Source organism: Shinella yambaruensis (assembly GCF_022899355.1).
GTDB lineage: Bacteria > Pseudomonadota > Alphaproteobacteria > Rhizobiales > Rhizobiaceae > Shinella > Shinella yambaruensis.
The window spans coordinates 53,777-110,468 of sequence record NZ_JALJCK010000012.1; the positions used below are offsets into that span (position 1 = coordinate 53,777).

Here is a 56,692-nt window from a genome sequence, read left to right on the forward strand (position 1 = left end):
CAAGGTGACCGGCACCGTGGCGGGCGGCAAGGGGAACGATACCTATATCGTCGGCGATGCCCGCCTGAAGCTTGTCGAGAAGGCGGGCGGCGGCACCGACACGGTGCAGTCCACGGTCAGCTATACGCTCGGTGCGAATCTCGAAAAGCTGGTCCTGCTCGGCAAGGCCGGCATGAGCGGCACGGGCAACGAGCTCGCCAACGTGCTCATCGGCAACAGCGGCGGCAACACGCTCTCGGGCGGCGGCGGCAACGACATTCTCGACGGCGGCAAGGGCAATGACAGGCTGATCGGCGGCAGCGGGGCGGATGTCTTCCTGTTCGCCAAGGGCTCCGGGCGCGACACGGTGGCGGATTTCACGCCGGGCACGGACCGGGTCGACCTTTCCGGCCATGCCGACATTACCGGCTTTGCCGACCTCATGGCGAACCATGCCGTTCAACGCGGCGACGACGTGGTGATCCGCGCCGGCAACGACATGCTGACGCTGGAGCATGTCACGCTCCGCGCGCTCGACAAGGGCGATTTCCTCTTCTGAGACCCTGTTCCCGCGGGAACATCACGGCGGCGTCCGGCATGGCAAAAGGGAGGCACGCAGGCATCGGCCTGCGTCGAACCCTCGGAGAAACGCCATGTTCATCGTGCTGCCCGCTCTTGCACTGCTGATTTCGGGAATGTTCGTCGTGACCACGCTCGCCGCGCTCTCGGCCGAGCGCACCGAAGGCGCGACGATTCGCGTACCGGCCAGGCGCCGGATTTTCTAATAGAAACGATCAGCCGGCGGCGCGGTGCCGTGCGGCTTCGGAGGACCTGTCGTGGTTATCCTGCCCATTCGACTTCGCGTCGTCGCCGTTGGCCGCCTTCGGCAGGCCATTGCCATTCGTGTAGCTGTCCGCCCGCTGCCAGCTTTCGACACGGTCGATCGCCTCGGCCGGGTCTAGCGCCGAAATCAGCGCCGCAGCGCCCCCTTCGGCCAGATGGGGATAGATCTTCGTCAGCACGAACAGGCTGTCCGTATCCGGCACGTCGAGCGCCAGCAGCGTCTCGGCGAGCTGCCGCCCGGACACATCGAGAAGGATGCGCTCGGACAGCCACTGGCTGGAACTGAGCGCGTCGGCGAGCGTGACGGCCAGCATGCCGGCCTCGCCCGCGCGGGCAAACCGCACGAACAGCGCCTGGTGGGCCTCCGTTGCCGGTTCGAGCCCGGGGGGCGCTTCGACGGCGGGCGTTGCGGCGCGCACCAGGGCGCGCAACTCCTCGCGGATCTGTTCTTCCCGCTCCAGCCTTGCCGCTTCCTTCAGCGACGCCTCGCGATCCTCGCCGGCCCTGCGGCTGGCATGGTCCTGATGGCTTGCGACCAGCGCCTCGACCATGGCGGGCGAGAGGTCGTCCCGCCGGCCGATGGCGCGGGCATGCTCCGGGCCGGCGGCGCGCAGCACATGCATCAGCGTATGCTCGGCAATGGCCTTCGAGCCCATGAGAAAGATGGCGGCGATGCCGATCGGCTGGGTGGCGATGAAGAGGGCGGTTTCGTCCGGCACCTGCGGGCAGCGCGAGAGCGCGGCGACGGCCTGCCGGCGGGCTTCCTCGGTGGAGGCGTTGTAGAGCGGCTCGAAGAGCTCACCGAACTGGTGCAGGTCCGAGCGCGAGGGAAAACGCAGGCTCTCGAAGCTGGAGACCGTGGCCATCAGCACGATGTCCTTCGGCCGCCCTGCCTGCGGTCTCTCCAGTTCGCGAAACCTGTCCGCCACAAAACACCTGCTCAGTCCCCGGAACGGCAGCCCCCCGCCGCTTCCCAATCGTTCACGAAAAGTAGAGGAAAAGCGTTAGCAAGGCGTTAACCCTGCTCGCGCGGAAACCGCAATGTTTACAAGGCGGTGCCGCAAGGGTTGCGGCGGCAGGGCCGGCGGATGCGGACCGTATCGGCACAGGCCCCGCCCGCCCGGCGGGCGCTCCCCCCCTGTACCGCAGGGAACAGCGAACACGCGCACTTCACGCTAGTGTTAACAGCATGTTAACCCGATAGTCGCTAGTTTTAGGGGCAAGGATCGGCTCGTCTATTGCGATGGACGTGTTATGATTCGATCATGTGAGCGGTGGATCTGCCGAAAGGCACCCGCCGTTCCGCGAGGGAAAGGTGCGATGTTCCGGATGCCGGACGGTCGCCAGACACATTCCCGTGAAGGGGAAACTTCTGGTCCCGTATCGCCGTTTTCCACCCGTATGCGACTGGGGAGGCATCGATCTCATGTCGCGTCCGGGGGTGACGGAACCGGATGCACCGGCCCGTGGAAACGGGCAGGGTGAGATTTGTAGGAGTGCTTCATCCGTCTCGATTCTTCTTTTGGAGGCGAGAATGGCAGACGTGGTACGATTGAAGGAATGGCTCGCGCGGACGCCGCGACGCGACACCATTCGCCGTGAGGCTCCGGCCCAGGTTCTTCTTTTCACCGGCGTGCGATACGAACGCCTGACGCCCGCCATGCTGGCGGCGCGCGGCAAGGCGGCAAAGCAGGGCGCGCAGGACACCGCCCGCCGGCCCTGATCCTCTTCCGGTCGCTGCCCGGTGCAGCGCTCGAAGCATGCGCGTGCGGCCGCCGCGCATGGCCTGAACGGCCTTTGCGGGGTAGGTCCCGCGTCACATGCTCCTTTCGGAGCGATCCTTCCTATTGTTCCGCCGTGAAGGGCTCGCAGCCCGCATCCGCCAGGAAGGTGGTCGCCGCTTCCTCGCGGCTCTGCGTCGGCACGAAGGTGCGCAGCACGGCATAGCCTTCCTCGCCGCGCATCTCCACCAGGATCGACTGTTCCAGCTCCGCCGGTACGGCCTTGCGGATGGCGATGAGCTGGATGGGCGTTGCAATCAGCGTGTCGAGCGCGCCGTTGACCGAGGTGCGGTCGTTCATGCTGAACACCTCGTTGGAGGCGCTGTCATAGACGGCGAGCGACCAGAAGGGCACCTCGCCCTCGGCAAACAGCCGGATGGGTCCGGTTTCCACCGAAAAGGCGCAGACCGCCGTCTTCATCGCCGGATCGTCGTTGATCGGGGCGAGCGCTTCGCCGCCGGCGGCGAGCGGGAAGAAGCGGTTCGTCTCGCCGAAGGCCTGCACGCGCGTATAGGCGTCGCGGCCGGTGAAGCTCGGCAGCGAGAGGATGATGACGATGTGCAGCAGCGCCGCCCCGACGAGGCCGACGGCGATGGCATAGAGGAGGCTACGCATCGGCACAATCCAGCCGCGTGATGCCGGGCATGGAAAGGTCGATGACGCCGGAACTGCCGGCCGTCGGCGTGTCGAGCAGCGTCATGACGAGAAGGAACGGCGCCTTGCCCTCGGGCACGGCCAGCCAGTTGCCCGGCGTCGCCGCCGAGGCGATGCGGATGGAGAAGGTGCTGTCGGCGCCGCGCAGCACCGACCAGGCGTTGAGGCCGGTGGGCAGGTCGGGGCGGGCGCCTTCCAGCGGATTGCCGTTGCGGTCGGCCGCATGCAGCGTCCAGAGCCGCGCCGGTGGGGTGATGCCGCGGATCTCGTAGCGGCAGTTCTCCACCAGCGTGCGGTTCTCGCTGTCGGTGGCGGCGGTGAAGGTCAGGCCCTCGGCGCCGCCGAGCAGCAGCTTGCCGTCGCGCGCCCGGTGCGCCTTCGCATAGGGATCGGCGTCGATCGTCTGGGCGGCGGGGAAGGCGGCCCAGGGGCCGAGCGCGATGGCGCCGAAGCCGACCGTCGCGCGCAGCGCGTAGATCGAACTGACGATGCCGAGGCCGAAGGCGACGGCGAGCGCTGTGGCGATGACGAGGGGCGTGCGGAACAAGGCGATCGACCGTTGGAATCAGGTTGCCGTCACTCTGTCCGGTTCGCCGGAGCAAGGTCAAGCGCTCCGTCGAGCGCGGCGACCCGTCCGTCGGCCTTCAGCGCCTTCGCCGCGCCGAGGTCGCGGGCGACATCCTTCAGGAGCTTGGTCACGTCGGCCGACAGCGAGCGCGGGCGCACGAGCGCGGGCAGGGCGTTCTCGTCGCTCGTGCCGGCGGTCACCTCCTTCGCCTTCTTGCCGTCCGGCAGCGGGTTCTCGATGCCGGGGATGGGGCGCAGCTCGATGCCCTGGTGGGCATAGTCCATCAGCCGCTTGAAGGTCATGGCGGGCAGCGAGCCGCCGGTCATGTTGTTCGTCGAGGTATAGTCGTCGTTGCCGAACCAGACAGCGGCCGTGTAGTTGCCGGTGAAGCCGACATACCAGGCATCGCGATAGGCCTGGGTGGTGCCCGTCTTGCCGCCCGAGACGATGCCGCGGTCGAGCGCGCCGCGCCGTGCCGTGCCGCTCACGGGAATGGTGACGAGGATGCGGTTCATCGAGGACATGGCCGCTTCCGACAGCACTTCTCTTGCCGGCGGCGCGTCGCGGCCGAAATCGTAGAGGATGTCGCCGTCGTAGTTGAGGATCTGGCTGATGCCGTGGCGGCGCGCCTGGAGCCCGCCGGCGGGGAAGACGGCATAGCCCGTCGCCTGGTCGAGCACGGTGACCTCGGAGGTGCCGAGCGGCATGGTCTTGTCGGTGCGGATCGGCGTCTCGACGCCCATCGCCTTCGCCAGTTCCGCGATGCGCTTCGTGCCGAGCTTCTCCTTGGCGAGGCGCACGGGCACGGTGTTGATCGACTTGGCCATCGCCGTCATCAGCGTCATGCGGCCGGCATAGCTGCGGCCGTAGTTCTGCGGCGACCAGCCGCCCCAGCTGATCGGCGCGTCGACGATGGTCGTCTCCGGCGTCATGCCCGATTCCATCGCGGCCGAATAGGTATAGACCTTGAAAGAGGAGCCCGGCTGGCGCAGCGCGCGCGTGGCGCGGTTGAACTGGCTTTCGCCATAGTCGCGCCCGCCGACCATGGCGCGCACGGCGCCGCCGTTCTCCACCATGACCAGCGCGCCCTGCCGGACGCGATAGCTCTCGCCATACTGGCGAAGGCTGCTTTCCACCGCCTCCTCGGCGGCGGCCTGCAGGCCCATGTCGATGGTCGTGCGCACGACGAGGGAATGCTGGGCGAAGGGCCTGGCGATGCGCTGCACCTCCTCGAAGGCCCAGTCGAGGAAGAAGTCGGGCGCCGCCTTCTCGTTGCGGTCGATGACGGTGGCGGGGTTGCGCCGCGCGGCGATCACCTGGCCCTCGGTCATCAGCCCGCCCTGCACGAGGTTGGTCAGCACCTCGTTGGCGCGGGCGCGGGCGGCGGGCAGGTTGACGTGCGGGGCGTAGCGGGCGGGAGCCTTGAAGAGGCCGGCGAGCATGGCGGATTCGGCAAGGTTCACGTCGGTGACGTTCTTGCCGAAATAGAACTGCGCCGCCGCGGCCGCGCCAAACGTGCCGCCGCCCATATAGGCGCGGTCGAGATAGAGGCGCAGGATCTCCTTCTTGGAGAGGTTGGCTTCCAGCCAGAGGGCGAGGAAGGCCTCCTTGATCTTGCGCTCGATGGTACGCTCGTTGGACAGGAACAGGTTCTTGGCGAGCTGCTGGGTGAGCGTCGAGCCGCCCTGCACGACGCCGCCGGCCCGGGCGTTCTCGTTCATGGCGCGGGCAAGGCCGAGGAAATCGATGCCGAAATGGCTGAAGAAACGGCGATCCTCCGTCGCCAGCACCGCCTTGATCAGGTGGTCGGGCAGTTCGTCGATCGGCGCGGAGTCCTCGTGGATGATGCCGCGATGGCCGATCTCGTTGCCGTAGCGATCGAGGAAGGTGACGGCGAAATCGCTCTGGGCGCGCCAGTTGCCCTTGGTCTCCTCGAAGGCGGGGAGCGCGAGGGCGAGCAACAGCACGAAGCCGGCAGTGCCGAGGTTCATGCCCTCGCCGGCGACCTCGAAGACCGCCTTCTTCCAGCCTTTGACGTGGAAGCGGCGGGAGAAGATGGTGATCTCCTCCCAGATCTCGGCCGCGCGAAAACCGGCGTTCCAGACCGTGGAATCGATCCAGGAATCGATGCGCAGGAGGATGTGCCGCTTGCGGCGGCGGGGTTTTGTCGGCGTCTGGCTGTCGTCTTCCACGTTCGCATACCTTTGGCGGGGGCGGGTCGCAGCCTGCCTGCGTTGGGTTAACGTCCTCTCACCACCGGTTTATTCAGTGAGGATATCAGTCTTTTGAAGGCAACAGAACGGATTTTGCCGATTGGTCCTGGCAGCCGGCCCCTTGACCTTTGCGCCCAAGGGGTTCAGGGGTCGGAGATGACGATCAACAGTGCCGAAAAGCCGGACGACCTGCCGTTCTGGAAGACCAAGACCCTCGCCGAGATGACCGACCCGGAATGGGAGAGCCTGTGCGACGGCTGCGGGCTCTGTTGCCTCAACAAGCTGGAGGACTGGGACACGGGCGAGATCGCCTGGACCTCGATCCGCTGCGTGCTGCTCGATGGGGAAAGCTGTCGGTGCTCCGACTACGAGAACCGGCAGGCGACCGTGCCGGACTGCATCCGCCTGACGGTGGAGAGCGTGGAGAAGATCTCCTGGCTGCCGCCGACCTGCGGCTATCGCCTCATCCGCGACGGCGAGGACCTCTACTGGTGGCATCCGCTGGTGTCCGGCGATCCCGACACCGTGCACCAGGCCGGCATTTCCGCGCGCGGCCGCACGGTGAGCGAGGAGGGCCTCGATGTCGACGACTACGAGGACTATCTCGTGACCTGGCCGATGGAAGTGGGAAAGGGCAAGTAGCGGCGTTTCAGGGGAGGCTTGCCGCGACGAGCTTCTTCGGCGCCACGTTGCGCCAGGCGGTATCGATGAGTTCGCGCACCCGCGCGGCGTCCGCGCCGTCGAAATAAAGCGACGTCCAGCCCTTCGACCCCCAGCCGCCCGGTACCGGCGCGCACAGGCCCGGATCGGTCTCCAGGACCAGCGCCTGCTGATCCGGCGTGAACTTCAGGACGGCCCGGCCGGCCTCCGGCAGGGTCATGAAGACCTTCTCGCCCACCCGGAAGTCGCGCTTGCCGAAATGAGCACTTTCCCGCGCCCCCGGCATGCCGAGCGCAATGGTCACGAGATCGTCGGATATCATGGGCGGAAAGGTAGCACCCTTTCCTCCGGCCGAAAAGTTTTTGCAGAAAATAGGAAAATAGTCCTTGACGGCGTCACGGTCGTCTGGTAGGGTCATGGCATAGTCGGAAAGGTGCGGGCGGAGGGAGCCAACCCGGTTTTCCCGGAGGCCGGGACAGGGGCGGCCTTCGCCCGCGACCGGCTTTCCGCATCTGGACGCAGGAATTTATTGACAGGCGCTCGTTCCCTTCGGACCGGGCGCCTTTTCATTTGGAGGACCGAGAATGGATGCGATCGATCTCGATCTTTTCGGCGTCTCGCCGGCGCCGGCGGTCTATGACGGGCTGGCGGGGCGGCCGGCGCTCTTCGAGGGCGGCGCGGCGCCGCTGCTCGACATCAAGGCGCAGGCGCCGCTCGATCCGTTTCTCGACATGCAGGCGATGCTTCTGGAGATGACCAAGGAACTGCGCGAGCGCTTCCAGCGCTTCCAGAGCCAGAAGGCGCTGGCCGAGGAGGATGCGGATGGCGCACAGGACGAGGTTTTCCGCAAGCAGGCGCAGGCGGACGCCAAGGCGGCCATCGAGGCCGTCTCGCTGATCGTGCGCACGCTGGAGAAGATCGACAGCCTGCAGCGCACGCTTCTCAATGCACGGGCCGAGGCGGACGCGGCCGCCGACGGCGCCGAGGACGAGGCGGCGCTGGCGGCGGAGTTCGACCGGCTTGTCGAGGACCGCGTGAAGGAACGGCTGAATGCGGCGAAGGAAGACTGGATGCGCGGGCTCGGGCCTGGCGGCGATGCTGCCGCGCGCGCGGAAAGCGGGCCGTAGAGAGCGGCGCGCCTGCCGGGCGATCGGGAAGACAATCGATGCGGACATGCGGACGGCGGCTGCGGGCTTGAGGATGATCGAGGAAGAACGGGGGCGGACGGCGTTTAGCGTTGAAGCGGATGCGCTGGAGGCGAGGATTTTGGGGCGGAGGAGCGGTGAAGCTTGCCTCTCGTCTGAGGCTTGCCCCTCATCCCCCTGCCGGGACCTTCTCCCCGCAGGCGGGGAGAAGGGGATGAGGGGCCAGGCCGAAGGAATCGAGCCTGCCTGCGGGACACCGATAACGCCGACCAGCTGGCGCCAGATGCGCGGCTGGCACTTCCACCACCGCCTTGCCCAGATGCCGCCCGCCGGCGACTGGCGGGTGTGGCTGCTGATGGGCGGACGCGGCTCGGGCAAGACGCGGGCGGGCGCCGAATGGGTGCATGCGATCGCCAGCCTGAAGGCGGACCTGCGCATCGCACTGGTGGCCGAGACGCTGGGCGATGCGCGCGAGGTGATGATCGACGGCGTGTCGGGTATCTGCCGGATCGCCGGGCGGGCGCGACCGGACTTCGAGGCCTCGCGCCGCCGGCTCGTCTGGCCGAACGGCTCGATCGCGCAGATCTTCTCCTCCGAGGACCCGGAGAGCCTGCGCGGGCCGCAGTTCCACCTCGCCTGGTGCGACGAGCTCGGCAAGTGGAAACATGCGCAGGAGACCTGGGACATGCTGCAATTCGGCCTGCGCCTCGGGGACGATCCACGCGTGCTGGTGACGACGACGCCCCGGCCGGTGCCGCTCTTGCGGGCGCTGGCGGGCGATCCGAAGACCGCGGTGCGGCGCATCCGCACCGACGACAATGCCGGCAACCTGGCGCCGGGCTTCCTTGCGGCGATGGCCGAGCGCTATGGCGGCACGCGGCTGGGGCGGCAGGAGCTGGACGGCGAGCTGATCGCCGACCGCGAGGACGCGCTGTGGAACCGGGCGCGGCTGGAGGGTCTCCGCCAGCGCAATCCCGGGCCGCTCTCGCGCATCGTCGTGGCGGTCGATCCGCCGGCGACGGCCTCGGCGGCCTCCGTCTGCGGCATCGTCGTGGCGGGGCTGGACGGAGCGGGGCGGGCGGTGGTGCTCGCCGACTGCTCGGTGACGGGCGCAAGCCCGGCGGGCTGGGCGGGCGCCGTGGTGCGCGCCTTCCGGCGCTTCGACGCGGACCGGGTGGTCGCCGAGGTGAACCAGGGCGGCGACATGGTGACGGCGATGCTGAAAAGCGTCGACGCGAACCTGCCGGTCGCGACCGTGCGGGCGACGCGCGGCAAGTTCCTGCGCGCCGAGCCGGTGGCGGCGCTCTACGAGCAGGGGCGGGTGGTCCATGCGGCCGCCTTTGCCGAGCTGGAGGACCAGATGTGCGATTTCGGGCCGGACGGGCTCTCCTCCGGCCGCTCGCCGGACCGGCTCGATGCGCTGGTCTGGGCGCTGACGGCGCTGGTGCTGGAGCGGGCCGGCGAACCGCGGGTTAGGGGGATTTGAGATGGCGATCGATCGCAAGGCGTTTTTCGATGCGGTGCGCCGCGCGCTGTATGGCGGCCGGCTGGCGGGAACGCAGGTCGCGGGGCTGGCGGCGCTGCTCGACCGCTTCGAGCGCGGCGAGGTCGAGGACCGGCGTTTCCTCGCCTACATGCTGGCGACGGCCCATCACGAGACGGGCGGGCGCCTGCAGCCGGTGCGCGAGACCTTCGCGGCGACGGATGCGGCGGCGATCGCCCGGCTCGACCGGGCCTTCGCGGCCGGCCGGCTGCCGCAGGTTTCCGCGCCCTACTGGCGGCGCGATGCGGCGGGGAAGAGCTGGCTCGGGCGCGGGCTCGTGCAGATCACCCACCGGCGCAACTATGCGCGGCTGGCCGGGCTGACGGGCATCGATCTCGTCGGCCGGCCGGAGCTTGCGATGGAGCTGGCGGTGTCGGTCGAGATCCTCTTCACCGGCATGCTGCGCGGCGCCTTCACCGGGCGGCGGCTGGCCGACCATTTCTCCGGCACGCGGGCCGACTGGGCCGGCGCGCGGCGGATCATCAACGGGCTCGACCGGGCGGAAAAGGTGGCGGGCTACGGGCGGGCGTTTTTCGCCGCGCTGGGCGGGTAGCGGGCGGCGTGCCGTGCGGGTGGATCCTCGGGTCGAGCCCGAGGATGACGGAGGGGAGGATCGGGTTTCCATCCCATGGAACGATGCGGCATGCGGATCCGGTTCGGTGGCCCTTCATGCTTTTCTTCTGTCGTCATCCTCGGGCTCGACCCGAGGATCCACCCGCACGGCACACCGCCCGGACCATCGGCGAATCGACACAATCGGAGGGCACCATGAAATTACCATCCTTCCTCTCCCGGCAGCGCCGGGCGGCCGAGACCAAGGCGTCGGGCTTCTTCGCGCTGACGGCCGAGGGGCGGGCGCACTGGTCGTCCCGCTCCTATGCCTCGCTGTCGCGCGAGGGGTTCATGAAGAACCCGGTGGCGCACCGGGCGGTGCGCATGATCGCGGAAGCGGCGGCCTCCGTGCCCTGGCTTGCCTATCAGGGCGAGGCGGAGCGGCCGGACGACCCCTTGCTTTCGCTCTTGTCGCGGCCGAACGCGCGCCAGGCGGGCGCGGATTTCTTCGAGACGCTCTACGGGCATCTCCTGCTCTCCGGCAATGCCTTCGTGGAGGGGGTGCGGGTGGGCGACGACCTGCGCGAACTCCATCTGCTGAGGCCCGACCGGGTGCGCATCGTCGAGGGGCGGGACGGCTGGGCGGAGGCCTATGAATATCGCGTCGGCGGCCATGTGCGCCGGCACCCTGCGGACGAGGGGCAGGCGATCCTGCATCTGCGCCTCTTCCATCCGCTCGACGACCAGCTCGGTTTCGCGCCGCTGGAGGCGGCGTCCATGGCGCTCGACCTCTCCAATGCGGCCGCCATCTGGAACAAGGCGCTGCTCGACAATTCGGCGCGGCCCTCCGGCGCGCTGGTCTACCAGCCGAAGGAGGGCGGCAACCTGACGCCCGACCAGTACGGCCGGCTGAAATCGGAGCTGGAGGAGGGCTATTCCGGACCGGCGCGGGCCGGGCGGCCAATGCTGCTGGAAGGCGGGCTCGACTGGAAGGCAATGGGGCTTTCCCCGCGCGAGATGGATTTCGTCGAGGCGAAGAACGGCGCGGCGCGCGACATCGCGCTCGCCTTCGGCGTGCCGCCGATGCTGATCGGCATTCCGGGCGATGCGACCTATGCCAATTACCAGGAGGCCAACCGGGCCTTCTGGCGGCTCACCGTGCTGCCGCTGGTGCAGCGCACGGCGGCGGCCTTCGCGGGGTGGTTTTCCGAAGGGACGGATGACGGGTTGCGGCTGGTGCCGGATCTCGACCAGGTGAGCGGGCTGGCGGACGAGCGCTCGGAACTCTGGGCCCGGGTGGGCGCGGCGGGGTTCTTGACGGACGAGGAGAAGCGGCGGGCGGTGGGGTATTGAGGGGGAGCGGGGATGCTTGCCCCTCATCCGGCCTGCCGGCCACCTTCTCCCCCCAAGCGGGGCGAAGGGGATATGCCGCGCCGGTTTCCCCGGCCAATGACCGTTCGTGAGGCAAGTCCCCTCTCCCCGCTTGCGGGGAGAGGGCTAGGGGCCAGGATTGCTGCTTTCTCCAGGAAAATTAACTGGTTGCGCTGCACATGTGAATCACTTTGCAGAGTACCGCACCCGACTTGTGAAAACCTTGAATCGGTTTTCCAGCAAAGCGCCGCAAGGGATTCAAAAGACTCGCTGATCGGCCCGGCTTCCTTGGCGGAAAGCCGGCGCTTTCGGCCGCGTGCGGCCCTATATCTCGGATTTCCATAATAATCTGAAAGGCTTAACAATGGCTGACTTCGGAAACGACAGCGGGCTTTGGACGGCCCGGCTGATCGGCGCGTCGGCGGGCGCGGCCGTCTCGCTCATCTATCTCCTGCCGAGGAGCCGCCGCGAGGCGGCGTGCCGGTTCCTCACGGGGCTTGCCTGCGGCCTCGTCTTCGGCGGGCCGGCGGGGCTGTGGATCGCGGTGCGGCTCGGCATTGCCGGCTATCTCGGGCCGGCGGAGATGCTCCTGACCGGCTCGGCGGCGGCCAGCCTTTCGGCCTGGTGGGGGCTGGGTGTGCTGGCGCGGCTGGCGGAGCGGATGAGGGAATAGGCGGTAGGCAATAGCCAATAGGCAGTAGGGAATAGCCAATAGGCAGTAGGGAATAGGGAATTGGTGGTTGGGGCTGCGCTGCGCCGATCCCTACTGCCTACTGCCTATTGGCTACCGCCTATTCCCCTTCACATCATCGGAGAAGACCATGATCACCGACGACCTGCCGGTCTGGCGGACGAAGAAATATGCCGATCTGACGCTTTCGGGCGTTTCCGGCGACGGGCTGTTTTCCGGCTATGCGAGCCTCTTCGGCGAGGTGGACCTTGGCAAGGACACGATCGCGCCGGGCGCCTTTTCCCGCTCGCTGGAAAAGCGCGGGGCCTCCGGCGTGCGCATGCTGTTCCAGCACGATCCGGCCGAGCCGCTCGGGCGCTGGCGGACGATCCGCGAGGACGGGCGCGGGCTCTATGTCGAGGGCGTGCTTTCGCCCGGCGTTGCGCGGGCCCGCGAGGTGCTGAACCTCATGAAGTCGGGCGCGCTCGACGGGCTTTCCATCGGCTTCCAGACCGTGCGCTCGAAGACCGACCGGACGAGCGGCGTGCGCCGCATCCTGGAGGCCGACCTCTGGGAGATCTCGATCGTCACCTTTCCCATGCTGCCCTCGGCGCGGGTGTCGAACGTGAAGAATGCGCGGTGGTTCCGCGACAGGGAGACCGAGCTCGTGCGCCTCATGCGCCGGGCGGCCCGGATGATGAAACGCTAGGCTTTTGTTTTACCCGACGCCGAAGCGGTTTCGCTTCGGCTGGAAATGCCAACCGAAGAAGAGGAAGACAGTATGGAGAGCCACAAGACCGCGCCGGAAATCAAGGCCGTGCCGGAAACGATGACCGCCGCCTTCGACGATTTCATGGAGGCCTTCGAGGCCTTCAAGGAGACGAACGACCGAAGGCTCGGCGAGATCGAGCAGAAGCTGACCGCCGACGTGGTGACGCGCGACAAGGTGGAACGCATCAACCGCGCGATGGACGAGCACAAGCGCGTCATCGACCAGCTGGCGCTGAAGAAGGCGCGTCCGGCGCTCGGCGGCGGCGAGGGCGGCTTCGAGGCGGCCGAGCACAAGGCGGCCTTCTCCGCCTATATGCGCCGCGGCGACGAGAGCGCCCTGCGGGCGCTGGAGGGCAAGGCCATGTCGGTCGGCTCGGCGGCGGATGGCGGCTATCTCGTGCCGCCGGAGACCGACACGGAGATCGGCCGCCGGCTTTCCGCCGTCTCGCCGATCCGGGCGCTGGCGACCGTGCGCCAGGTCTCCGGCACGGTGCTGAAGAAGCCGTTCGCGACGGGCGGCATGGCGGCGGGCTGGGTGGCGGAAACCGCCGCGCGGCCGCAGACGGGCAATGCGCAGCTCGCCGAACTCTCCTTCCCGACCATGGAGCTCTACGCCATGCCGGCGGCGACGGCCGCGCTGCTCGACGACGCGGCGGTGGACGTGGAGGGCTGGATCGCCTCCGAGATCGACATGGTCTTCGCCGAGCAGGAGGGCACCGCCTTCGTCTCCGGCGACGGCACCAACAAGCCGAAGGGTTTCCTCGGCTACACGGCCGTCGCCGACGCGAGCTGGAGCTGGGGCAATATCGGCTATATCGCGACGGGCGCGGCCGGGGCCTTCAAGGCCGCAAGCCCTTCCGACACGCTGTTCGACACGGTCTATTCGCTGAAGGCGGGGCACCGGCAGAACGGCACCTTCGTGATGAACCGCAAGACGCAGGGGCAGATTCGCAAGTTCAAGGATGCGGACGGCAACTATCTCTGGCGCCCGCCGGCCTCGGCGGGGCAGGCGGCCTCGCTGCTCGGCTTCGCCATCGTGGAGGCCGAGGACATGCCGGACGTGGCGGCCGACAGCTTCTCCATCGCCTTCGGCGACTTCCGCTCCGGCTACCTCGTCGTCGACCGCACGGGCGTGCGCGTGCTGCGCGATCCCTATTCGGCCAAGCCCTATGTGCTGTTCTACACGACCAAGCGCGTCGGCGGCGGGGTGCAGAATTTCGAGGCGATCAAGCTGGTGAAGTTCGCGGCGAGCTGAGCGACCCCGTCCAACAGCGCCGTCATGGTCGGGCTTGACCCGACCATCCACCCGCCGTCGCGCGGCTGTGGATCCTCGGGTCAAGCCCGAGGATGACGCAAAGTGTGCACCGGCGGCGTTCCCTGGCGCCGGTGCCGGCGGGCGCGGTTTCCTCCCGGCCGCGCCCGCATTCCTTTCTCCATCGCGAAGGACGATCATGACCATTGCCGAACTGTTGCCGCCGGCCGTGGAGCCGGTGACGCTTGCCGAGGCGAAGGCGCATCTGCGCCTCGATGCGGCCGACGAGGATGCGCTGCTGTCCGCGCTGGTCCGCGTGGCGCGCGAACATCTGGAGGCCGCGACGGGGCTTTGCCTGATCACGCGCCCCTTGCGCCTTTATCTCGACGACTGGCCCGAAACGCGGGTGATTCAGATTGCCAGGGGGCCGGTGCAAACCATTGAGATGGTGACGGTTTATGACGCCGCCGGACTGCCGGTCGCGGTCGATGCGAGTGGCTATCTGCTCGACGGCACGGCGCGGCCGGCCCGGCTGCTGCTTCCGGCGCGCCCGGCGAGCGGGCGGGCGCTCAACGGCATCGAGATCGATTTCACCGCCGGCTTCGGCGAGAGCGGCGCGGATGTGCCGGACGGGCTGAAGCGGGCGCTGCTCCTGCATGTGGCGGCCATGTTCGAGCTGCGCGGGGTGCTTTCGCCTCAGGACCAGCCGGGCACGGTGCCGACGGGCTACGACCGGCTGGTGGCGCCCTACCGGCTACGGAGGCTGTGATGGCGAAGGCGAGGATCATCGATCCCGGCGCGTTCTCCGCGCGGCTGATGCTGGAAGGGCCGGTCGAGACGCCGGACGGGCAGGGCGGCGTGGAGCGCGGCTTCGCGGCGCTGGCAACGCTCTGGGCGGCGATCGAGCCGGTGGCGGCGCGGGCGGACGAGGCGGCGGGCACGCTGCCGGTGACGGTGACGCACCGCCTCTGGCTGCGGCGGCGGGGCGACCTTGCCGGCGGCATGCGGCTGCGCAAGGGTGCGCGGATCTTCGCCATCCGCGCCTTTCGCGATCCGGACGAGACGGGGCGCTACACGCTCTGCGACTGCGAGGAGATCCAGCCATGAGCGCGGCATCGGCCCTGCAGAAGGCGATCTTCGCCAGGCTTTCGGGCGATGCGGCGCTGGCGGCGCTGGTCGGCGCGAACGGCATCACCGACCGGAGGCCCGACGGGCCGGCGGCGCCGCTGCTCGTGATCGCGGGCATCGACAGTATCGACCATTCGACGGCGAGCGAGACGGGCGAGGAACATGTGGTGACGCTGGAGGCCTGGTCCGAGGCGGCGGGGCACCGGCAGGTGCAGGCGATGACCGCCGCCGTGCGCGCGGCGCTCGACGACGCGGCGCTGGTGCTGGCCGGGCACCATCTCGTCCTGCTCTTCCACCGCGACACGCGGCTTCGCCGCGACGGCAAGTCCCGCTTCCACCGCGCGGAAATGCGCTTCCGGGCGGTGACGGAGCCGCATGCCTGACACCCTCTTTCGGAAAGGACCTTGCCATGGTGGCACAGAAGGGGCGCGAGCTCCTCATCAAGATCGACAACGGGGCGGGTTTCGTCACCGTTGCGGGGCTGCGCTCGAAGCGGCTGTCGTTCAATGCGCAGCTCGTCGACGTGACGGATGCGGAATCGGCGGGGCGCTGGCGCGAACTCCTCGGCGGGGCGGGCGTGCAGCGCGCGGCGGTGTCCGGCGCCGGCATCTTCAAGGACCAGGCGTCGGACGCGCTGGTGCGCGCGCTGTTCTTCGCCGGCACGATCCTCGCCTGGCAGATCGTGATCCCGGATTTCGGCACGGTCGCGGGGCCGTTCCAGATCGCGGCGCTCGACTATTCCGGGGCGCATGACGGCGAGGTGGTCTTCGAGATCGCGCTGGAATCGGCCGGGCTGCTCACCTTCGGGGCGCTCTGATGGGCGCGCGGGCGAACCGGCACCGCGGCGAGATCGAGGCCGTCCTCGACGGCGAACGGCGCGTGCTGTGCCTGACGCTCGGGGCGCTGGCGGAGTTGGAGACGGCCTTTGCCGTCGACAGCCTGACGGGGCTTGCCGAGCGCTTCTCCTCCGGGCGGCTGAAGGCGGGCGATCTCATCCGCATCATCGGCGCGGGGCTGCGCGGCGGCGGCAACCTCTTTTCCGACGATGACGTGGCGGCGATGGCGGTGGCGGACGGGCTCTCCGGCTTTGCGCGCATCGCGGCGGCGCTGTTGCAGGCGACCTTCGGGCCGGGCGCGGAGGCGCGGCCGGAAAACCCTCCGGGGCCGCATCCGGGCTGAACGGGAGGAGGGCGGCCTTTCCCTGGGAGGCGGCGCTTCATGCCGGGCTCTGCCGGATGCGGCTTTCGGCGAAGGATTTCTGGGCGATGACGCCGCGCGAGCTGGCCTTCGCGCTCGGCGTGCTGCGGCCTGTGCCGCCCGCGCCCGGGCGCGATGCGCTTGCCGCGCTGATGCGCGCCTTTCCCGACCACAAGGAGTGAACGATGGCGGATACGGATGACAGACCGCTTGCCGGCACGCTCGACGATGCCGGGCAGCTTTCGGCGATCTTCGACGACCTGGAGGCGCGCTCGCGCTCCTTCGGCGCGGCGCTGACGAACGCGCTGAAGGGTGCGGTCGTCGACGGCAAGGGGCTGGAGAGCGTGTTGCGCGGGCTGGCGGTGCGCATGAGCGACATTGCGCTTTCCGTTGGGCTGAAGCCGCTGGAAGGGTTTTTGTCGTCGGGCTTTTCCGGCCTGCTCGGCGGCGCGACGCCCTTCGCCAAGGGCGGGGTCGTGGCCTCGCCGACCTATTTCGGGACCGGCGGCGGGCTCGGGCTGATGGGCGAGGCGGGGGCGGAGGCGATCCTGCCCCTGAAGCGCGGGCCGGATGGGGCGCTGGGTGTCGCCGGCGAGGGCGGCGGGACGCGCATCGTCTTCAACGTGACGGCGCAGGATGCGGCGAGTTTCCGCAAGTCCGAGGGGCAGATCGCGGCCATGCTGACGCGCGCCGTGGGGCGCGGGCAGCGCAGTTTGTGAGGGCGAAACCCCTCATCCCGCTGCTGCGGCCTTATCCCCGAGGGGCATGGCTGTCGCCTATGCAATTCGACGTTGCTCCATCCCCTTCTCCCCCGCGGGGAGAAGGTGCCGGCAGGCGGATGAGGGGGATGGCGAAGGCGCAAAGGCTCGATCCGAGCCACCCCCTCATCCGACCCTTCGGGCCACCTTCTCCCCGCGGGGGAGAAGGGGAGAGCGGCACCGTCGAACGCCGTAGGCGATCGCCCTGCCGCGGGCGGGGAGAAGGGAATCGGGGTGAGGGTTTCGCGATAAGTGGCTCGGGCGATTCGGGAAAACCGCGCTCCACGTTCCTTCTCCCCGCCTGCGGGGAGAAGGTCGCGGCAGCGGGATGAGGGGGCGGAGCATTTTCGGAGAGATGGGCATGGCAGGATTTCATGAGGTGCGGTTTCCGCTGCGTGTCGCGCTCGGCACCAGCGGCGGGCCGGTGCGGCGGACGGATATCGTCAGCCTTTCCAACGGGCGGGAGAACCGCAATCGCCGCTGGCACGATGCGCGGCGGCGCTACGATGCGGGTTCGGGCGTGCGGTCGCTCGAGGATCTCTATGCGGTGCTCGCCTTCTTCGAGGCGCGGGCCGGGCAGTTTTACGGCTTCCGCTTCCATGATCCGGTGGACCACAAGTCCTGTGCGCCGGGCGGGGCGGTCAGCGCCACGGACCAGCAGATCGGCATGGGGGACGGTGCGACGGCGGCCTTCCAGCTCGTCAAGCGCTATGCGGATGCCGGCGGGGAGACGGTGCGCACCATCGAAAAGCCGGTCATGGGCACGGTGGTCGTCTCGGTGGCGGGCAGCACGCGGCCGGCGGCGGACTATACGGTGGACCATGCGACGGGTGTCGTCACCTTCAAGCCGGGCAAGATACCGGCTTCGGGCGCGATCCGGGCGGGCTACGCGTTCGACGTGCCGGTGCGCTTCGACACGGACCGCATCGACATCGACCTCGCGCAGTTCGATGCCGGGCGCATTCCCTCCATTCCGCTGGTGGAGATCCGGCCATGAGGACGATCCCGGGCGGATTGCAGGCGCATCTCGACGGCGAGGCGACGACGCTGTGCCATGCCTGGCGGGTGACGCGGCGCGACGGCGTGGTGATGGGCTTTACCGACCACGACCGCGACCTTTCCTTCGGCGGGCTCGCCTATCTGGCGGCGAGCGGCTTCGAAGCGAGCGAGACGGAGGACGGCAACGGGCTTTCGGCCGAGGGCGGTGATCTCGCGGGCGGGTTTTCGGCGGAGGCGATCCGCACCGAGGACCTTTCCGCGGGGCGCTACGACGGGGCGAAGGTCGAGGTCTATTGGGTCAACTGGCAGAACCCCGCGCAGCGGCTGCTGCTGCGCACGGCCGAGCTTGGCGAGGTGCGGCGCGAGGGCGGGCTTTTTCGCGCCGAGCTGCGGCGGCTGACGCACCGGCTCGACCAGGTGCGTGGGCGTATCTACGGGCATCGCTGCGATGCGGTGCTGGGCGACGGCCGGTGCGGCGTGAACGCGGCGGCGCCGGCCTTCCGCGCGACGGCGACGGTGGGCGCGGTGCTGGACGACATGCGGCTGCGGGTGAGCGGGCTCTCCGGCTTTGCCGAGCGGTTCTTCCGCTATGGCGTGCTCACCTTCACGAGCGGCGCGGCGGAGGGGCTGGCGGCGGATATCGAGGACCAGCGCAAGGTGGCGGGCGGCGACGAGCTGACCTTCTGGCTGCCGGTGCCGGCCGGGGTGGCCGCGGGCGATGCGATGCAGGTGACGGCAGGGTGCGACAAGCGCTTTGCGACCTGCAAGGCCAAGTTCTCCAACGGGCTGAATTTCCGCGGTTTTCCGCACATGCCGGGCAGCGACTTCACCTATGGCTATGCCGATGGCGAGACGGTGCATGACGGGAGGCCGCTCTATGAGTGAGATGCTGCGGGGTGCCCCTCATCCGGCCTGCCGGCCACCTTCTCCCCGTGAACGGGGAGAAGGGGACATGCCGAACCGTCTTCTTCCACCGCGGCAATGTCATGCGGGAAACCTTGGCGGCAAATCCCTTCTCCCCGCCTGCGGGGAGAAGGTGGCCGGCAGGCCGGATGAGGGGCCGGGACAGGATGCCGGCGATCGGGTCGTCGCGATCGCCCGCAGTTTCATCGGCACGCCCTACCGGCATCAGGGCGCGCTGAAGGGCGTCGGCTGCGATTGCCTCGGGCTGGTGCGCGGCGTGTGGCGGGAGCTTTACGGGGCGGAGCCGGAGGTGCCGGGCGCCTACGCTGCGGACTGGGCGGAGCGGGCGGGTGCGGAGCGGCTGCTGGAGGCGGCGGCGCGGCATTGCGGCGCGGCGCTGCCGGTCGCGGCGCTGCGGCCGGGCGATATCCTCATCTTTCGCTGGCGGGCGGGGGTGGCGGCGAAACATGCCGGCATCGCGGCGCCAGACGCGCATTTCATCCATGCCTATGAGCAGGCGGCGGTGACCGAATCGCCGCTCGTGCCCGCATGGCGCCGGCGGATCGCCGGCGTCTTCCGTTTTCCGGAGATTTCCTGAGCCATGGCGACACTTCTCTTCCAGGCGGCGGGCGCGACGCTCGGCGGCCTCTTCGGGCCGTTCGGCGCCATGCTCGGCCGGGCCGTCGGGGCGCTGGCGGGCTCGGCGGTCGACCGCTCGCTGATCAACGGCATGACGACGATTCCCGGCGCGCGGCTCAATGACGGGCGCGTGCCGGGGGCGGAGGAAGGCACGGCGATGAGCCGCGTCTACGGCACGGCGCGTGTCGGCGGCACGCTGATCTGGGCGACGCGCTTCGAGGAGGACGTCTCCGTCGAGCGCAGCGGCGGCAAGGCGAGCGGGCCGCGGGTCGAGACCTTCAGCTATTTCGCCAACTTCGCCGTCGGCGTGTGCGAAGGGCCGATCGCCGGCGTCAGGCGCGTCTTCGCGGACGGGCGGGAGATCGACCTGACCGGCATCGAGATGCGCGTCCATCGCGGCACCGCCGATCAGGCGCCCGATCCGCTGATCCTCGCCAAGCAGGGGGCGGGCAACGCGCCGGCCTATCGCGGGCTTGCCTATGTCGTCTTCGAGCGGCTGCCGCTCGACACGTTCGGCAACCGCATCCCCATCCTGCAGTTCGAGGTGCTGAAGCCGGTCGGCTCGCTGGAGGGCAAGGTCCGGGCGGTGACGGTCATTCCGGGATCGAGCGAGCATGGCTATGACCCCGAACTGGTGACGGAGAAGATTTCCGAAGGCAAGGCGCGCAACCTGAACCGCAACACGCTGGTGGCGGCGACGGACTGGGTGGCCTCGATCGACGAATTGCAGGCGCTGTGCCCCGGCCTCGAACGGGTGGGGCTGGTGGTCGCCTGGTTCGGCACGGACCTTCGGGCGGGCCAGTGCCGCATCCTGCCGGGGGTGGAGGTGTCCGAGCGGCTGGAGGAGAGCCGGCCGTGGAAGGTCTGCGGCATCGCGCGCGCGGACGCCTATGTGGTGAGCCGCGTCGAGGGTCGGCCGGCCTATGGCGGCACGCCCTCGGATGCGAGCGTGATCGCGGCCATCCGCGACCTGAGGGCGCGCGGGATCGAGGTCTATCTCTACCCTTTCCTGATGATGGACGTGCCGGCCGACAACGCGCTGCCGGACCCCTATGGCGACGTGCGGCAGGCGCCCTATCCCTGGCGCGGGCGTATCACCTGCCATCCACAATCCGCCGAGGGAACCGCTTCGGCGCGCGGCCAGGTGAACGCCTTTGTCGGCGCGGCCGGGGCGGGGAGCTTTTCCGTTTCGGGCGAGGAGATCGCCGGCCCCGCCGGCGACGAGGGGTTCCGGCGGCTGATCCTGCATTATGCGCTGCTGGCGAAGGCGGCGGGCGGGGTGGAAGGCTTCCTGATCGGCTCGGAAATGCGCGGGCTGACCTGGCTGCGCGACGGGAGCGGGGCCTTTCCCTTCGTCGAGGCGCTTGGCGCGCTTGCGGGCGACGTGCGGGCGATCCTCGGGCCGGGCACGAAGATCACCTACGGGGCCGACTGGAGCGAATATTTCGGCTACCAGCCGCCGGGCGGCAGCGGCGAGGTGCGCTATCATCTCGACCCGCTCTGGGCCTCCCCGGCGATCGATGCGGTGGGCATCGACAATTACATGCCGCTCTCCGACTGGCAGAATGCCGATACGCTGGCCGGCAATCCGGACGCGTTTCGCCATTCCGAGGACATGGCGGCCATGCGCGCCATGATCACCGGCGGCGAGGGGTTCGACTGGTATTATCCCGACGCGGCGGCGCGGGCGGCGCGCGAGCGCGTGCCCATCACCGACGGCATGGCGGGAAAGCCCTGGGTGTTCCGCTACAAGGACCTCGAGAACTGGTGGGGCAATCGCCACTACGAGCGCGGGCCGGGCGGGGCGGAGCTTTCCGGCCACACCGCCTGGGTGCCGCGCTCCAAGCCGATCTGGTTCACCGAGCTCGGCTGCCCGGCGGTCGACAAGGGGGCGAACCAGCCGAACGTCTTCGTCGATCCGAAAAGCTCGGAGAACGCGCTGCCCTATCATTCCGGCGGGGCGCGCAACGACGCGGTGCAGCGGCGCTTCCTCGACGCGCACCACGGCTGGTGGCAGGGCAGCGGGCCGGAGGCCGGCATGGTCGATCCGGGCCATGTCTTCCTCTGGACCTGGGATGCGCGGCCCTATCCGGCCTTTCCCGAGGATACCGCACTCTGGTCGGACGGGCTCAACTGGCAGCGCGGGCACTGGCTGAACGCGCGGCTCGGGGCCGGGACGGTGGCGGATGTCATCGCGGCGATCCTGAAGGATCACGGGTTCCACGATTTCGACGTCTCGGGCGTTGCCGGCGATCTCTCCGGTTTCGTGCAGGCGGACCAGACCTCGGCGCGCGCGCTGATCGAGCCGCTGATGGAAGCGTTCCAGATCGATGCGCTGGAGGCGAACGGCAGGCTGGTCTTCCGATCGCGGCTGAAATCCGCGCTGCCGCCGGCGGAGATCGGCCTTCTTGCCGAGCGGCCGGAGGAGGTGCTGTTCGAGGAGAGCCGCGGGCATATCAGCGATTTCGCGGGCGAGGCGATCCTCGACCATTTCGACGATTCGGGCACCTATTCGCGCGTGACGGCGCGCTCGCGCCGCATGGCAGGGGAGAACGACCGCGTGCTGCGGCTGGCGCTGCCGGCGGTGCTACATGCGGGGGCGGCCGCGGCGAGCGTCGAGACGGCGCTGCGCGACCAGCGGGCGGGGCAGCGCCGGCTCACCTTCCGCCTGCCGCCGACCGCGATGGGTGTGACGCCGGGCGACATCGTGCGGCTGGCCGACGGGCCGGAGGGGCGCTTTCTCATCACCGGCATCACCGACGGACTGGTGCGGGAGGTGGAGGCGCGGGCGATCGCGGCGGGGGACAGCCCGGCGCCGTTGCTGCCGGACGGCCGGCCGCGGCCGGCGAGCGGGGTGGGCGACGCCTTTGCGCCGGACGTCGTTTTCCTCGACCTGCCGGTCCTCGGGTCTGGCGGGGCGCAGGATTTTGCGCGTGTCGCGGCCTATGCGCATCCCTGGCGCTCCATGATCGTGTCGAGTTCGGAGGGCAGCGAAGGTTATCGCAGCCGCGTACGGCTCGACCGGCCGGCGCGGATCGGCACGCTGGTCGAGCCGCTGGCGGCGGGCGTCGCCGGGCGGTTCGATCCGGGGCGGGCGATCATGCTCGACCTGCCTTTCGGCGGGCTTTCCGCGGTGGACACGCTGGCCATGCTGAACGGCGCCAACCGCCTTGCGCTCAGAGCCGGCAGCGGGGCCTGGGAAATCGTCGGTTTTGCCGGGGCGAGCGAGGTCGCGCCGGGGCGCTGGCGACTCACCCGGCTGCTGCGCGCCCTGCATGGCACCGAGGATGCCATGGCGTCCGGCCATGCGGCCGGGACGCGGGCGGTGGTGCTGGACGATGCGGTGCTGCCGCTCGGTCTCGACGTGGAGGAGGTGGGGCGGCTCTCCAACTGGCTCGTCGAGCCTGTCGGCATGACGCCGGGACAGGCGGGTCCCTTCGCCTTTGCCGGCGGCGAGCGGGCGCTGACGCCCTTGGCGCCGGTGCATCTGCGCGGCCGGCGGGACGTCGACGGCGCCGTGCGCTTGTCGTGGATCCGGCGGGGGCGGATCGATTCGGACAGCTGGCTTGCCGCCGAGATCCCGCTCGACGAGCCGGCGGAGGCCTATCGCCTCGACATCCTCTCCGGCGCGGTGCCGGTGCGCAGCGTCGAGATCGCGGCGCCGGCCTTCACCTATCCCGCCGACCAGGAGCTTGCCGATTTCGGCGCGCCGCAGGCCGCGCTCTCCATCCGCGTGCGCCAGCTCGGCCGGGCCATCCCGCTCGGCCTGCCGGCGCGGGCGACGATCCTTCTCTGACAGAAAGGAAAACCGATGAATGACGAAACGAAAGCCTGGTACCGGTCGCGCACCGTCTGGGGCGCGCTGGTCGCGATCCTCGCCTCGCTCGCCAATGCGGCGGGCGTCGAGGTGACGGCGGGTGACGAAGGGGAACTGGCCGATCTCCTCGTGGCGGCGGTGGGCACGCTGGGCGGGTTCGTCGCGCTTTACGGGCGGATTTCCGCGCGCCGGCGGGTGCGGTGAGGCGGCTTGACGATCCACAAGGCATTCATTTGCCATTCAGCGTGGATCGTTTATTGCTTGCATCACACTGATCCGCACCTGAAAGTACATTCATGGCCTCGCCACTTCTCATAACCGCGCTTGCGGCCAGCCTGATCCTGCCGGGGCCCGTCGAGACGGGCACCGCGCGGGATGTCGTCGCGGTCGCCGGCGACTGCAGCGACGCGGCTGCGCAGGTGGTTGCCCAGACGGGGGGCGAACTGCTCTCGGCGCAGCCGAAGGGCGATACCTGCGTGGTGACGGTGCTCGTGCCCGGCAAGGGCAATGCCCGGCCGCGCAAGGTGACCGTGCGCGTGCCGATGTAGGGCCGCCGGCCGTTCGTGATGGGACGAGAGAGATAGGAAAGAGGGCGAATGCGTATCCTGGTGGTCGAGGACGACGTCAATCTGAGCCGGCAGCTCAGCGAGGCCTTGAAGGAATCAGGCTATGTTGTGGACCAGGCCTTCGATGGCGAGGAAGGCCACTATCTCGGCGACACCGAGCCCTATGACGCCATCATCCTCGACATCGGCCTGCCGGAAATGGACGGCATCACCGTCCTCGAAAAATGGCGCGCCGACGGCAAGGCCATGCCCGTCCTCATCCTGACCGCCCGCGACCGCTGGAGCGACAAGGTGGCCGGCATCGACGCCGGCGCCGACGACTATGTGGCAAAGCCCTTCCATGTCGAGGAGGTGCTGGCGCGCATCCGGGCGCTGATCCGCCGCGCGGCGGGCCATGCGAGCCCCGACATCGTCTGCGGGCCGGTGCGGCTCGACACGAAGGGCTCCAAGGCGACGGTCAACGGCGAGACGCTGAAGCTGACCTCGCACGAATACCGGCTGCTTTCCTACCTCATGCATCACATGGGCGAGGTGGTTTCGCGCACCGAGCTGGTCGAACATATGTACGACCAGGATTTCGACCGCGATTCCAACACGATCGAGGTTTTCGTCGGGCGCCTGCGCAAGAAGATCGGCGTCGACCTGATCGAGACCGTGCGCGGCCTCGGCTACCGGATGCAAGCCCCCGCCAATGGCAAATAACGCCAGGCGCTCCCGCTCGCTCACCTTCCGCGTTCTTCTTCTCGCCTCGCTCTGGGCGGCGGTCGCGCTCATCGTCATCGCCGTGGTCATCTCGACGCTCTACCGGCAGAGCGCGGAGAAGAGCTTTCGCGATCTCCTGCGCGCGCAGCTCTACAACGTCATCAACTCCGTTTCGGCGGACGAGGAGACGCGGCTGACCGGCACGCCGCAGCTCGGGGACCTGCGTTTCTTCCAGCCGCAATCGGGCTGGTACTGGGTGGTCGAGCCGATCGGCGGGGCGCTGGCAAGCGAGACGCTGACCTCGTCCTCGCTCGGAACGGGGAGCATTCCGATCCCCGATACCGACAGCATTCCCTTCGACACGCGCTACGAGCGCTTCTACACGACCATCGATTCCTTCGGCAACGAGGTGGAGGTGGGCGAGACGGAAGTGGTGCTCGACGACGAGGGGCGCACGGCGCGTTTCCGCGTCGTCGGCAACCGTGACGTGCTGGAGGGCGACATCGACGACTTTTCCGGCAGCCTCTACATCGCGCTGGCCGGTTTCGGCGTCGGCAGCCTGCTCCTCAACGCGGCGGCGATCCTCATCGGCCTGAAGCCGCTCGACCGGGCGCGCAAGGCGCTGGAGAAGATCCGCGCGGGGGAGAGCGAGCAGCTCGACGGCGATTTTCCCCGGGAGATCCTGCCCCTGGCGAGCGAGGTGAACGCGCTGATCGACAGCAACCGACGCATCGTCGAGCGGGCGCGCATGCAGGTCGGCAACCTGGCGCACTCCCTGAAGACGCCGATCGCGGTTCTCCTCAACGAATCGCGGCTGCTTGCCGCCCCGCAGGGCGATCTCGTGCGCACGCAGGCCGAAGCCATGCAGAGCCAGGTGCAGTCCTATCTCAACCGTGCCCGCATCGCCGCCCAGCGCGAATCCGTGCTCGCACGCACCGAGGCGCAGGCCGTGCTGGAGCGGCTGGTGCGCGTGATGCGGCGGCTCAACGCCGAATGCCAGTTTCCGCTGACCGTCGATCCGCCGGGCCTCGTGCTGGCGATGGAGCAGCAGGATGTCGAGGAGACGGTCGGCAACCTTCTGGAAAACGCCGCGCGTTATGCCCGCACGACGGTGGCCGTGCGCGCCCTGATGGCGCCGGCCGAGGTGCGCGGCAATGACGATGCGCGCAAGAACTGGATCGTCATCGAGGTGGAGGACGACGGGCCGGGGCTGGAGCCGGACGAGATCCGCGAGGCGATGAAGCGCGGCAAGCGGCTCGACGAGAGCAAGCCGGGCACCGGGCTCGGCCTTTCCATCGTCAGCGAGATCGCCTCGGAATACCAGGGAACCTTCGGGCTTTCGCGCGGGCCGCGCGGCGGGCTGCTGGCGCGGCTCGTCCTGCCGGCCGTCACAAAGGATGTTGCCTGAGACGGCGGACAATGCAACAAGGGAGGGGCTCGCGACGATGAGGATCGCGGGATGGACGACGTGCCGGGCGGGCGTATCGCTTCCGGGACGAGACCAGCAGGAGCGCGAGGCGGTTTTGCAGCCGCAGTCGCGTGGAAACGGAAAGCGAGAGCAGTTCCGGCAGAAGCGCGAAGCGGTTTTGCACCCGGAATTGCGGCAGAACACAAGATCAGAGCGTTTTCGCCGGCGGGTGAAAGCGCTCTCTCATGAAGAGAGACGGTCCCAGCGGATGAAGACGGGTTTGCGCGGCGCCTTTTTCCCCCTCCTTCTGGCAACAGCGACGGTTTCGGGATGCACGACCACATCGGGCGGCGCTGCCGGGACCGCCGGCACGGCCGTTCCGACCGGAGCGGGCGTCTATATCACCGCGCTGCAGGGCGGGCTCGTCAGCCGCAATGCCGGCGGCGCGCAGCTCTCCAAGGCGGACATGCAGCGGGCGCTGGAAGCCGAGTACCGTGCGCTGGAAGCCGCGCCCGGCGGCCAGCCGGTCGTCTGGCAGGGCAGGGGCGTCAGCGGATCGGTGGTGGCGGCCGCGCCCTACCAGGTCGGCTCGCAGAACTGCCGGCAGTACAGCCACACGCTGACCGTGGACGGCCGGGACACCGCAACGCGCGGGGCGGCCTGCCGCAACGCGGACGGGGCCTGGGCGCCGCTGTCCTAGCATTGTTGTTTCCGGCGCCATCCGGTTCACCGAAAAGGGGCGGGCATGCGTTGGCGCAAGCCTGACCGTTCGACGGTTGCGGCGAAACGCCTCAAATTCACGTCATTGTTCCCTGGGGAATTGGAAACGGTCGCGCGTTCCAGTATTTGAACGGTCATGTTCTTCTGGATTCTCGTCGCCATCCTGACGGCCGCCGTGGCCGCCGTTCTGCTTCTCCCCCTGCTGCGCCGCCCTCCGGCGGCAGCGGGTGACGCCGGTCATGACGTCGAGGTCTACCGCGACCAGCTCGAGGAGTTGAAGCGCGACGAGGCGAGCGGCCTCATCGGCGCGAACGAGGCCGAGCTTGCTAGGGCGGAGGTCGCACGCCGGCTGATCGCGGCCAGCAAGGCCGAGGCGAAGGGCGGGGCGGGCCCGGCCGGGCGCCGCAACCGGCTGGCGCAAGTCTTCGTGATCGTGCTGCTGCCGACCATCGGCCTCTGTCTTTACGTGGCGACCGGCCGGCCGGATCTTCCGGCCCAGCCGCTCGCAGAGCGCCTTGCCAATCCCGGCAACGACATCTCCATCCTCATTGCCAAGGCGGAGAACCATCTGGCGCGCAATCCCGACGACGGCGCGGGCTGGGACCTTCTGGCGCCGATCTACTATCGCAGCGGCCGGGTGGAGGATGCGGCGAACGCCTTCTCCCAGGCGATCCGCCTGCTCGGGCCGACGACGGAGCGGCTGGACGGCTATGCGGAAACGCTGATCGCCCAGTCGAACGGCATCGTGACCGCCGAGGCGCGCGCCCGGCTGGAACAGTCGCTGACGCTGAAGGCGGACAATCCGCGCGCCGAATACTATCTGGCGCTGGCGCTGGAGCAGGAAGGCAAGCGCGCCGAGGCGCGCGCCGCCTTCGAGGCCCTGGCGAAGCAAGCGCCGGCCGATGCGCCCTGGCTGCCGCTCGTCAACCGGCATATTGCCGGGCTTGCCGAGGGGCAGGGCGGCGGCGGTGGCGCGCTCGGCAATCCGACGGCGGACGACATGGCGGCCGCCCAGGACATGTCGGCGGGCGACCGCCAGCAGATGATATCGGGCATGGTCGAGAGCCTTGCGGCGAAGCTTGAGGAAAATCCCGACAATATCGAAGGATGGATGCGCATCATCCGTTCCTATGTTGTGCTGGATCAAAGGCCGAAGGCCGAAGCCGCGCTAGAGACGGCGCTGAAGACCTTCCCGGCCGACAGCGACAACGGCAAACAGCTTCTGGCGCTTGCCCGGGACCTATCGATTTCGGCTGAGGGCAGCGGACCATGACACGCAAGCAGAAACGTCTGGCAGTGATCGGCGGCGGCATCGCCTTCCTGGTGGCGGCGGTGCTGCTCGTCATGTTCGCCTTCAGCCAGTCGATCGCCTATTTCTACGTTCCGGGCGATCTCGCCAAGGCCGACGTGCCGCCGGGAACGCGCATCCGCCTCGGCGGGCTCGTGGAGTCCGGCACGGTCAAGCGCGGCGAGGGCTCGACCATCACCTTCACGGTGACGGACACGCTTGCGACGGTGCCGGTGACCTATACGGGCATCCTGCCCGACCTCTTCCGGGAGGGGCAGGGCGTGGTGGCGGAAGGCGCGTTCGGCACGGACGGGCTGTTCCTGGCCGACACGGTGCTCGCCAAGCACGACGAGACCTATATGCCCAAGGACGTCGCGGATCGCCTGAAGGCGCAGGGCGTCGAACTATCCGGCAAGGAAACGATCAAATGATCATCGAGCTCGGACACTATGCCCTGATCCTGGCGCTGGCGACCGTCATCGTCCAGTCGATCCTGCCGCTGGTCGGCACGATCCGGGGCGACCGCGCGCTGATGGCCGTGGCGCCCGCCGCGGCGCTGGCCGGTTTCCTGCTCGTGCTCTTCTCCTTCTCGGTGCTGACCTTCGCCTATGTCGTCTCCGATTTCTCGGTGGGCAATGTCTGGCAGAACTCGCATTCGCTGAAGCCGATGATCTACAAGATCACCGGGGTCTGGGGGAACCATGAGGGCTCGATGCTTCTCTGGCTCCTCATCCTCGTCTTCTTCAGCGCGCTCGTCGCCACCTTCGGCGCCAACCTGCCCGAGCGGCTGCGCGCCAACGTGCTGGCCGTGCAGGGCTTCATCTCGACGGCCTTCGCGCTGTTCATCCTGCTCACCTCCAATCCGTTCCTGCGGCTCCAGCCGGCGCCGGCCGAGGGGCAGGACCTCAATCCCGTTCTGCAGGACATCGGCCTCGCGATCCATCCGCCGCTGCTCTATCTCGGTTATGTCGGCTTCTCCGTCAGCTTCTCCTTCGCCATCGCGGCGCTGATCGACGGGCGGATCGATGCGGCCTGGGCGCGCTGGGTGCGGCCGTGGACGCTGGCGGCCTGGAGCTTCCTCACCGCCGGCATCGCCATGGGCTCCTACTGGGCCTATTACGAACTCGGCTGGGGCGGCTGGTGGTTCTGGGACCCGGTGGAGAACGCCTCCTTCATTCCCTGGCTCGCCGGCACGGCGCTCCTCCACTCGGCGCTCGTCATGGAAAAGCGCGAGGCGCTGAAGATCTGGACGGTGCTGCTCGCGATCCTCACCTTCTCCATGTCGCTGCTCGGCACCTTCCTGGTGCGCTCGGGCGTGCTGACCTCGGTGCATGCCTTCGCCACCGACCCGACGCGCGGCGTCTTCATCCTCGCCATCCTGGTCTTCTTCATCGGTGGCGCGCTGTCGCTCTTCGCCTTCCGGGCGGCAACGCTGAAGGCCGGCGGGCTTTTCGCGCCGATCTCGCGCGAGGGCGCGCTCGTCCTCAACAACCTGATCCTGACGACGGCGGCCGCCACGGTGCTGACCGGCACGCTCTATCCGCTGGTGCTGGAAGCGCTGACGGGTGAGAAGATCTCCGTCGGCCCGCCCTTCTTCAACCTCACCTTCGGCCTCTTGATGCTGCCGCTGCTGCTGGCGGTGCCGTTCGGCCCGCTGCTCGCCTGGAAGCGGGGTGATGTGCTCGCCGCCGGCCAGCGCCTCTTTGCGGCGGCGGGCATCGGCCTCGTCTGCGCGGCGGTGGTTCTCTACATCCAGAACGGCGGGCCGGTGCTCGCCTATTTCGGCCTTGCCATCGGCTTCTACATGATCGCGGGCGCGATCACCGACCTGTGGCTGCGGGCCGGCATCGGCAAGGTGGCGCGCAACGTCGCCGTCCGCCGCTTCATCGGCCTGCCGGGCTCGGCCTTCGGCACGGCGCTCGCCCATATCGGCATCGGCGTGACGGTGATCGGCGTCATCGCGGTGACGGCGTTCGAGACCGAGCATGTCGTCGAGATGAAGCCCGGCATGCAGGTGGAGGCCGGCGGCTACACGCTGACCTTCGACGGCATGCGCCGCGGGCAGGGGCCGAACTATTCCGAGGAATCCGGCCACTTCACGGTGGCGCGCGGCGGCGTGATCGTCGCCGACGTCTGGTCCTCCAAGCGGCTCTATTCCGCCCGTCGCATGCCGACGACGGAGGCGGGCATCCGCACCTTCGGGCTCAGCCAGCTCTATGTCTCGCTCGGCGATGCGATGGCCGACGGCGGCATCGTCGTGCGCGTCTGGTGGAAGCCGATGATCCTCTGTATCTGGATCGGCACGCTGATCATGATGGCGGGCGGCATCGTGTCGCTGTGCGACCGGCGGCTGCGCGTCGGGGCGCCGCAGAAGGTTCGCAAGGTCAAGCCGGCGCTGGAGGCGGCGGAATGATGCGCCGCCTGCTCCTCGCCTCGGCCTTCCTGCTTGCCGCTTTTCCGGCCTTCGCGGTCAATCCGGACGAGGTGCTGGCCGATCCGGCGCTGGAGGCGCGGGCGCGGGCGCTGTCGGCCGAGCTGCGTTGCATGGTCTGCCAGAACCAGTCGATCGACGATTCCAATGCCGAGCTTGCCCGCGACCTCAGGCTTCTCGTGCGCGAGCGGCTGAAGAACGGCGACAGCGACGAGGCGGTGATCGAATACGTCGTCTCGCGCTATGGCGAATTCGTGCTGCTGAACCCGCGCCTGCGCGGCGAGACGCTGCTCCTGTGGGGCGCGCCGATCGTGCTCTTCCTCGCGGGCGCGGCGGCGATGGTGCTTTTCGTGCGCAAGCGCAGCGGCAAGCCGACGGGAACGCCGCTTTCGGAGGCGGAGAAGGCCGAGCTGGAAAAGGCTCTGGAGTGAGGAAATGGGGATGAGGAATTAGGCAGTAGCCAATAGGCAGTAGGGAAGGAGATATTTCTACTGCCTACTGCCTACTGCCTAATTCCTTCTTCCCAACATTACCAAAAATTCATGCCGCGGATAGTGCGCTGTAATGTGCACGCGCCTATCTCTTGCTCATCGGCTGCCGCACGCAGCCATGAAGTGAGAGAAAAGGTGCAAAGAATGTCCAAGATTTCAGCATTCCGTCCAGGCCTCAAGACCGTCCTGAAGACGACCACCGTCGCCGGGCTTGCGGCCGTCATGCTTGCGACCGGCATTCCCGCGCGCGTCACCGAGAGTTTTGCAGAAGCCGTGTCGGTGCAGGGCCCGCAGGTCGCGAGCTTCGCCGACGTCGTGGAGGCCGTCTCGCCGGCCGTCGTTTCCGTTCGCGTCCAGTCCGATGTCAAGCCGGCCAATGACGAGAGCAACTTCAGCTTCAACTTCGGCGGCCGCGGCTTCGACGAGCTTCCCGACGATCATCCGCTGAAGCGCTTCTTCCGTGAGTTCGGCGGCCCCGACCAGTTCCGGGGCGACCGCGGGCCGGATCGCCGCTTCGGTGAACGCGGCGACCGCCGCGGCCGTGACCGCAAGCCGCATCTGCGCCCGACCTCGCAGGGCTCCGGCTTCTTCATCTCGGAAGACGGCTACATCGTCACCAACAACCACGTCGTCAATGACGGCACCGCCTTCACGGTCGTGATGAACGATGGCACGGAGCTCGACGCCAAGCTCGTCGGCAAGGACAGCCGCACGGACCTCGCCGTCCTGAAGGTCGAGGAGAAGGACAAGCGCAAGTTCACCTATGTGAGCTTCGCCGATGACAGCCAGATCCGCGTCGGTGACTGGGTCGTCGCCGTCGGCAACCCGTTCGGCCTCGGCGGCACGGTGACGGCCGGCATCATCTCGGCCCGCGGCCGCGACATCGGCTCCGGCCCCTATGACGACTACCTGCAGGTGGACGCCGCCGTGAACCGCGGCAATTCCGGTGGCCCGACCTTCAACCTCAACGGCCAGGTCGTCGGCATCAACACCGCGATCTTCTCGCCGTCCGGCGGCAATGTCGGCATCGCCTTCGCGATTCCCGCCTCCGTCGCCAAGGGCGTCGTCGCCGACCTGATGAAGGACGGCAAGGTCGACCGCGGCTGGCTCGGCGTGCAGATCCAGCCGGTGAGCCGCGACATCGCCGATTCGCTCGGCCTTGCGGACGCCGCCGGTGCCCTCGTCGTCGAACCGCAGGCCGATTCGCCCGGTGCCAAGGCCGGCATCAAGAAGGGCGACGTGATCACGGCGCTCGATGGCGAGCCGATCAAGAACCCGCGTGACCTTGCCCGCCGCGTGGCCGACATCGCGCCCGGCAAGACGGTGGAGCTTTCGGTCTGGCGTGACGGCAAGTCCGAGACGATCGCGGTCGAGATCGGCACGCTTGCCGGCGAGCAGATCCAGGCCGCGACGGGCACGGACGAAGTCGAGCCGGAAGCGCCCGCCAGCGAGCAGGCGCTTGCCGATCTCGGCATCTCGGTCACGCCGGGCGACGACGGTCTGACGGTCTCCTCCGTCGATCCGGACTCCGACGCCAGCGACCGCGGCCTCAAGGAAGGCGACCGCATCACCTCCGTCAACAACCAGGCCGTGAAGTCTGCCGACGACGTGGTGAAGGTCATCAACAATGCCCGCAAGGACGGCCGCTCCAAGGCGCTGTTCCAGATCGAGACCAATGACGGCAGTCGCTTCCTGGCCCTGCCGATCGACCAGGGCTGAGCGGCTCCGTAATCCGCTTTTCGGCGCCGCGAAATCGCAAGGTTTCGCGGCGCTGCCATATCGGGACACGGCACTCTGGCCAAGTCCCGCCGAACATGCTGTAAGGTCCGCACGATGAAGATATTGATTGTGGAAGACGATCTGGAGGCGGCCGCCTATCTCTCGAAGGCCTTTCGCGAGGCGGGCATCGTGCTCGACCATGCGAGCGACGGCGAAAGCGGCCTCTTCCTCGCCACCGAGAACAGCTACGACGTCCTGGTCATCGACCGCATGCTGCCGCGCCGCGACGGCCTGTCGCTGATCTCGGAGCTGCGCCGCCGCAACATCCACACCCCCGTGCTCATCCTCTCCGCGCTCGGCCAGGTCGACGACCGCGTGACGGGGCTGCGCGCCGGGGGCGACGACTACCTGCCGAAACCCTATGCCTTCAGCGAGCTTCTGGCGCGGGTGGAGGTGCTCGGGCGGCGCAAGGGCACGCCGGAGCAGGACATGGTCTACCGTGTCGGCGACCTCGAGCTCGACCGGCTGTCGCACACGGTCAAGCGCGCCGGCAAGGAGATCCTGCTCCAGCCGCGCGAGTTCCGCCTGCTCGAATATCTGATGAAGAATGCCGGCCAGGTCGTGACGCGCACCATGCTCCTGGAGAATGTCTGGGACTATCATTTCGACCCGCAGACCAATGTCATCGACGTCCATGTCTCGCGGCTGCGCTCGAAGATCGAGAAGGACTTCGACCAGCCTTTGCTGCGCACCGTGCGCGGCGCGGGATACATGATGAAGGACGAGGCGGCGGGCTGACCCCATGCATCGAATGCTCGGCAGGCTGACCGCCCTCTATCGCACGACCGCGGTGCGGCTTTCCGCCGTCTATCTGCTGCTGTTCGCCCTGTGCGCGGCCTTCCTCGTCTTCTACGTCTCCTCCATGTCGGAGCGGCTGCTGCGCCAGCAGATGCGCGAGGCGGTGGCGCAGGAGGTCGAGCAGATCGAGCGCGTCTTCGAAGGCAACGGCATGAACGGCCTCCTGCGCACGCTGGAACGGCGCTCGCGCCAGCCGGGCGCTAATCTCTACATCATCGCAAGCCCGACGGGCGAGGTGCTGGCCGGCAACGTGGCGTCGCTGCAGCCCGGCGTGCTCGATACCGAGGGCTGGACGGAGACGCCCTTCCGCTACCAGCGCTACCAGGAGGAGACGCGCGGCAACAACCGCCCGATGGCCTATGCGCAGGTCATCGTGCTCACCAACGGCCTGCGCGTGCTCGTCGGCCGCGATCTCGGCGAGCCCGAGAATTTCCGTTATCTGGTGCGCCAGGCGCTGATGGTGGCGCTCGGCGTCATGGGCTTCGGGGCGCTCGCCATCTGGTACCTGATCGGGCGCAATGCGCTGAAGCGCATGGACCGCATGTCCGGCGCCAGCCAGCGCATCATGGCGGGCGACCTCTCGCAGCGCCTGCCGACCAGCGGCTCCGGCGATGAGTTCGACCGGCTGTCGGAATCGCTCAACACCATGCTCGGCCGCATCGAGAAGCTCGACGAGGGCCTGAAGCAGGTCTCCGACAATATCGCGCATGACCTCAAGACGCCGCTCACCCGGCTGCGCAACAAGGCGGAGGCGGCGCTTGCCGGCGGCGATAGGGCCGACTACCGCACGGCGCTGGAGGAGATGATCGGGGAATCCGACCAGCTCATCCGCACCTTCAACGCGCTCCTGATGATTTCCCGCGTCGAGGCGGGACAGGCGCCGGCCGAGATGAGCGCGATCGACATCAGCGGCATCGCCCAGGACAGCGCCGAGCTCTACGAGCCGGTGGCCGAGGACAGCGGCCTCACGCTGGTGACCGCCATCGCCGACGGCGTCGAGGTCAAGGGCAACCGCGAGCTCGTCGGCCAGGCGCTCGGCAACCTTATCGACAATGCCATTAAATATGCCGAGGGCAGCGGGGGCGAACCCGAGATCCGCATTTCCCTCGAACGGCGGGAGGGCGAGGTCGTGCTCTCGGTCGCCGACAGCGGCCCGGGCGTGCCCGACGACAAGCGCGAGGACGTGGTGAAGCGTTTCGTGCGGCTCGATGCCAGCCGTTCCAAGCCCGGCACGGGCCTCGGCCTCTCGCTGGCCGGCGCCGTCATGGAAATGCATCACGGCCGCCTGGAGCTCGACGCGACCCATCCGGAGCGGGAAAACAATCGGGGGCTGACCGTCAGGATGGTTTTCCCCGTCGTTGCGGACTGATACATCTTTTCGCGCCGGCCTTTCATCGGCCGGATGCGGTGAGGAGGCATCATGAGCGCAGCGGAAACGACGCGGTTTTCCGATCTTTCGGCAAGCCCCGTACGGGCTCTCAGCCAGGCGGAGGTCAAGTCTGTCCTGTCCGATCTCAAGGACTGGGGCAGGGAGCACGCCGCCATCGCCCGGCTTCTCGGCGAGGAGGGGCCGCTCAAGGATTTCATCGTCGCCACCCTGTCGCTCTCGCCCTATCTGCGCGACACGGCCCGCATCGATCCCGGCCTGCTCGCCCGCGCGCTCGAAGAGCCGATCCTGCCCGCGGTGCAAGCCGCTATCGACGGCGCCCGCAAGGCCTGGCGGACGGAGGACGGCGAGGTGACGGAGGCCGTGCTGATGACGCGGCTGCGCCGCGCCAAGCGCGAGGTCGCCTTCTTCACCGCCCTTGCCGACCTTGCCCGCATTTTCGACGCGCGGCGCACCACGGCGCTGCTGACGGATCTCGCCGAGGCGACGACGTCCGCGGCCATCGACCACCTGCTTTTATCGGCGCATGAGAGCGGCAAGCTGACGCTGCCCGATCCCGCCCGCCCGAGCGAGGGCTCCGGCCTCATCGTGCTCGGCATGGGCAAGCTGGGCGCGGCGGAGCTCAACTATTCCTCCGATATCGACCTCGTCGTCTTCTTCGATCCGATGGCCGGCATCGCCGTCGATCCGAGCGAGGCCGTCGAGACCTTTTCCCGCCTCGTGCGCCGGCTGATCCGCATCATGCAGGAGCGGACGGCGGACGGCTATGTCTTCCGCACGGACCTGCGGCTGCGGCCCGATCCCGGCGCCACGCCGCTCGCCATCTCGGTCGATTCGGCGATGCTCTATTACGAAGGCAGGGGGCAGAACTGGGAGCGGGCCGCCTTCATCAAGGCAAAGCCTGTTGCCGGCGACCTCAGGGCCGGCGAAGCCTTCCTCAAGGAGCTCACGCCCTTCGTCTTCCGCAAGTACCTCGACTATGCGGCGATCGCCGACATCCATTCGATCAAGCGGCAGATCCATGTGCACAAGGGGCACGGCGAGATCGCGGTGAAGGGCCACAACGTCAAGCTCGGCCGCGGCGGCATCCGCGAGATCGAGTTCTTCGTGCAGACCCAGCAGCTGATCGCCGGCGGGCGCGTCCCGGCGCTGCGCCTGCGCGCCACCGAGCCGATGCTGGCGGAACTTGCTAGGGCGAGCTGGATCGACGCGGCGACCGCCGAGGAACTGACGCAGGCCTACTGGTTCCTGCGTGATGTCGAGCACCGCATCCAGATGGTGCGCGACGAGCAGACCCATGTGCTGCCGGAAACCGAGGCCGAGCTGAAGCGCATCGCCTATATGCTGGGCTTTGCGGACACCGCGGCCTTCTCCGCCCGGCTGGTCGAGGTGCTGAAGACCGTGGAGCGGCGCTATGCGGCGCTCTTCGAGCAGGAGGCGAAGCTCTCCTCGGAGACCGGCAATCTCGTCTTCACCGGCCAGAAGGACGATCCGGACACGCTGGAGACGCTGAAGCGCCTGGGCTTCGAGCGCCCCGCCGACATTTCCCGCACCATCCGCACCTGGCACTACGGGCGCTACCGCGCCACGCAGTCCGTCGAGGCGCGCGAACGGCTGACGGAGCTGACGCCGGAGCTGCTGCGCGTCTTCGGCGAGAGCAAGCGGGCGGACGAGGCGCTGTTGCGCTTCGACAATTTCATCTCCGGCCTGCCGGCGGGCATCCAGCTCTTCTCGCTGCTCGGCAACAATCCGGCGCTGCTCTCCCTCATCGTCAACATCATGTCGTCGGCGCCGCGCCTTGCCGAGGTGATCGCGGCAAAGCCCCATGTCTTCGACGGCATGCTCGATCCGGGGCTTCTCGCCGAACTGCCGACCCGCGCCTATCTCTCCGAGCGCATCGACGGCTTCGTCTCCGGCGCGCGGCATTACGAGGAGATCCTCGATCGCCTGCGCATCATCGCCGCCGAACAGCGCTTCCTTATCGGCATCCGCCTTCTGACCGGCGCGATCACCGGAAAGCAGGCCGCCCGCGCCTTCACCCATGTCGCCGATCTCATCGTCCAGGCGGCCTTCAAGGCGGTGCTGGAGGAGGTCGAGGCGGCGCATGGCAGGTTTCCCGGCGGGCGCGTCGCGCTGGTCGGCATGGGCAAGCTCGGCAGTTTCGAGCTGACGGCGGGCTCGGACATCGACCTCATCCTGCTCTACGACCACGACAGCGACGCCTTCGAATCGGACGGCGCCAAGCCGCTGGACAACGTCAAGTATTTCACCCGCATCACGCAGCGGCTGATCGCGGCGCTCTCCGCCCCGACGGCCGAAGGCGTGCTCTACGAGGTCGACATGCGGCTTCGCCCCTCCGGCAACAAGGGGCCGGTCGCCACCCGCATCACCGCCTTCGCCAAGTACCAGGCGGAGGAGGCCTGGACCTGGGAGCACATGGCGCTGACCCGCGCCCGCGTGCTCTGCGGCGACGAGAGCCTGATGCGGCAGGCGGAGGAGATCTTCCGCGCGGTGCTCGCCCGTAAGCGCAATGCGGGCAAGATCGCCAAGGATGTGCTCGAGATGCGGACGCTGATCGACGAGGAGAAGCCGCCGAAGGATATCTGGGACCTGAAGCTGATTGCCGGCGGGCTGATCGACATCGAGTTCATCGCCCAGTTCCTCGCGCTGGTGGCGCCGGCGCGGGGCGCCGCGCAGCCGGAAAGGGCGCTGCCGACGGGCGATGCGCTGGCGCTGCTCGGACAGAGCATGATGGACCCGAACGATCTCGACACGGTGCAGCGGGCGCTCACCCTCTATACGGAGATCTCCCAGATCGTGCGCCTCAGCGTCGATGGCGGCTTCGACCCGAAGGAGGCCCCCGCCGGCCTCGTCGACCTCGTCTGCCGCGCCGGCGACTGCCCGGACGTGCGCGCGCTGGAGGCGGATATAAGGCGCGTCTCCAAGGCGGTGCGGAAGATCTTTCAGGGGGTGGTGAAGGGATAAGCGCTACCTCCCTCTGCCCTGCCCGGCATTTCCGCCACAAGGACGGGGCAATCGTCTATGGAGTTCGACGGTGCCACTCTTCCCTTCTCCCCCGCGGGGAGAAGGTGGCCCGAAGGGTCGGATGAGGGGGGGGCTCGGACGGATCGGTTACGCCTTCGCCATCCCCCTCATCCGCCTGCCGGCACCTTCTCCCCGCGGGGGAGAAGGGGATGGGGCGACGGTTTCCTTCCAAAGGTGATGGTTCTGCGGTCAGGGGACGGCTTGGCAGAGAGGAGCGTCCTCGCGCCGTCGCCCTCAGGCCGCCGCCAGATGCAGCGCCGCCAGCCGTTCCCGGTCGGGGATGCGCACGGAGATGATCGTGCCCTTGCCCTCGACGGAGTGGATGCGCATGGCCCCGCCATGCAGGTGGGCGAGCGAGCGGGAGATGGCGAGGCCGAGGCCGGAGCCGCCCTTGCTCTTGGCATACTGGCTCTGCACCTGCTCGAAGGGCTGGCCGATCTTCTGCAGCGCGGATTTCGGGATGCCGATGCCGGTGTCGGCGATCGTCAGCGTGACGGCGCCGTCCACCCTGCGTGCCCGCACCTCCACCCTGCCGCCGGGATTGGTGAACTTCATGGCGTTCGACAGGAGGTTCAGCAGGATCTGCTTCATGGCGCGGCGGTCGGCGACCGTCAGCAGGTTGCCCGGGCAGGCCTGCCGCACCTCGATGTGCTTCTTCTCCGCCTGCAGCATGGTGAGGCGCAGCGTCTCCTCGATCAGCGGCGACAGGTCGACCGTCTCGCAGCTGATGCGCATGTGGCCGGCCTCGATCTTCGACATGTCGAGGATGTCGCTGATGACGTTGAGCAGGTGCTTGCCGCTCTCGTGGATGTCGCGGGAATATTCGCGGTACTTGTCCGAGCCGAGCGGGCCGAACATCTGGTTCTGCAGGATCTCGGAAAAGCCGAGGATGGCGTTGAGCGGTGTGCGCAGCTCATGCGACATGTTGGCGAGGAATTCGGACTTGGCCCGGTTGGCCGCCTCCGCACGGTCCTTTTCCGCCTGGTAGTTGGCATTGGCGAGCGAAAGCTCGGCCTTCTGCCGCTCCAGCTTGGCGCGCGAGGCGGAGAGGTCGCCGATCGTCGCCATCAGGCGGCGTTCGGATTCGCGCAGGCGCACCTGGTGGCGCTTCATCATGGTGATGTCGGTGCCGACGGAGACGAGGCCGCCGTCGCGGGTGCGCCGCTCGTTGATCTGCAGCCAGCGCTCGTCGGCAAGCTGTACCTCGCTGGTCTGCGAGACGCCCGCGCCGTCCGCATCCGCGATGCGCCGCTCGATGACCGGCCGGGCCGCGGCGGCATGCACCGTCGCCCGGTCCGTGCCCGGAACGAGCACGTCGTCGGGAAGGCCGTAGGCCTGCTGGTAGTGCGCATTGCACATGACGAGCCGGTCGCTCTTGTCCCACAGCACGAAGGCCTCGGAGGTGCATTCGATGGCGTCGGCGAGCCGCTGGTCGGCTTCCTGGTAGCGCTGGGCGAGCCGGTGCTGCTCGGTCACGTCCATGGCGATGCCGATCATGTGCATGCGGCCGGAGGCCATGCGGATGAGCTGGGCGCGGGCGCGCAGCCACACATAGTGGCCTTCGGCATGGCGCATGCGGAACACCTGGTCCACCTGCTTGGCCTCGCTGCGCGCGACGGCCCGGGCGACCTGGTAGATGCCGTCGTCGTCGGGGTGCATCAGCCGGGCGGCATCGCCGAAGGAGAGCACGCTGTCGCGCGCCGGCATGCCGAGCATTTCATACATGGAGCGCGACCAGAACAGCCGCCGGCTCGAGAGGTCGAAATCCCAGAGGCCGCAGCGGCCGCGGGCGAGCGCCGTCTCCACGCGCAGGTTCGATTCGGCGAAGATCGCGTCCGCGTCGCGCGCCCGCTTCGCCTGGATGTAATAGGCATAGAGGATGACGAGCAGGATCGCCGAAATGCCGGAAAACAGCGTGACGTTCAGCGCCACCTCGTCGCGCCAGAACGTCGCGAGCTGCCCGAGCGGGTTGGCGACGATGATGAAGCCGCCCTTCTTCGGCATCTGCACGAGCGAGGCGTAGTAGTCCTCATCGCCGATGCGGGCGCGGAAGACGCCGGCCGGATCGCCGAAATACTGGATCGCCGCCAGCTCCGGAGAGAACCGCGCGAGCGACAGGCCGACATAGCGCGCCGCGCCCAGCGAGGCGCCGAAGACCTGGCCCTTCTCCGCCACGAAGAGAACAAGCCCGCCCGGCTGCATGCGATCCTGCGGCAGATGCAGGGAAAGCGCCGCCTCGACCGCCATGCGGTCGGATTTCGCCAGGCTCTCGGCCATCGGGCCGGAGAACACCGCCTCGGCGGCCATTGCCGTCAGCGACGTCGTGTCCTTGACGCTGGTCTCCATCCGGTCGTGCTCGACCAGGATGCCGGCCATGCGCGAGATGGCCACAACGAACAGAAAGGCGATGATCAGGATCGGTATCGACCGCTTCAGCACGGGCTCGGCCCGTGTCAGATGCCGCGCGGCAGGCCCGGCGAAAATCTTCGCCTGTCCCGTCAGCTCGCTTTCCCAGGCCGCCATTCCCGGAAAATTGAGGTGAGTCCACCCGCCGGCTGCGCGTCCTCGTTGCGCGTCCGTCATAGTCTTAAACCTTGTACCCTCTCGTGATTCGGCGCGCCGCTCGCCCGAATCTGCCTTAATGAATCAATTGTGATTCGGCTTGTCCAGCGGAAAAGGTAACCAAGTCTTAACCATTTCTTATGGTTGGGAAATTGGGGGGGCGGTCCGGCGTGGTGCCGCTATCCCCCCCTCTGCCCTGCCGGGCATCTCCCCCTCAAGGGGGGAGATTGGATGGGGCGACGTTTCGCTCATCATAAACGTCGCGGCTTGAGCAATGTCCCAGCGTCCTGCTGATCTCCCCCCTTGAGGGGGAGATGCCCGGCAGGGCAGAGGGGGGTAGCCATCCGCGCGCCACTTAGCCCTTCAGCATGCGCTCCACGATGTCCGAAACGTCGGAAGACAGCTTTTCGCCCGCCGCGATCGTGCGCAGCGCGTTGCGCGCATGGTCCGAACGGCCGTCCTCGAGTGCCCGCCAGGAGCGCATGGAGGTGAGGATACGGGCGGCGAGCTGCGGGTTCTTCGGGTCGATCTCAAGAATCTGCTCGGCGAGGAAGCGGTAGCCGGCGCCGTCCGCCCGGTTGAAGCCGGTGGGGTTCGAGAAGGCGAAGGTGCCGACGAGCGCGCGCACGCGGTTCGGGTTCGCCCTGTTGAAGTGCGGGCTTTCCATCAGCGCCCTGACGCGGTCCAGCGCGCCGTCGCCCGGAATGGTCGACTGGATGGAGAACCACTTGTCGATGACCAGCGCATTGTCGGCAAAGCGGGCGCGGAAGGTTTCGAGCGCTGCCGCCGCCTCCGGCGCGTCCGGGAAGCGATGGGCGAGCACGGTGAGCGCGGCGCTGAGATCGGTCATGTTGTCGGCCGCCGCGAAGGCCTCCGCGGCGCGGGCCGGCGTGCCGTCGGCCACGGCGAGATAGGCGAGGGCCGCATTGCGCAGCGCCCGCCGGCCGGCGCTCATCGCATCCGGCGTGAAGGTGCCGGCGGTGCGGTGACCTTCGAAGAGCGCGGCGAAGACGGCGGGGTCGCGGTTCGCCACGAAGGCGAGCACGGCTTCGCGGCCGGCGCGGATGGCGTCCGGGTCGTTGTTGCTGCCGAGTTCGCGGGCGATGTCGGATTCGGAGGGCAGCGCCAGCGCCTGCGCGCGGAAGGCCGGCTCCAGCGTCTCGTCGCCGGCAATGGCGATCAGCGTGTCGGCGAGGACCGGGTTCGTCTCGACCGTCTCACCGGCCCGTGCCTTGCGCGCGGCCTCGACGAGGTTCGGCAGGGCGAGGTCGTTCAGCGCCTGCCAGCGGGCGAAGAGATCGCTGTCGTGGCGGGCGATATGGGCAAGGTCGGCGGGCGCCTGCTCGAAATGCAGGTTGATCGGCGCGGAGAAGCTGCGGTTGAGCGAGACGACCGGGCGCGAGGCGATGCCGGAGAAGGTCACCGTCTGGCGGCGCTCCCGGAGATGCAGCACGTCGCCGGTCACGTCGGCGCCGCTGACGGCGCTCGGCAGCGCTTCCGTGCCGTCGGCGGAGAGGAGGCCGAAGCGCAGCGGAATGTGCATCGGTTCCTTCGCGGCCTGGCCGGGCGTCGGCGGGATCATCTGCTCCAGCGACAGCGCGAACGCACCCTTCGCCTGGTCGTAGCTCGACGAGACGCTGACGAGCGGCGTGCCGGCCTGATGGTACCAGAGCGAGAACTGCGAGAGGTCGACGTCGTTCGCCGCCTCGAAGCATTCGACGAAATCCTCGATCGTCGCGGCATCGCCGTCGTGCCGCTCGAAATAGAGGTCCATGCCCTTCTTGAAGCCGTCCTTGCCGACGATGGTCGCGATCATGCGCGTCACCTCGGAGCCTTTTTCATAGACGGTCGTCGTGTAGAAGTTGTTGATCTCGCGGTATTTCGTCGGGCGCACGGGATGGGCGAGGGGGCCGGCATCCTCCGGGAACTGCTCGGACTTCAGGTGCCGTACCTCGGCGATGCGCTTGACCGCGCGCGAGCGCTGGTCGGCGGAGAATTCGTGGTCGCGATAGACCGTCAGGCCTTCCTTGAGGCAGAGCTGGAACCAGTCGCGGCAGGTGACGCGGTTGCCGGTCCAGTTGTGGAAATATTCGTGGGCGATGATCGCCTCGATATTCGCATAGTCCTGGTCGGTGGCGCTCTCGGGGTCGGCGAGCACGTATTTGTCGTTGAAGACGTTGAGCCCCTTGTTCTCCATGGCGCCCATGTTGAAGTCGGAGACGGCGACGATCATGAAGATGTCGAGGTCGTATTCGCGCCCGAAAACCTCCTCGTCCCACTTCATCGAGCGCTTCAGCGCGTCCATGGCATAGGCCGCGCGCGGCTCCTTGCCGTGCTCGACATAGATCTTCAGCGTCACCTCGCGGCCGGACATGGTGGTGAACGTGTCCTCCACGACGCCGAGATCGCCGGCGACCAGCGCGAAGAGATAGGAGGGCTTCGGATGCGGGTCGAACCAGGCGGCGAAATGCCTGCCTTCGCCGTAGCCGGCGCCGCCCAAAAAGTTGCCGTTGGACAGCAGCAACGGGCAGCTCGCCTTGTCGGCGATGATGTTGACCGTATAGACGGCGAGCACGTCCGGCCGGTCGGGGAAATAGGTGATGCGGCGGAAGCCTTCGGCCTCGCACTGGGTGCAGTAGACGCCGTTGGTGCGGTAGAGGCCCATCAGCTGGGTGTTGGCCTCCGGGTTGATCATCGTGGTGATGGTGATCTCGAAGGGGTCCGTCGCCGGCAGGTCGCGGATCGTCAGGCTGTCGGGCGTGGCGTCGTAGCGCGCCTCGTCCATCTCCATCTGGTCGAAGAGCAGGCTGGTCATGACCAGTTCGTCGCCGTCGAGCACCAGCGGCGCGGCGGGATCGGCGCCTTCGCGGCGGTGGAAGATCAGCCGCGCCTCGACCTTGGTTTCCGTCGGGTCCAGTTCGAAGGTCAGGTCGACGCGCTCGAGAACGAAGTCGGTCTGGCGATAGTCTGCCAGATGGATGATCCGGCCGTTCTCTGTCCGCATGATATGTCCTGCTCCTTGCCGTCCGGGCCGTATCGTTTTGGTGCAACGCTACGGGCGATACGGACGGTCTGCCCCCGAATTCCCTGGATTGATAGGCTTATTGGCTTAACATCTCATTTCCAGGCTCCTCCGAAAACCGGAAATTTGCGTTTTGCCGGGACAGGCATCCCTCCCGCGGATCCGATCAAAATTATCCGTGACGCATCACCAGAATTGATCCCATCCGCCGGCCGATCCGGATAGACTTGCCGCCAGCCTGAATCGGTTCTCCGGTCTCTCCTCAACCGCCTGATGCCACGGCCCGCCGGCCGTGACGAGTTCTCCATGGACATGCCGTACCCCAACCCCATGCGGGGCATTTCACTCAAGGTTTTCTCGGTGGTGATCTTCCTCTGCATGTCCGCGCTCATCAAGGCGGCCGGCAAGGATATTCCGGCGGGACAGATCACGTTTTTGCGTTCGGCCTTCGCCATGGTGCCGATCATCGTCTTCCTCGCCGTGCAGGGCCAGCTGCGCGACGCCTTCCGCACCAACGACATCTTCGGCCATTTCAAGCGGGGTTTTGTCGGTATCCTCTCCATGGGCTTCGGCTTCTACGGCCTCGTGCACCTGCCGCTGCCGGAATCGATCGCACTCGGTTACGCGCTGCCGCTCGTCACCGTCGTCGTCGCCGCGGTGTTCCTCAAGGAGAGGGTCGGCATCTATCGCTGGACGGCGGTGCTGGTGGGTCTTCTGGGCGTCGCCATCATCAGCTGGCCGCGACTGACGCTGTTCCGGGAAGGCGGATTCGGTTCCTCGGAGGCGATGGGCGCGCTCGCCATGCTGGCCTTCGCCGTGCTCGGCTCCTTTGCCATGGTTCTGGTGCGCAAGCTGGTGCAGACGGAGCGCACGCCGACCATCGTGCTCTATTTCTCGCTGTTCGCCTCGATCTTCTCGCTGGGTACGCTGCCTTTCGGCTGGATCGCGCTCGGCTGGCCCTCGCTCGCCCTGATGGCGCTGGCCGGCTTCTGCGGCGGCATCGCGCAACTGCTGCTGACGGCGAGCTATCGCTACGCCGACGTCTCCACCATCGCGCCGTTCGAGTATATCTCGATCGTGCTCGGCCTCATCATCGGCTATGTCGTGTTCGGCGACGTGCCGACTGAGACCATGCTCGTGGGCACGGCCATCGTCGTCGCCGCCGGCATCTTCGTCATCCTGCGCGAGCACCAGCTCGAATTGAAGCGCCGGGCGGCCATGCGCCACCAGACCCTTCAGGGGTAGGCGTCACCGCCATTCCGGCGTCGTCGTGTCCTCGATGCGCTCATCCGTCGCCGCATCGGGCTGGAGCGCGGCCGCGGCGACATCGGCGCCCAGCGGCTGCACCGCCATCGCCTGGTAATCGGTCTTGACCACGAGGCCGTCGTTCTCCTCGCGCCGGCTGATGCGCCAGGCGGCATAGGCGCCGTAGAGCACGAAATAGGCGGCCAGCACGACGAAGAGCGAACCCGGCCCGAACCGGTCCATGATCGGGCCGACCATGATGGGGCCGGAAATGGTGCCGACGCCGTAGACAATCATCATGCCGGAGGAGACCTCGACATATTCGTCGGGCTGCGCGCGGTCATTGGCATGGGCGACGTTCAGCGCATAGATCGGGAAGATGACCGAGCCGACGAAGGCGGCGACGACATAGAGCAGCACCGGCGGCCCGCCGGCGACGGCGGCCATGGCAAGGCACGAGAGCGTGCCGACCGCGCCGCAGGCCACCATGACGAGGCGGCGGTCCATCCGGTCGGAGGCCCGGCCGATCGGGATCTGCGAGAGCGCGCTGCCGAGGAGCACGCAGGCAAGCAGCGTCGCGCCTTCCGCCGTGGAAAGCCCGCTGCGCTGCGTGAACACGCCGCCGAGGTTCAGCCAGGCGCCGGACATCGCCCCGGCGAGGAAGGCGCCGACGACGGCGACCGGCGAGCGCCGGTAGAGTTTGGCGACATCGAAGCGCGCCTGCGTCGGCGGGGCCGGCAGCGGCGAGGAGGTCAGCGCCGTCGGCAGCAGGGCGACGGAGAAGATGATGCCGCAGAGAATGAAGAGCGAGGTGTTGGACGGGTCGCCGAGCGGCACGAGATATTGCCCGCCGATCGTGCCGACCATGGTGGTGATCAGGTAGACGGAGAAGATCGAGCCGCGGTTCTCGTTGGTCACGCGCTCGTTCAGCCAGCTTTCGATGATGAGGTAGCTGCCGGAAATGGCAAAACCCGACATGGCGCGAAACGCCATCCAGGCGCGCCAGTCGACGACGAGGGCGCAGAGCAGGATGCCGATGGCGAGCAGCGTGATCAGCGCCACGAAGACGCGCACATGCCCGACCAGCAGCACGAATTTCGGCGTGACGATGCAGGAGAGCGTGAAGCCGATCGTATAGCCCGTCGCGATCATCGAGATTGTCTGCGTCGACCAGCCCTCCGCGACCGCGCGCACCGGCACGACATAACTCTGCAGCCCGAAGGCGACCATCATCAGGAGGGTGGACAGCATCAGGCTGAGAATGGAGACGAGGCTCGCCAGCATGGGGGCTCCGGGGAAGGCGCGTTCGGTGTCGGAGTGTCGCTCTATTGCGGCGGCCGCGCGCTGTCCACTGCGACAATGGCTGGCGTAAAACAAGAAGATTATCTGGGGAGTTCGGGAGGTGAGGGAATTCCCGATAGGCTTGTGCTGGAGAGAATTGCCGGGGTGAACCTTGGCAAAACGAAAGGAGGTGAGACGTTTGCGAATCCGGCTTACGCTGACGATCAGGTTCAGGACTTGGCGGTTCACCCTGACGATCAGCTAAGAAACGGGGATCGGGCTTCGGCCCGGTCTCCACCGGAAGAAAAGGCGTCTCACCTCCTCACGATGAAGACAATAGCACAGCGCCGGCCGGCTTCAAGGCCAGGGTCAAGCTCAGTTCGGCAGGAAGGCCTTGAGCGGGTCGCGGCGCTGCGCGGCGTCGCGCGGCAGGGAAGCCAGCACGGAATATTCCCGGGCGGCGTTCACGGCGGCGCGGATATCGGCGATGTCGGACATCAGCTTGCGAAAGGTAGCCATGGTCTGCTCCTGGGGTCGGTCTGCATCGGAAGGCGCCGGCCGGGCGCCTTGCATCGGCTCAGCGCTGGATGAACTCGGCGAAGAGCTGGACGGGGCGGTTGATACGGGCGAAACCGGAGGCGGTGAGCTGCTCGTTGGCCGGGGCCGCGATGCCGCCGAAGCCGCGGCCGGTGCGCAGACCGGAATGGCGGAGCGTCTCGAAGCTCGAATGGATGGGCCGAAAGCGGGCGGTCATGGGTCGATTCCTTAAATCCTGTCCCTCCCGTCCTGTTATATTGCGCCGCAACATTGATTTTGCAATGCGACATTCTGCCCGGCAGATATGTGCAAATCGCATGACTGATGAAACATTTTGTTCATGCTTGCGGCAGTTTTTCGGCAGACCCTGCGGACGATCCACAGGTCTCGAAAGCCAAGCCATTGAAAACTATGAAGGTAGCCTTTGTGATCAGGCCTTGAGCCCTGCACGAAAAGCAAGCAAATCCTGCCAGACGAGCCGCTTGCTGACCGGGGCCGTCACCAGATCCTGCGGGTGCAGCGTCGCAAAAGCCGGGATGGTGCGGCCGGAAATCGCAACCTCTCGCCATTCTCCCCGCAACTGGTGGATCGTGTCGTTCGAACGCAGCAGGAATCGCGCGGCGAAATTGCCGAGGATCAGCAGGTGATTCGGCTCGGCGAGCGCGATCTGCCGCTCGATGAACGGCCGGCAGATATCGGCCTCGCGCTGCGAGGGCGGGCGGTTGCCGGGCGGCCGCCACGGCACGACATTGCTCAGCAGAAGATCGGCCCGGTCAAGCCCGATGCCGGCCAGCATGCGGTCGAGCATCGCGCCCTGCCGGCCGGAGAAGGGCTGGCCGTCGCGGTCGTCGTCGGCATTCGGCATGGCGCCGATCACCATGACCGGCGGCTTCGCATTGCCCGCCGCAAAGACGAGGCAGCGGGCGCTGGTCTTCAGGTTGCAGCCGTTGAAGGCCTCCATCGCCGTGCGCAATTCCTCCAGCGAACGGGCGCTGCCCGCCGTGAACTCGGCCTCGGCCACCGCCTGGCTGTCCGGTATCGCGACATTGGGCAGGACGTTCGGCTGGGGCGCAGCGGCCGCGGCGCGCGATTGCTCCTGCCGGGCCGGCGCCGGGCGGGCGGCCTGCTGCGGGGCAGGGGCGGTTTCCTGCGGCGCCTGCATGCCGCGCGCCGCGCGCATCGCCTCGAATTCGGCGATGCGGTCGACGGCCTCTTCCTCCAGCAGCCATTCGACGCCGGCATCCGCATAGAAATGCAGGAGCGATCGGAGCTGTGCGGGATTGAGGTCGTTCGCGGTGGTCATGGCTGCACCTTAGCGAAGCGGCTTGCCGGAGGAAAGCGCCGCCGTCATCGTCACGCCGCCCATTGCGCCACGTCGTCGCCTTCGCCGATCAACGCGAGACCGTGGGCGATCGAGAGCAGCTCGCCGCCGCTCTCGATGCGGTCCGCATCGAAGCGGCGGGTGAAGATGCGCCTGACGGCCGGCACGAAGGAGGTGCCGCCGGTCAGGAACACCTTGTCGATGGCGCCGGGCGCGGTGCCGGTCTTCTCCAGCACCTCGTCCAGCGCGCCCTCGATGCGGGCGAGGTCCGGTGCGATCCAGTCCTCGAAATCGGAGCGCCTGACCATCCTGCGGCCCGCGGCGCCGAGCGGGGCGAAGTGGAATTCGGCCTCGTCCGCCACCGACAGCGCCATCTTGGTGGCCGAGATCGCCTGGTAGAGCGGATAGCCCTCGTCATGCTCGACGAGATCGATGAACAGTTCGAGCTTTTCCGGCTCGAGCGACGAACGGACCAGCGACTTGAGGTCGGCGAATTCGCGTGTCGTCTTGAAGATCGAGAGCTGGTTCCAGCGGGCGAAGTTGGCATAATAGCCGGACGGCACCTCCAGGACCTTGTCGAAGCTCTTGAAGAAGCTGCCCTTGCCGATCTCCGGCGCGACGAGGCGCTCGATCATGCGGGCATCGAAATGGTCGCCCGCGATGCCGACGCCCGAATGGCCGATCGGCTGTGCCGTCAGCCGGCCGGCCTGCCGCTCGAAGCGGATCAGCGAATAGTCCGTCGTGCCGCCGCCGAAATCGGCGACCAGCACGGTGGCGTCGCTCTTCAGCGTCTGGGCGAAGTAGTAGGCCGCCGCGACGGGCTCGTAGACATAGTGGATCTCCGGGAAGCCGAGCCGCGTCAGCGCCGCGTTGTAGCGTTCGAGCGCGAGCGCCGGGTCGGGGCTTGCACCGGCGAACTGTACCGGCCGGCCCGCGATGACGCGCGAGACGTCCGCCGGCCACCCGTCGCCCGCATAGGCCTTCAGCCGGCGCAGGAACACCTCCATCAGGTCGTCGAAGGCATGGCGGCGGGCAAAGACCAGCGTGCCCTGGAAGAGGGCGCTTGCGGCAAAGGTCTTGATTGACTGCAGGAAGCGGCAGTCGCCGGGATTGTCGATGAACTGGCGGATCGCGGCCTGCCCGGCCTCCACCTTCAGTGCCTGCGCACCGACGACCGGATCCTTCATGAAGGACAGCGCCGTGCGCATCGTGTCGGTGACGCCGACGCTGCTGTTGAAGGTCATGGATCGTGTCGCGCCGGCCCCTTCGGAAAGCGCCAGAACCGTGTTCGTCGTGCCGAAATCAAGCCCGAGTGCCCGTGCCATCGCCGTGCCCCTTCGATCGTCGAAAATGTGTTGAAGCGGAGCGAAAGCCCCGCGCGAAAGGCGCGTCGGCGCGCCCGGAAATGGGAGAGCGCGCCAGATGGCACAGGCGGGCTGGGAAGGCAAGAGGGGAGGTATGATTGCCCCTCAGCCTGATCTTCTCCCAGAGGTGGGAGGCCTATTGCCTATGCAGTTCGGCGTTGCCCCATCCCCTTCTCCCCGCGGGGGAGAAGGTGCCGGTAGGCGGATGAGGGGGATGGCGAAGGCGCAAACGATCCGTCCGAGCCACCCCCTCATCCGACCCTTCGGGCCACCTTCTCCCCGCGGGGGAGAAGGGGAGAGCGGCAACGGTTTCCTTCCATGTGCGGTGGGCTGCCGGACGAGGGGCTATCCTCTACGCCTCAGACCGAGCGCGCCGCGCCGCCGTCGCAGCGGATGAGGCTGCCGGTGACGTAGCTGGCCGGCGCGCTGCACAGGAAGGCGGCGGTCGCCGCGAATTCCTCCACGGCGCCGTAGCGCCGGGCCGGGATCGCCCGTTCGGAGGCCGCGCGCACCTCGGCGATGCTCCTGCCGCTGCGCTCGGCGGCGGCGGCGTCGAGGCTCTTCAGCCGGTCGGTCAGGATGCTGCCGGGCAGGAGCATGTTGCTGGTGATGCCGTATTCGGCGACCTCGCTCGCCAGCGTCTTCGACCAGCCGGCCAGCGCCGGGCGCAGCGTGTTGGACAGCGCCAGGCCCGGGATCGGCTCGATGACGCCGGAGGAGGCGACCGTCAGGATGCGGCCCCAGCGCTGTTCCTTCATGACGGGCAGCAGCCGGTTGGTGAGCGTGATGATCCGCAGCACCATGGACTGGAAATAGGTGGCCAGCTTTTCCTCGCTCATGTCCTCGGTGGAGCCGGGCGTCGGCCCGCCGGAATTGTTGACGAGGATATCGACCCCGCCGAGCTTTTCCCGCGTCGCTTTCACGAGCGTCTCGACGACGTCCTCGTCGCCGAGATCGGCCTGCACCCAGTCGGCACGGCCGGGGCCCGCCGCATTGATGGCCGCGCAATTGGCCGCAAGCGTCTCCGCGCTGCGCCCGCACAGGAGGACATGCGCGCCCTCGCGGGCGAGCGCTTCGGCAATGCCCTTGCCGAGACCGCGGGAGGAGGCGAGGACGAGGGCGCGTTTGCCGGCAATTCCGAGATCCATCGTGGTCTGTCCTATGTTCGGGGCGCGTCGGCGCGATAGGGCACCTTGCCCGGATTGAAGAGGTTTTTCGGGTCGAGCGCGGCCTTGATCGCCTGCGCCACGGCGCGGCGCGACGCATTGCCGTAGCTGAGATAGGCGCGGCGCTTCTCCGTTCCCACCCCGTGCTCGGCGGAAAAGCTGCCGCCGAGCTCCGCGACGCCGGTATAGACGGCATCCTCGATCGGTTCCTTGGCGCCCGGGGCCGCCACGCCGTTGCCGATGACGGAAATATGCAGATTGCCGTCCGCGACATGGCCGTAGACATAGGCGTCGAAACCCGGATCGACGGCCTTCAGCCGCTGCCGCAGGCCGTCGACATACCCGTCGAGTGCGCCCGGCGGCACGGAGACGTCGAAAGAGGGCGCGGCGGAGAAATGCCGGTACATGAAGTCGCCGTCCTCGCGCAGCGCCCAGAAGCGCCGGGCCTGGTCGAGCGAGGCGGCGACGATGCCGCTGGTCAGACCGTGCTCCTCCCAGAGGGCGGCAAGGCCCTCTTCCAGCGCCTCGCGGGCCTCCGCCTCGCTGCCGGCGGACACTTCCATCAGGAGGATCGCGGGCGTATCGGCCTCCAGCCAGCCGAGGTCGAAACCCTTGTCCGCCGCGCTGTCGCGCAGATAGCGCTGCCACATCAGCTCGGCGCCCTCCAGCTGCAGGGCCGGCCGGCTGCGGAAATGGGCGATGAGCGCGAGGGCGGCCCTGGCGTCGGGCACGCCGACGAGCGCGGTGGCGCGCATCGGGTTGAAGCTTTCGAGCTTCAGCACGGCGCGGGTGACGAAACCGTAGGCGCCTTCCGAGCCGATGAGCAGCTGCTTGATGTCCGGCCCGGCGCTGACCTTCAGCACGCGCGTCAGGTCGCTGACGAGGCTGCCGTCCGGCATCACCGCCTCGATGCCGAGCACCTGGTGGCGCATCACGCCGTTGCGGAAGGCGAGGATGCCGCCGGCATTGGTGGCGATCATGCCGCCGATGGTGGCGCTGCCGCGCGCGGCAAGGTCGATGCCGGGAATGAGGCCGACCCCTGCCGTCGCCTCCTGCAGGGCCTGCAGCGTGACGCCGGCGCCGACCGTGACGGTGCGGGCGAGGGGATCGATGGCCTCGATGCGGTCGAGGCGGGCGGTGGAGAGGATGAGCTCGCCCGGCCGGCTGATGCCGCCGCCGACAAGGCCTGTGCGCCCGCCCTGCGGCACGATGGGCACGTCGTTTTCGAAGCACCAGCGCACCACGGCGGCCGCCGCCTCGGGCGTCGCCGGCTCGGCCATGGCGCCCGCGCCGAAATTGCCCGCATGTTCGCCGGGATGCCGGTTCGCCAGCCGGTCGCTTCCGATAAGGTGGAGCGTGCCGCCGAAATTGTGCAAGTCGCGTTCGAGCGATTGGATAATCTCGGACATGTTCCCGTTTCCTCTGCCGATGGGCCGGCTCGAATGCGTAGTGCGGCGGAGGGGCGGAATCAAGCGCGCACCGGCTGATACGGGCGGCAATCGATTGACGTTTACGTGAAAGTCAATAAACTTTCGACCCTGTCATGATGTCATGCGCAAATGCAGGGAAAGTCTGTCGCAGAACGGCTCGACAAGGCTTTCGGCATTTGCCATGACAGGCTAACCAGAGGGAATTGCCGCGGCTTTTGAGGGGTTGCGGGGTGGAGAGGCGAATGAGCGACGAAATGGAACTCCCCGAACGCGAGAGCATGGAATTCGACGTTGTGATCGTGGGTGCGGGTCCGGCGGGCCTTTCCGCGGCGATCCGGCTGAAGCAGGTGAACCCGGAGCTTTCCGTCGTCGTGCTGGAGAAGGGCGCGGAAGTCGGCGCGCATATCCTGTCGGGCGCCGTCGTCGATCCGATCGGCATCGACCGCTTGCTGCCCGGCTGGCGCGAGGACGCCGACCATCCCTTCAAGACCGAGGTGACCGACGACCATTTCCTCTTCCTCGGCCCGGCCGGCTCCGTCCGCCTGCCGAACGCCTTCATGCCGCCGCTGATGAACAACCACGGCAACTACATCGTCTCGCTCGGAAACGTCTGTCGGTGGCTGGCGACCAAGGCGGAAGAACTCGGGGTCGAGATCTATCCCGGCTTTGCCGCAACCGAAGTGCTCTACAACGACGAGGGCGCGGTGATCGGCGTCGCCACCGGCGACATGGGCATCGAGCGCAATGGCGAGCCCGGCCCGAACTATACCCGCGGCATGGCGCTGCTCGGCAAATACACGCTGATCTCCGAAGGCGTGCGCGGCTCGCTCGCCAAGCAGCTGATCCAGAAATTCGATCTCCAGAAGGACCGCGAGCCGCAGAAATTCGGCATCGGCCTCAAGGAGCTCTGGCAGGTGAAGCCGGAGAACCACAGACAAGGCCTCGTGCAGCACTCCTTCGGCTGGCCGCTCGGCATGAAGACCGGCGGCGGTTCCTTCCTCTATCACCTGGAGGACAACCTCGTCGCCGTCGGCTTCGTGGTGCATCTCAACTACAAGAACCCGTATCTCTATCCCTTCGAGGAATTCCAGCGCTTCAAGACGCATCCGGTCATCCGCGGCACCTTCGAGGGCGGCAAGCGGCTCTCCTATGGCGCGCGCGCCATCACCGAGGGCGGCTACCAGTCGGTGCCGAAGCTGTCGTTCCCGGGCGGCGCGCTGATCGGCTGCTCGGCCGGCTTCGTCAACGTGCCGCGCATCAAGGGCAGCCACAATGCGGTGCTGTCGGGCATGCTGGCGGCCGAGAAGCTGGCGGATGCGATCGCCGCCGGCCGCGCCAATGACGAGCCCATTGAAATAGAACAGGGCTGGCGCGACAGCGCCATCGGCTCGGACCTCAGGAAGGTGCGCAACGTCAAGCCGCTGTGGTCGAAGTTCGGCACGGCCATCGGCGTCGCGCTCGGCGGCCTCGACATGTGGACGAACACCCTGCTCGGCTTCTCCTTCTTCGGCACGCTGAAGCACGGCAAGACCGATGCGCAGAGCCTGGAGCCGGCCGCGCAGCACCAGAGGATCGACTATCCGAAGCCGGACGGCGTGTTGACCTTCGACCGTCTCTCCTCGGTGTTCCTGTCGAACACCAACCACGAGGAGGACCAGCCGATCCATCTGCAGGTGAAGAACCTGGAGCTGCAGAAGACCTCCGAGCTCGACGTCTATGCCGGCCCGTCCACCCGCTACTGTCCGGCCGGCGTCTACGAATGGGTGGAGAAGGACGGCAAAGACGTCTTCGTCATCAACGCGCAGAACTGCGTGCACTGCAAGACATGCGATATCAAGGACCCAAACCAGAACATCAACTGGGTACCCCCGCAGGGCGGAGAGGGGCCGGTTTATCCCAATATGTGAGGCGTTGGGGGCTGGGCCGCACGAAAGAGCGCGGCAAGGGCCGGTCTGTCCCGTTATATGATCTTCGGTCGGCCGCAAGGGTGCGCGCCGGAGGCAGCGGCGAAGGTCCGGTCCATCCGGCCGGGGGGCAGGGCAACCGCATTGGAGTGCGACGATGCCGCTCTTCCCTTCTCCCCCGCGGGGAGAAGGTGGCCCAAAGGGTCGGATGAGGGGGCGGCTCGGACGGATCGTTTGCGTCTTCACCATCCCCCTCATCCGCCTGCCGGCACCTTCTCCCCGCGGGGGAGAAGGGGATGTGGCAGCGGTTTCCTTCCATAGGCGATTGCCCTGCGGCCGGGTGCTGCGCTGGGGCGCCTGCCGACCCTTTCCGGCAGCTTCAAGTTGCCGGGCCGGCCCTGTATAGTCCTTCCCGAACGGGGGAGGGATCGGTGACATGCAGGCCGGGCCGGTATTCGCAAGGGCTGGGCGCGGGTGGCGAACCGGCATCACGGCCATCATTGGCGCCGTGCTCGTCGTCGTCGGGCTGCTGGCGGCCTGGGGGCTCTGGTCGGTGCATGGCATCTACCGGGATCTCGCTTCGTCCGGCCACACCGTCGAGGCGGAGATGACGGGCTTCGAGGCCGCCTGGGTGGGAAGCCGCGCCAGCCGCCGCGAGGTCTATTACCCGATCCTCGAATTCACGACGGCCGAGGGACAGCGGGTCCGCACCACCTCCTACACCGCCATTGACCCCGCCGATTACACGCCGGCCGCCCGGGTGACGGCCGTATATTCGGCAGCGGATCCGGCGCTTGCCATGCCGGTCTCGGCCCTTTCGGCCTGGCCCGATGGCACGGCCTGGACGATCGGCGCCTTCAGTTTGTTGTGCCTCCTGGTGGGCGGCATCCTGCTGAGGGCCGGCCTGATGCGGCCGTGAATGCCCGCGCTTAACCTGCCATTAACCATAAACGCATAATTTTCAGCCCCATAGACGAAATGTTAGGGGCTTTTGAACATGTCGATTTCCCGCCGCGGATTCCTGCTCGGCGCATCCGCATTGCTTGCCGGCTGCGCGACGAACGGCACCAGCGACCGTGCCAATTACGGCGACAGGCTGGACGAGAAATTTCCGCTGAAGGCGATCCCGCTCGACAAGATCAAGCCCGAGCTGCGCCGCCAGGAAGTCGCCTATGACACCGGCCATGCCGCCGGCACCATCGTGGTCGACACGCCGGCCCGCCGGCTCTACTACGTGCTCGGCAACGGCCGGGCGATGCGCTACGGCATCGGCGTCGGCCGCCAAGGCTATTCGCTGGCCGGCAGCGCCTATATCGGCCGCAAGGCGGAATGGCCGAGCTGGACGCCGACGCCGAACATGATCCGCCGCGATCCCAGGAAGAACCTGAAATATGCCGGCGGCGTGCCCGGCGGTCTCAACAACCCGCTCGGCGCCCGCGCCATCTACCTCTACCAGAACGGCAACGACACGATGTTCCGCATCCACGGCACCAACCAGCCGTGGTCGATCGGTGAGGCCATGTCGAGCGGCTGCGTGCGCATGCTCAACCAAGACGTGATCGACCTCTACGACCGGGTGAAGACCGGCGGGCGCGTCCATGTCATCCAGGGCCGGCGCATGGCCTGACGGCGCCACAGTCGCGACATCGCGCCGGTGGCGCGCGGCAGGAGGGTCGGCTTTCGCCGGCCCTTTCGGCGTTTTCATTCTTTGAAAAAACTGAATTGCATCATAACATTGCCATTGCGACGCCAAGCTTGGACAAAGTCGGGGCAGTCTTGCGAATTTGGCCTTTCCATGACGCATAGGGGTCAATGGCAGACGCATTCGTGCCGGCATTCGACTCCGTAGCTGCAAAAGTCGAGGCTGCGGCATCGTGGAAAGAGAAGGCCCCCGACTGGCCCTGTCCAAGATGGATCCGCAGAGGGATCACGGGCCCGGCGCCGGCGGTGCAGCGGGTTCCTGTCGGCACAATGACACCGCCGAAATGAGGGAACGGATATGAAACATCTTCTAGCTTCCACCTGCCTCGTCGCCGGCCTTCTGGCCATGACGGGCGCGGCACGCGCCGAATGCGGCGACGTGACCATTGCCAGCATGAACTGGCAGAGCGCCGAGGTTCTCGCCGCGCTCGACAAGTTCATCCTGACCGAGGGCTATGGCTGCAATGCCGAGGTCATCGTCGGCGACACGGTTCCGACCATCACCTCGATGATCGAGAAGGGCGCACCGGACCTGGCGCCCGAAGGCTGGGTCGACCTCCTGCCGGACGTCGTCAACCGCGGCATCGAGGAAGGCAAGCTGATCGGCGCCGCCGTCGCCCTTTCCGACGCCGCCGTGCAGGGCTGGTGGATTCCGAAATACATCGCCGACGCCAACCCCGACATCAAGACGATCGACGACGCGCTGAAGCACCCCGAACTGTTCCCGGATCCGGAGGACAAGTCGAAGGGCGCCGTGCACAACGGCCCGCAGGGCTGGGGCGGCACGGTCGTGACCAGCCAGCTCTACAAGGCCTATGGCGGGGAAGCGGCGAACTTCACGCTGGTCGACACCGGCTCGGCCGCCGGCCTCGACGGCTCGATCGCGAAAGCCTACGAGCGCAAGGAAGGCTGGGTCGGCTACTACTGGGCGCCGACGGCCCTTCTCGGCAAGTACGAGATGGTGAAGCTCGAGCACGGCGTGCCCTATGACGCCGCCGAATGGAAGCGCTGCAACACGGTCGCCGATTGCCCGGACCCGAAGAAGAACGACTGGCCGAAGGACAAGGTCCAGACGCTGGTGACCAAGACGTTCTCCGACCG

General features: G+C 67.8%; 54 protein-coding genes (2 of these 54 cut by a window edge). 40 read left to right on the top strand and 14 right to left on the bottom strand.

Annotated elements, in window-relative coordinates:
- A protein-coding gene (locus MUU56_RS24770) for a beta strand repeat-containing protein (protein WP_244769945.1) crosses the window boundary here: on the top strand, positions 1–538 show its 3' portion. The gene continues 1,115 nt to the left of window position 1, outside the view; 538 of the gene's 1,653 nt are visible here — the last part of the coding sequence; the start codon falls outside the window, past its left edge; its stop codon occupies positions 536–538.
- A gap of 94 nt (positions 539–632) precedes the next feature.
- The gene (locus tag MUU56_RS32750) at positions 633–764 is read left to right on the top strand and encodes a hypothetical protein (RefSeq protein WP_263194620.1); all 132 of its coding nucleotides are present in this window, start codon (positions 633–635) and stop codon (positions 762–764) included.
- A 9-nt stretch (positions 765–773) separates the two neighbouring features.
- Here the strand turns inward: MUU56_RS32750 and MUU56_RS24775 are convergent, their stop codons facing one another.
- Positions 774–1,751 carry a hypothetical protein gene (locus MUU56_RS24775; protein WP_244769946.1) on the bottom strand — a complete coding sequence of 326 codons (978 nt, stop codon included), beginning with the start codon at positions 1,749–1,751 and terminating at the stop codon, positions 774–776.
- A 605-nt stretch (positions 1,752–2,356) separates the two neighbouring features.
- Here MUU56_RS24775 and MUU56_RS24780 point away from each other — a divergent pair.
- Positions 2,357–2,545 carry a hypothetical protein gene (locus MUU56_RS24780; protein WP_244769947.1) on the top strand — a complete coding sequence of 63 codons (189 nt, stop codon included), beginning with the start codon at positions 2,357–2,359 and terminating at the stop codon, positions 2,543–2,545.
- A 121-nt stretch (positions 2,546–2,666) separates the two neighbouring features.
- On the opposite strand, the gene MUU56_RS24785 is transcribed toward MUU56_RS24780, so the two are convergent.
- Genes MUU56_RS24785 through MUU56_RS24795 form a run of 3 tightly spaced genes read right to left on the bottom strand, consistent with a single transcriptional unit; the run spans position 2,667 to position 6,017 of the window.
- Positions 2,667–3,218, bottom strand: coding sequence for a DUF1254 domain-containing protein (locus tag MUU56_RS24785; RefSeq protein WP_244769948.1), 552 nt, complete (start codon positions 3,216–3,218; stop codon positions 2,667–2,669).
- A complete protein-coding gene (locus MUU56_RS24790; protein ID WP_244769949.1) occupies positions 3,211–3,804 on the bottom strand; it encodes a DUF1214 domain-containing protein in 594 nt (197 codons plus the stop codon). The genes MUU56_RS24785 and MUU56_RS24790 overlap by 8 nt, the downstream gene beginning before the upstream one ends.
- A gap of 29 nt (positions 3,805–3,833) precedes the next feature.
- A complete protein-coding gene (locus MUU56_RS24795; protein WP_244769950.1) occupies positions 3,834–6,017 on the bottom strand; it encodes a transglycosylase domain-containing protein in 2,184 nt (727 codons plus the stop codon).
- 177 nt (positions 6,018–6,194) lie between these two features.
- On the opposite strand from MUU56_RS24795, the gene MUU56_RS24800 reads away from it, so the two are divergent.
- Positions 6,195–6,680, top strand: a complete 486-nt coding sequence (locus MUU56_RS24800; protein ID WP_244769951.1) for a YcgN family cysteine cluster protein — start codon at positions 6,195–6,197, stop codon at positions 6,678–6,680.
- Between the two features lie 7 nt (positions 6,681–6,687).
- Here the strand turns inward: MUU56_RS24800 and MUU56_RS24805 are convergent, their stop codons facing one another.
- Entirely contained in the window at positions 6,688–7,020 is a 333-nt protein-coding gene (locus tag MUU56_RS24805; RefSeq protein ID WP_244769952.1) for an MmcQ/YjbR family DNA-binding protein, read from the bottom strand.
- Between the two features lie 262 nt (positions 7,021–7,282).
- Here MUU56_RS24805 and MUU56_RS24810 point away from each other — a divergent pair, with 262 nt between their 5' ends.
- From MUU56_RS24810 to MUU56_RS24960, 31 genes are all read left to right on the top strand, one after another.
- The gene (locus tag MUU56_RS24810; protein ID WP_244769953.1) at positions 7,283–7,825 is read left to right on the top strand and encodes a hypothetical protein; all 543 of its coding nucleotides are present in this window, start codon (positions 7,283–7,285) and stop codon (positions 7,823–7,825) included.
- A gap of 301 nt (positions 7,826–8,126) precedes the next feature.
- A complete protein-coding gene (locus MUU56_RS24815; RefSeq protein ID WP_244770101.1) occupies positions 8,127–9,329 on the top strand; it encodes a DNA-packaging protein in 1,203 nt (400 codons plus the stop codon).
- A gap of 1 nt (position 9,330) precedes the next feature.
- The gene (locus MUU56_RS24820) at positions 9,331–9,939 is read left to right on the top strand and encodes a glycoside hydrolase family 19 protein (protein WP_244769954.1); all 609 of its coding nucleotides are present in this window, start codon (positions 9,331–9,333) and stop codon (positions 9,937–9,939) included.
- Positions 9,940–10,154: 215 nt separating this feature from the next.
- A complete protein-coding gene (locus MUU56_RS24825; protein ID WP_244769955.1) occupies positions 10,155–11,291 on the top strand; it encodes a phage portal protein in 1,137 nt (378 codons plus the stop codon).
- 382 nt (positions 11,292–11,673) lie between these two features.
- Positions 11,674–11,982, top strand: a complete 309-nt coding sequence (locus MUU56_RS24830; RefSeq protein ID WP_244769956.1) for a DUF6107 family protein — start codon at positions 11,674–11,676, stop codon at positions 11,980–11,982.
- Between the two features lie 148 nt (positions 11,983–12,130).
- Positions 12,131–12,688, top strand: a complete 558-nt coding sequence (locus MUU56_RS24835; protein ID WP_244769957.1) for an HK97 family phage prohead protease — start codon at positions 12,131–12,133, stop codon at positions 12,686–12,688.
- 72 nt (positions 12,689–12,760) lie between these two features.
- On the top strand, positions 12,761–14,005 hold the full coding sequence (locus MUU56_RS24840) for a phage major capsid protein (RefSeq protein ID WP_244769958.1): 1,245 nt from the start codon (positions 12,761–12,763) through the stop codon (positions 14,003–14,005).
- A gap of 196 nt (positions 14,006–14,201) precedes the next feature.
- The gene (locus tag MUU56_RS24845) at positions 14,202–14,771 is read left to right on the top strand and encodes a head-tail connector protein (protein ID WP_244769959.1); all 570 of its coding nucleotides are present in this window, start codon (positions 14,202–14,204) and stop codon (positions 14,769–14,771) included.
- Entirely contained in the window at positions 14,771–15,109 is a 339-nt protein-coding gene (locus MUU56_RS24850) for a phage head closure protein (protein WP_244769960.1), read from the top strand. The genes MUU56_RS24845 and MUU56_RS24850 overlap by 1 nt, the downstream gene beginning before the upstream one ends.
- Positions 15,106–15,513, top strand: a complete 408-nt coding sequence (locus MUU56_RS24855; RefSeq protein ID WP_244769961.1) for a DUF3168 domain-containing protein — start codon at positions 15,106–15,108, stop codon at positions 15,511–15,513. The genes MUU56_RS24850 and MUU56_RS24855 overlap by 4 nt, the downstream gene beginning before the upstream one ends.
- Before the next feature lie 26 nt (positions 15,514–15,539).
- Positions 15,540–15,947 carry a phage major tail protein, TP901-1 family gene (locus MUU56_RS24860; RefSeq protein WP_244769962.1) on the top strand — a complete coding sequence of 136 codons (408 nt, stop codon included), beginning with the start codon at positions 15,540–15,542 and terminating at the stop codon, positions 15,945–15,947.
- A complete protein-coding gene (locus tag MUU56_RS24865) occupies positions 15,947–16,309 on the top strand; it encodes a gene transfer agent family protein (protein WP_244769963.1) in 363 nt (120 codons plus the stop codon). Before MUU56_RS24860 ends, MUU56_RS24865 begins: the two co-directional genes overlap by 1 nt.
- The gene (locus MUU56_RS24870; protein ID WP_244770102.1) at positions 16,306–16,509 is read left to right on the top strand and encodes a rcc01693 family protein; all 204 of its coding nucleotides are present in this window, start codon (positions 16,306–16,308) and stop codon (positions 16,507–16,509) included. Before MUU56_RS24865 ends, MUU56_RS24870 begins: the two co-directional genes overlap by 4 nt.
- A 3-nt stretch (positions 16,510–16,512) precedes the next feature.
- Entirely contained in the window at positions 16,513–17,046 is a 534-nt protein-coding gene (locus tag MUU56_RS24875; RefSeq protein WP_244769964.1) for a phage tail tape measure protein, read from the top strand.
- A 400-nt stretch (positions 17,047–17,446) separates the two neighbouring features.
- A complete protein-coding gene (locus tag MUU56_RS24880) occupies positions 17,447–18,082 on the top strand; it encodes a DUF2460 domain-containing protein (protein WP_244769965.1) in 636 nt (211 codons plus the stop codon).
- On the top strand, positions 18,079–18,969 hold the full coding sequence (locus MUU56_RS24885; RefSeq protein ID WP_244769966.1) for a DUF2163 domain-containing protein: 891 nt from the start codon (positions 18,079–18,081) through the stop codon (positions 18,967–18,969). The genes MUU56_RS24880 and MUU56_RS24885 overlap by 4 nt, the downstream gene beginning before the upstream one ends.
- 67 nt (positions 18,970–19,036) lie before the next feature.
- Positions 19,037–19,585: an NlpC/P60 family protein gene (locus MUU56_RS24890; RefSeq protein WP_280531172.1), complete on the top strand. Its 549-nt coding sequence runs from the start codon at positions 19,037–19,039 to the stop codon at positions 19,583–19,585.
- A 3-nt stretch (positions 19,586–19,588) separates the two neighbouring features.
- Entirely contained in the window at positions 19,589–23,422 is a 3,834-nt protein-coding gene (locus MUU56_RS24895; RefSeq protein WP_244769967.1) for a baseplate multidomain protein megatron, read from the top strand.
- 15 nt (positions 23,423–23,437) lie between these two features.
- A complete protein-coding gene (locus tag MUU56_RS24900) occupies positions 23,438–23,647 on the top strand; it encodes a hypothetical protein (RefSeq protein WP_244769968.1) in 210 nt (69 codons plus the stop codon).
- Positions 23,648–23,739: 92 nt separating this feature from the next.
- Complete coding sequence (locus MUU56_RS24905; RefSeq protein ID WP_244769969.1) at positions 23,740–23,991, top strand: hypothetical protein; 252 nt, start codon at positions 23,740–23,742, stop codon at positions 23,989–23,991.
- Between the two features lie 48 nt (positions 23,992–24,039).
- A complete protein-coding gene (locus tag MUU56_RS24910; RefSeq protein WP_244769970.1) occupies positions 24,040–24,711 on the top strand; it encodes a response regulator transcription factor in 672 nt (223 codons plus the stop codon).
- Positions 24,701–26,119, top strand: coding sequence for an ATP-binding protein (locus MUU56_RS24915; protein WP_244769971.1), 1,419 nt, complete (start codon positions 24,701–24,703; stop codon positions 26,117–26,119). The genes MUU56_RS24910 and MUU56_RS24915 overlap by 11 nt, the downstream gene beginning before the upstream one ends.
- A 268-nt stretch (positions 26,120–26,387) precedes the next feature.
- Complete coding sequence (locus tag MUU56_RS24920; RefSeq protein ID WP_244769972.1) at positions 26,388–26,819, top strand: hypothetical protein; 432 nt, start codon at positions 26,388–26,390, stop codon at positions 26,817–26,819.
- 156 nt (positions 26,820–26,975) lie between these two features.
- The gene (ccmI, locus tag MUU56_RS24925) at positions 26,976–28,112 is read left to right on the top strand and encodes a c-type cytochrome biogenesis protein CcmI (RefSeq protein ID WP_244769973.1); all 1,137 of its coding nucleotides are present in this window, start codon (positions 26,976–26,978) and stop codon (positions 28,110–28,112) included.
- Positions 28,109–28,558, top strand: a complete 450-nt coding sequence (ccmE, locus tag MUU56_RS24930; protein ID WP_244769974.1) for a cytochrome c maturation protein CcmE — start codon at positions 28,109–28,111, stop codon at positions 28,556–28,558. Before ccmI ends, ccmE begins: the two co-directional genes overlap by 4 nt.
- Positions 28,555–30,540, top strand: a complete 1,986-nt coding sequence (locus MUU56_RS24935; RefSeq protein WP_244769975.1) for a heme lyase CcmF/NrfE family subunit — start codon at positions 28,555–28,557, stop codon at positions 30,538–30,540. Before ccmE ends, MUU56_RS24935 begins: the two co-directional genes overlap by 4 nt.
- Positions 30,537–30,989 (top strand): cytochrome c-type biogenesis protein, encoded by a 453-nt coding sequence (locus tag MUU56_RS24940; protein ID WP_244769976.1) that lies wholly within the window; start codon positions 30,537–30,539, stop codon positions 30,987–30,989. Before MUU56_RS24935 ends, MUU56_RS24940 begins: the two co-directional genes overlap by 4 nt.
- Positions 30,990–31,193: 204 nt before the next feature.
- Entirely contained in the window at positions 31,194–32,768 is a 1,575-nt protein-coding gene (locus MUU56_RS24945) for a Do family serine endopeptidase (RefSeq protein ID WP_244769977.1), read from the top strand.
- Between the two features lie 114 nt (positions 32,769–32,882).
- Positions 32,883–33,566 carry a response regulator transcription factor gene (locus tag MUU56_RS24950; protein ID WP_064329523.1) on the top strand — a complete coding sequence of 228 codons (684 nt, stop codon included), beginning with the start codon at positions 32,883–32,885 and terminating at the stop codon, positions 33,564–33,566.
- Positions 33,567–33,579: 13 nt separating this feature from the next.
- On the top strand, positions 33,580–34,995 hold the full coding sequence (locus tag MUU56_RS24955; RefSeq protein WP_244770104.1) for an ATP-binding protein: 1,416 nt from the start codon (positions 33,580–33,582) through the stop codon (positions 34,993–34,995).
- Positions 34,996–35,046: 51 nt separating this feature from the next.
- Positions 35,047–37,998 (top strand): bifunctional [glutamine synthetase] adenylyltransferase/[glutamine synthetase]-adenylyl-L-tyrosine phosphorylase, encoded by a 2,952-nt coding sequence (locus MUU56_RS24960; protein ID WP_244769978.1) that lies wholly within the window; start codon positions 35,047–35,049, stop codon positions 37,996–37,998.
- 294 nt (positions 37,999–38,292) lie between these two features.
- Here MUU56_RS24960 and MUU56_RS24965 read toward each other — a convergent pair whose 3' ends face one another.
- The gene (locus tag MUU56_RS24965; RefSeq protein ID WP_244769979.1) at positions 38,293–40,641 is read right to left on the bottom strand and encodes a PAS domain-containing sensor histidine kinase; all 2,349 of its coding nucleotides are present in this window, start codon (positions 40,639–40,641) and stop codon (positions 38,293–38,295) included.
- A 334-nt stretch (positions 40,642–40,975) separates the two neighbouring features.
- The gene (gene pepN, locus MUU56_RS24970) at positions 40,976–43,624 is read right to left on the bottom strand and encodes an aminopeptidase N (protein WP_244769980.1); all 2,649 of its coding nucleotides are present in this window, start codon (positions 43,622–43,624) and stop codon (positions 40,976–40,978) included.
- A gap of 324 nt (positions 43,625–43,948) precedes the next feature.
- Between pepN and MUU56_RS24975 the strand changes: the two genes are divergently transcribed.
- Positions 43,949–44,887: a DMT family transporter gene (locus MUU56_RS24975; protein ID WP_244769981.1), complete on the top strand. Its 939-nt coding sequence runs from the start codon at positions 43,949–43,951 to the stop codon at positions 44,885–44,887.
- A gap of 3 nt (positions 44,888–44,890) precedes the next feature.
- Here MUU56_RS24975 and MUU56_RS24980 read toward each other — a convergent pair whose 3' ends face one another.
- The 7 genes from MUU56_RS24980 to MUU56_RS25010 all read right to left on the bottom strand — a co-directional run bounded on the left by MUU56_RS24980 (position 44,891) and on the right by MUU56_RS25010 (position 51,965).
- The gene (locus MUU56_RS24980) at positions 44,891–46,171 is read right to left on the bottom strand and encodes an MFS transporter (protein WP_244769982.1); all 1,281 of its coding nucleotides are present in this window, start codon (positions 46,169–46,171) and stop codon (positions 44,891–44,893) included.
- Positions 46,172–46,543: 372 nt separating this feature from the next.
- Positions 46,544–46,687: a hypothetical protein gene (locus tag MUU56_RS24985; RefSeq protein ID WP_244769983.1), complete on the bottom strand. Its 144-nt coding sequence runs from the start codon at positions 46,685–46,687 to the stop codon at positions 46,544–46,546.
- 58 nt (positions 46,688–46,745) lie between these two features.
- On the bottom strand, positions 46,746–46,922 hold the full coding sequence (locus MUU56_RS24990) for a hypothetical protein (protein ID WP_023517454.1): 177 nt from the start codon (positions 46,920–46,922) through the stop codon (positions 46,746–46,748).
- A 213-nt stretch (positions 46,923–47,135) separates the two neighbouring features.
- Complete coding sequence (locus MUU56_RS24995; RefSeq protein WP_244769984.1) at positions 47,136–48,008, bottom strand: uracil-DNA glycosylase; 873 nt, start codon at positions 48,006–48,008, stop codon at positions 47,136–47,138.
- 50 nt (positions 48,009–48,058) lie between these two features.
- Positions 48,059–49,351, bottom strand: coding sequence for an Hsp70 family protein (locus MUU56_RS25000; protein WP_244769985.1), 1,293 nt, complete (start codon positions 49,349–49,351; stop codon positions 48,059–48,061).
- A 398-nt stretch (positions 49,352–49,749) separates the two neighbouring features.
- Positions 49,750–50,538 carry an SDR family oxidoreductase gene (locus MUU56_RS25005; RefSeq protein ID WP_244769986.1) on the bottom strand — a complete coding sequence of 263 codons (789 nt, stop codon included), beginning with the start codon at positions 50,536–50,538 and terminating at the stop codon, positions 49,750–49,752.
- An 11-nt stretch (positions 50,539–50,549) separates the two neighbouring features.
- Positions 50,550–51,965, bottom strand: a complete 1,416-nt coding sequence (locus MUU56_RS25010) for an FAD-binding oxidoreductase (RefSeq protein ID WP_244769987.1) — start codon at positions 51,963–51,965, stop codon at positions 50,550–50,552.
- A gap of 263 nt (positions 51,966–52,228) precedes the next feature.
- Here MUU56_RS25010 and MUU56_RS25015 point away from each other — a divergent pair, with 263 nt between their 5' ends.
- The 4 genes from MUU56_RS25015 to MUU56_RS25030 all read left to right on the top strand — a co-directional run.
- Positions 52,229–53,893, top strand: a complete 1,665-nt coding sequence (locus MUU56_RS25015) for an electron transfer flavoprotein-ubiquinone oxidoreductase (RefSeq protein ID WP_244769988.1) — start codon at positions 52,229–52,231, stop codon at positions 53,891–53,893.
- A 505-nt stretch (positions 53,894–54,398) separates the two neighbouring features.
- The gene (locus tag MUU56_RS25020; RefSeq protein ID WP_244769989.1) at positions 54,399–54,809 is read left to right on the top strand and encodes a DUF3592 domain-containing protein; all 411 of its coding nucleotides are present in this window, start codon (positions 54,399–54,401) and stop codon (positions 54,807–54,809) included.
- A gap of 78 nt (positions 54,810–54,887) precedes the next feature.
- Positions 54,888–55,517, top strand: a complete 630-nt coding sequence (locus MUU56_RS25025; protein ID WP_244769990.1) for a L,D-transpeptidase — start codon at positions 54,888–54,890, stop codon at positions 55,515–55,517.
- Between the two features lie 372 nt (positions 55,518–55,889).
- A protein-coding gene (locus MUU56_RS25030) for an ABC transporter substrate-binding protein (protein WP_244769991.1) crosses the window boundary here: on the top strand, positions 55,890–56,692 show its 5' portion. It continues 196 nt past the right edge of the window; the window shows 803 of its 999 coding nt (coding positions 1–803); the start codon lies at positions 55,890–55,892; its stop codon lies off the right edge, out of view.

Coding starts and splice junctions, on each gene's coding strand:
- MUU56_RS32750 (WP_263194620.1), top strand. CDS start 633: ATGTTCATCGTGCTGCCCGCTCTTGCACTGCTGATTTCGGGAATGTTC.
- MUU56_RS24780 (WP_244769947.1), top strand. CDS start 2,357: ATGGCAGACGTGGTACGATTGAAGGAATGGCTCGCGCGGACGCCGCGA.
- MUU56_RS24785 (WP_244769948.1), bottom strand. CDS start 3,218: ATGCGTAGCCTCCTCTATGCCATCGCCGTCGGCCTCGTCGGGGCGGCG.
- MUU56_RS24800 (WP_244769951.1), top strand. CDS start 6,195: ATGACGATCAACAGTGCCGAAAAGCCGGACGACCTGCCGTTCTGGAAG.
- MUU56_RS24805 (WP_244769952.1), bottom strand. CDS start 7,020: ATGATATCCGACGATCTCGTGACCATTGCGCTCGGCATGCCGGGGGCG.
- MUU56_RS24810 (WP_244769953.1), top strand. CDS start 7,283: ATGGATGCGATCGATCTCGATCTTTTCGGCGTCTCGCCGGCGCCGGCG.
- MUU56_RS24815 (WP_244770101.1), top strand. CDS start 8,127: ATGCGCGGCTGGCACTTCCACCACCGCCTTGCCCAGATGCCGCCCGCC.
- MUU56_RS24820 (WP_244769954.1), top strand. CDS start 9,331: ATGGCGATCGATCGCAAGGCGTTTTTCGATGCGGTGCGCCGCGCGCTG.
- MUU56_RS24825 (WP_244769955.1), top strand. CDS start 10,155: ATGAAATTACCATCCTTCCTCTCCCGGCAGCGCCGGGCGGCCGAGACC.
- MUU56_RS24830 (WP_244769956.1), top strand. CDS start 11,674: ATGGCTGACTTCGGAAACGACAGCGGGCTTTGGACGGCCCGGCTGATC.
- MUU56_RS24835 (WP_244769957.1), top strand. CDS start 12,131: ATGATCACCGACGACCTGCCGGTCTGGCGGACGAAGAAATATGCCGAT.
- MUU56_RS24840 (WP_244769958.1), top strand. CDS start 12,761: ATGGAGAGCCACAAGACCGCGCCGGAAATCAAGGCCGTGCCGGAAACG.
- MUU56_RS24845 (WP_244769959.1), top strand. CDS start 14,202: ATGACCATTGCCGAACTGTTGCCGCCGGCCGTGGAGCCGGTGACGCTT.
- MUU56_RS24850 (WP_244769960.1), top strand. CDS start 14,771: ATGGCGAAGGCGAGGATCATCGATCCCGGCGCGTTCTCCGCGCGGCTG.
- MUU56_RS24855 (WP_244769961.1), top strand. CDS start 15,106: ATGAGCGCGGCATCGGCCCTGCAGAAGGCGATCTTCGCCAGGCTTTCG.
- MUU56_RS24860 (WP_244769962.1), top strand. CDS start 15,540: ATGGTGGCACAGAAGGGGCGCGAGCTCCTCATCAAGATCGACAACGGG.
- MUU56_RS24865 (WP_244769963.1), top strand. CDS start 15,947: ATGGGCGCGCGGGCGAACCGGCACCGCGGCGAGATCGAGGCCGTCCTC.
- MUU56_RS24875 (WP_244769964.1), top strand. CDS start 16,513: ATGGCGGATACGGATGACAGACCGCTTGCCGGCACGCTCGACGATGCC.
- MUU56_RS24880 (WP_244769965.1), top strand. CDS start 17,447: ATGGCAGGATTTCATGAGGTGCGGTTTCCGCTGCGTGTCGCGCTCGGC.
- MUU56_RS24885 (WP_244769966.1), top strand. CDS start 18,079: ATGAGGACGATCCCGGGCGGATTGCAGGCGCATCTCGACGGCGAGGCG.
- MUU56_RS24890 (WP_280531172.1), top strand. CDS start 19,037: ATGCCGAACCGTCTTCTTCCACCGCGGCAATGTCATGCGGGAAACCTT.
- MUU56_RS24895 (WP_244769967.1), top strand. CDS start 19,589: ATGGCGACACTTCTCTTCCAGGCGGCGGGCGCGACGCTCGGCGGCCTC.
- MUU56_RS24900 (WP_244769968.1), top strand. CDS start 23,438: ATGAATGACGAAACGAAAGCCTGGTACCGGTCGCGCACCGTCTGGGGC.
- MUU56_RS24905 (WP_244769969.1), top strand. CDS start 23,740: ATGGCCTCGCCACTTCTCATAACCGCGCTTGCGGCCAGCCTGATCCTG.
- MUU56_RS24910 (WP_244769970.1), top strand. CDS start 24,040: ATGCGTATCCTGGTGGTCGAGGACGACGTCAATCTGAGCCGGCAGCTC.
- MUU56_RS24915 (WP_244769971.1), top strand. CDS start 24,701: ATGGCAAATAACGCCAGGCGCTCCCGCTCGCTCACCTTCCGCGTTCTT.
- MUU56_RS24920 (WP_244769972.1), top strand. CDS start 26,388: ATGAAGACGGGTTTGCGCGGCGCCTTTTTCCCCCTCCTTCTGGCAACA.
- ccmI (WP_244769973.1), top strand. CDS start 26,976: ATGTTCTTCTGGATTCTCGTCGCCATCCTGACGGCCGCCGTGGCCGCC.
- ccmE (WP_244769974.1), top strand. CDS start 28,109: ATGACACGCAAGCAGAAACGTCTGGCAGTGATCGGCGGCGGCATCGCC.
- MUU56_RS24935 (WP_244769975.1), top strand. CDS start 28,555: ATGATCATCGAGCTCGGACACTATGCCCTGATCCTGGCGCTGGCGACC.
- MUU56_RS24940 (WP_244769976.1), top strand. CDS start 30,537: ATGATGCGCCGCCTGCTCCTCGCCTCGGCCTTCCTGCTTGCCGCTTTT.
- MUU56_RS24945 (WP_244769977.1), top strand. CDS start 31,194: ATGTCCAAGATTTCAGCATTCCGTCCAGGCCTCAAGACCGTCCTGAAG.
- MUU56_RS24950 (WP_064329523.1), top strand. CDS start 32,883: ATGAAGATATTGATTGTGGAAGACGATCTGGAGGCGGCCGCCTATCTC.
- MUU56_RS24955 (WP_244770104.1), top strand. CDS start 33,580: ATGCTCGGCAGGCTGACCGCCCTCTATCGCACGACCGCGGTGCGGCTT.
- MUU56_RS24960 (WP_244769978.1), top strand. CDS start 35,047: ATGAGCGCAGCGGAAACGACGCGGTTTTCCGATCTTTCGGCAAGCCCC.
- MUU56_RS24965 (WP_244769979.1), bottom strand. CDS start 40,641: ATGACGGACGCGCAACGAGGACGCGCAGCCGGCGGGTGGACTCACCTC.
- pepN (WP_244769980.1), bottom strand. CDS start 43,624: ATGCGGACAGAGAACGGCCGGATCATCCATCTGGCAGACTATCGCCAG.
- MUU56_RS24975 (WP_244769981.1), top strand. CDS start 43,949: ATGGACATGCCGTACCCCAACCCCATGCGGGGCATTTCACTCAAGGTT.
- MUU56_RS24980 (WP_244769982.1), bottom strand. CDS start 46,171: ATGCTGGCGAGCCTCGTCTCCATTCTCAGCCTGATGCTGTCCACCCTC.
- MUU56_RS24985 (WP_244769983.1), bottom strand. CDS start 46,687: ATGGCTACCTTTCGCAAGCTGATGTCCGACATCGCCGATATCCGCGCC.
- MUU56_RS24990 (WP_023517454.1), bottom strand. CDS start 46,922: ATGACCGCCCGCTTTCGGCCCATCCATTCGAGCTTCGAGACGCTCCGC.
- MUU56_RS24995 (WP_244769984.1), bottom strand. CDS start 48,008: ATGACCACCGCGAACGACCTCAATCCCGCACAGCTCCGATCGCTCCTG.
- MUU56_RS25000 (WP_244769985.1), bottom strand. CDS start 49,351: ATGGCACGGGCACTCGGGCTTGATTTCGGCACGACGAACACGGTTCTG.
- MUU56_RS25005 (WP_244769986.1), bottom strand. CDS start 50,538: ATGGATCTCGGAATTGCCGGCAAACGCGCCCTCGTCCTCGCCTCCTCC.
- MUU56_RS25010 (WP_244769987.1), bottom strand. CDS start 51,965: ATGTCCGAGATTATCCAATCGCTCGAACGCGACTTGCACAATTTCGGC.
- MUU56_RS25015 (WP_244769988.1), top strand. CDS start 52,229: ATGAGCGACGAAATGGAACTCCCCGAACGCGAGAGCATGGAATTCGAC.
- MUU56_RS25025 (WP_244769990.1), top strand. CDS start 54,888: ATGTCGATTTCCCGCCGCGGATTCCTGCTCGGCGCATCCGCATTGCTT.